Origin of the sequence: Thalassotalea sp. PLHSN55, from assembly GCF_052030545.1 — a bacterium.
GTDB lineage: Bacteria > Pseudomonadota > Gammaproteobacteria > Enterobacterales > Alteromonadaceae > CANMXU01.
This window is the reverse complement of record NZ_JBPDIH010000001.1, coordinates 290,451-348,121: the sequence shown is the minus strand read 5'-3', so window position 1 is coordinate 348,121 and position 57,671 is coordinate 290,451. Positions and strand designations below refer to the sequence as shown.

At 40.4% G+C, this 57,671-nt stretch carries 49 protein-coding genes (2 of these 49 cut by a window edge); 22 read left to right on the top strand and 27 right to left on the bottom strand.

All coding sequences use genetic code 11. The features are described from left to right. The 4 genes from ACRRSQ_RS01680 to ACRRSQ_RS01665 form a co-directional block, all read left to right on the top strand. Positions 1-196 carry the final stretch of a GumC family protein gene (locus tag ACRRSQ_RS01680; RefSeq protein WP_440873950.1) on the top strand. Its footprint begins 1,196 nt before the window's first position, so the window shows 196 of its 1,392 coding nt (coding positions 1,197-1,392); its start codon lies off the left edge, out of view; the stop codon is at positions 194-196. Beyond that, positions 151-1,419, top strand: coding sequence for an O-antigen ligase family protein (locus ACRRSQ_RS01675; protein ID WP_440873949.1), 1,269 nt, complete (start codon positions 151-153; stop codon positions 1,417-1,419). The genes ACRRSQ_RS01680 and ACRRSQ_RS01675 overlap by 46 nt, the downstream gene beginning before the upstream one ends. Positions 1,420-1,605: 186 nt before the next feature. Continuing rightward, positions 1,606-2,772, top strand: a complete 1,167-nt coding sequence (locus ACRRSQ_RS01670) for a polysaccharide pyruvyl transferase family protein (RefSeq protein ID WP_440873948.1) — start codon at positions 1,606-1,608, stop codon at positions 2,770-2,772. A gap of 56 nt (positions 2,773-2,828) precedes the next feature. Then, on the top strand, positions 2,829-3,764 hold the full coding sequence (locus ACRRSQ_RS01665; protein WP_440873947.1) for a glycosyltransferase family 2 protein: 936 nt from the start codon (positions 2,829-2,831) through the stop codon (positions 3,762-3,764). Positions 3,765-3,903: 139 nt separating this feature from the next. On the opposite strand, the gene ACRRSQ_RS01660 is transcribed toward ACRRSQ_RS01665, so the two are convergent. Beyond that, complete coding sequence (locus tag ACRRSQ_RS01660) at positions 3,904-5,418, bottom strand: fumarate hydratase (protein WP_440873946.1); 1,515 nt, start codon at positions 5,416-5,418, stop codon at positions 3,904-3,906. Positions 5,419-5,538: 120 nt separating this feature from the next. Between ACRRSQ_RS01660 and pabB the strand changes: the two genes are divergently transcribed. The 3 genes from pabB (at position 5,539) to ACRRSQ_RS01645 (ending at position 9,079) form a co-directional block, all read left to right on the top strand. Next, positions 5,539-6,951 carry an aminodeoxychorismate synthase component I gene (gene pabB / locus ACRRSQ_RS01655; RefSeq protein WP_440873945.1) on the top strand — a complete coding sequence of 471 codons (1,413 nt, stop codon included), beginning with the start codon at positions 5,539-5,541 and terminating at the stop codon, positions 6,949-6,951. A 42-nt stretch (positions 6,952-6,993) separates the two neighbouring features. Further along, positions 6,994-7,566: a CoA pyrophosphatase gene (locus ACRRSQ_RS01650; RefSeq protein ID WP_440873944.1), complete on the top strand. Its 573-nt coding sequence runs from the start codon at positions 6,994-6,996 to the stop codon at positions 7,564-7,566. 136 nt (positions 7,567-7,702) lie between these two features. Beyond that, positions 7,703-9,079 (top strand): L-serine ammonia-lyase, encoded by a 1,377-nt coding sequence (locus ACRRSQ_RS01645; RefSeq protein WP_440873943.1) that lies wholly within the window; start codon positions 7,703-7,705, stop codon positions 9,077-9,079. Positions 9,080-9,185: 106 nt separating this feature from the next. On the opposite strand, the gene cysB is transcribed toward ACRRSQ_RS01645, so the two are convergent. Beyond that, the gene (gene cysB, locus ACRRSQ_RS01640) at positions 9,186-10,160 is read right to left on the bottom strand and encodes an HTH-type transcriptional regulator CysB (RefSeq protein WP_440873942.1); all 975 of its coding nucleotides are present in this window, start codon (positions 10,158-10,160) and stop codon (positions 9,186-9,188) included. A gap of 285 nt (positions 10,161-10,445) precedes the next feature. Between cysB and ACRRSQ_RS01635 the strand changes: the two genes are divergently transcribed. Both ACRRSQ_RS01635 and ACRRSQ_RS01630 read left to right on the top strand, forming a co-directional pair. Beyond that, entirely contained in the window at positions 10,446-11,210 is a 765-nt protein-coding gene (locus tag ACRRSQ_RS01635) for a hypothetical protein (RefSeq protein ID WP_440873941.1), read from the top strand. Positions 11,211-11,269: 59 nt separating this feature from the next. Beyond that, entirely contained in the window at positions 11,270-11,638 is a 369-nt protein-coding gene (locus ACRRSQ_RS01630; RefSeq protein WP_440873940.1) for a ribosome recycling factor family protein, read from the top strand. Positions 11,639-11,695: 57 nt separating this feature from the next. Here the strand turns inward: ACRRSQ_RS01630 and topA are convergent, their stop codons facing one another. Then, positions 11,696-14,374, bottom strand: a complete 2,679-nt coding sequence (gene topA, locus ACRRSQ_RS01625; RefSeq protein ID WP_440873939.1) for a type I DNA topoisomerase — start codon at positions 14,372-14,374, stop codon at positions 11,696-11,698. A gap of 368 nt (positions 14,375-14,742) precedes the next feature. Between topA and ACRRSQ_RS01620 the strand changes: the two genes are divergently transcribed. Beyond that, positions 14,743-15,849: an arginase family protein gene (locus ACRRSQ_RS01620; protein WP_440873938.1), complete on the top strand. Its 1,107-nt coding sequence runs from the start codon at positions 14,743-14,745 to the stop codon at positions 15,847-15,849. Positions 15,850-15,932: 83 nt separating this feature from the next. Here ACRRSQ_RS01620 and ACRRSQ_RS01615 read toward each other — a convergent pair whose 3' ends face one another. After that, positions 15,933-18,458 (bottom strand): Ig-like domain-containing protein, encoded by a 2,526-nt coding sequence (locus tag ACRRSQ_RS01615; protein ID WP_440873937.1) that lies wholly within the window; start codon positions 18,456-18,458, stop codon positions 15,933-15,935. A gap of 172 nt (positions 18,459-18,630) precedes the next feature. On the opposite strand from ACRRSQ_RS01615, the gene ACRRSQ_RS01610 reads away from it, so the two are divergent. Next, on the top strand, positions 18,631-19,977 hold the full coding sequence (locus ACRRSQ_RS01610) for a dicarboxylate/amino acid:cation symporter (RefSeq protein WP_440873936.1): 1,347 nt from the start codon (positions 18,631-18,633) through the stop codon (positions 19,975-19,977). Between the two features lie 197 nt (positions 19,978-20,174). Here the strand turns inward: ACRRSQ_RS01610 and sohB are convergent, their stop codons facing one another. Continuing rightward, positions 20,175-21,218, bottom strand: a complete 1,044-nt coding sequence (gene sohB / locus ACRRSQ_RS01605; RefSeq protein ID WP_440873935.1) for a protease SohB — start codon at positions 21,216-21,218, stop codon at positions 20,175-20,177. Positions 21,219-21,411: 193 nt separating this feature from the next. Beyond that, positions 21,412-23,856 carry a VolA/Pla-1 family phospholipase gene (locus ACRRSQ_RS01600; protein ID WP_440873934.1) on the bottom strand — a complete coding sequence of 815 codons (2,445 nt, stop codon included), beginning with the start codon at positions 23,854-23,856 and terminating at the stop codon, positions 21,412-21,414. A 251-nt stretch (positions 23,857-24,107) separates the two neighbouring features. Here ACRRSQ_RS01600 and ACRRSQ_RS01595 point away from each other — a divergent pair, with 251 nt between their 5' ends. Beyond that, positions 24,108-24,845, top strand: a complete 738-nt coding sequence (locus tag ACRRSQ_RS01595) for a YciK family oxidoreductase (RefSeq protein ID WP_440873933.1) — start codon at positions 24,108-24,110, stop codon at positions 24,843-24,845. A 144-nt stretch (positions 24,846-24,989) separates the two neighbouring features. Here the strand turns inward: ACRRSQ_RS01595 and fadD are convergent, their stop codons facing one another. From fadD to ACRRSQ_RS01560, 7 genes are all read right to left on the bottom strand, one after another. Further along, positions 24,990-26,645: a long-chain-fatty-acid--CoA ligase FadD gene (gene fadD, locus ACRRSQ_RS01590; protein ID WP_440873932.1), complete on the bottom strand. Its 1,656-nt coding sequence runs from the start codon at positions 26,643-26,645 to the stop codon at positions 24,990-24,992. A 191-nt stretch (positions 26,646-26,836) separates the two neighbouring features. Further along, positions 26,837-27,706, bottom strand: coding sequence for an alpha/beta fold hydrolase (locus ACRRSQ_RS01585; protein WP_440873931.1), 870 nt, complete (start codon positions 27,704-27,706; stop codon positions 26,837-26,839). Between the two features lie 42 nt (positions 27,707-27,748). After that, positions 27,749-28,405: a M50 family metallopeptidase gene (locus ACRRSQ_RS01580; RefSeq protein WP_440873930.1), complete on the bottom strand. Its 657-nt coding sequence runs from the start codon at positions 28,403-28,405 to the stop codon at positions 27,749-27,751. Continuing rightward, positions 28,398-28,730 (bottom strand): hypothetical protein, encoded by a 333-nt coding sequence (locus tag ACRRSQ_RS01575; protein ID WP_440873929.1) that lies wholly within the window; start codon positions 28,728-28,730, stop codon positions 28,398-28,400. The genes ACRRSQ_RS01580 and ACRRSQ_RS01575 overlap by 8 nt, the downstream gene beginning before the upstream one ends. A gap of 177 nt (positions 28,731-28,907) precedes the next feature. Then, positions 28,908-29,600 carry a tRNA (adenosine(37)-N6)-threonylcarbamoyltransferase complex dimerization subunit type 1 TsaB gene (tsaB, locus tag ACRRSQ_RS01570; protein WP_440873928.1) on the bottom strand — a complete coding sequence of 231 codons (693 nt, stop codon included), beginning with the start codon at positions 29,598-29,600 and terminating at the stop codon, positions 28,908-28,910. A gap of 76 nt (positions 29,601-29,676) precedes the next feature. After that, positions 29,677-31,611: an ATP-dependent DNA helicase gene (locus ACRRSQ_RS01565; protein ID WP_440873927.1), complete on the bottom strand. Its 1,935-nt coding sequence runs from the start codon at positions 31,609-31,611 to the stop codon at positions 29,677-29,679. Positions 31,612-31,760: 149 nt separating this feature from the next. After that, entirely contained in the window at positions 31,761-32,063 is a 303-nt protein-coding gene (locus tag ACRRSQ_RS01560) for a hypothetical protein (protein WP_440873926.1), read from the bottom strand. Positions 32,064-32,687: 624 nt separating this feature from the next. On the opposite strand from ACRRSQ_RS01560, the gene hisG reads away from it, so the two are divergent. The 6 genes from hisG to hisA all read left to right on the top strand — a co-directional run bounded on the left by hisG (position 32,688) and on the right by hisA (position 38,633). Next, positions 32,688-33,587, top strand: coding sequence for an ATP phosphoribosyltransferase (hisG, locus tag ACRRSQ_RS01555; RefSeq protein WP_440873925.1), 900 nt, complete (start codon positions 32,688-32,690; stop codon positions 33,585-33,587). An 11-nt stretch (positions 33,588-33,598) separates the two neighbouring features. Continuing rightward, positions 33,599-34,903, top strand: a complete 1,305-nt coding sequence (gene hisD, locus ACRRSQ_RS01550; RefSeq protein WP_440873924.1) for a histidinol dehydrogenase — start codon at positions 33,599-33,601, stop codon at positions 34,901-34,903. A gap of 3 nt (positions 34,904-34,906) precedes the next feature. Further along, positions 34,907-36,010 (top strand): histidinol-phosphate transaminase, encoded by a 1,104-nt coding sequence (gene hisC / locus ACRRSQ_RS01545; RefSeq protein WP_440873923.1) that lies wholly within the window; start codon positions 34,907-34,909, stop codon positions 36,008-36,010. A 24-nt stretch (positions 36,011-36,034) separates the two neighbouring features. Continuing rightward, a complete protein-coding gene (hisB, locus tag ACRRSQ_RS01540; RefSeq protein ID WP_440873922.1) occupies positions 36,035-37,105 on the top strand; it encodes a bifunctional histidinol-phosphatase/imidazoleglycerol-phosphate dehydratase HisB in 1,071 nt (356 codons plus the stop codon). Further along, entirely contained in the window at positions 37,105-37,728 is a 624-nt protein-coding gene (gene hisH, locus ACRRSQ_RS01535) for an imidazole glycerol phosphate synthase subunit HisH (RefSeq protein WP_440873921.1), read from the top strand. Before hisB ends, hisH begins: the two co-directional genes overlap by 1 nt. Before the next feature lie 167 nt (positions 37,729-37,895). After that, positions 37,896-38,633: a 1-(5-phosphoribosyl)-5-[(5-phosphoribosylamino)methylideneamino]imidazole-4-carboxamide isomerase gene (gene hisA, locus ACRRSQ_RS01530; RefSeq protein ID WP_440873920.1), complete on the top strand. Its 738-nt coding sequence runs from the start codon at positions 37,896-37,898 to the stop codon at positions 38,631-38,633. Positions 38,634-38,914: 281 nt separating this feature from the next. Here the strand turns inward: hisA and ACRRSQ_RS01525 are convergent, their stop codons facing one another. Then, positions 38,915-41,827, bottom strand: a complete 2,913-nt coding sequence (locus ACRRSQ_RS01525; protein ID WP_440873919.1) for a glycoside hydrolase family 2 protein — start codon at positions 41,825-41,827, stop codon at positions 38,915-38,917. A 443-nt stretch (positions 41,828-42,270) separates the two neighbouring features. Between ACRRSQ_RS01525 and hisF the strand changes: the two genes are divergently transcribed. The 4 genes from hisF to ACRRSQ_RS01505 all read left to right on the top strand — a co-directional run bounded on the left by hisF (position 42,271) and on the right by ACRRSQ_RS01505 (position 45,193). After that, complete coding sequence (gene hisF, locus ACRRSQ_RS01520; RefSeq protein ID WP_440873918.1) at positions 42,271-43,047, top strand: imidazole glycerol phosphate synthase subunit HisF; 777 nt, start codon at positions 42,271-42,273, stop codon at positions 43,045-43,047. Continuing rightward, a complete protein-coding gene (gene hisIE, locus ACRRSQ_RS01515) occupies positions 43,041-43,661 on the top strand; it encodes a bifunctional phosphoribosyl-AMP cyclohydrolase/phosphoribosyl-ATP diphosphatase HisIE (RefSeq protein ID WP_440873917.1) in 621 nt (206 codons plus the stop codon). The genes hisF and hisIE overlap by 7 nt, the downstream gene beginning before the upstream one ends. A 103-nt stretch (positions 43,662-43,764) precedes the next feature. After that, positions 43,765-44,661: a hypothetical protein gene (locus tag ACRRSQ_RS01510; protein ID WP_440873916.1), complete on the top strand. Its 897-nt coding sequence runs from the start codon at positions 43,765-43,767 to the stop codon at positions 44,659-44,661. 43 nt (positions 44,662-44,704) lie between these two features. Continuing rightward, positions 44,705-45,193: a GNAT family N-acetyltransferase gene (locus ACRRSQ_RS01505; RefSeq protein ID WP_440873915.1), complete on the top strand. Its 489-nt coding sequence runs from the start codon at positions 44,705-44,707 to the stop codon at positions 45,191-45,193. Positions 45,194-45,220: 27 nt separating this feature from the next. On the opposite strand, the gene ACRRSQ_RS01500 is transcribed toward ACRRSQ_RS01505, so the two are convergent. The 13 genes from ACRRSQ_RS01500 to ACRRSQ_RS01440 form a co-directional block, all read right to left on the bottom strand. Continuing rightward, a complete protein-coding gene (locus tag ACRRSQ_RS01500) occupies positions 45,221-45,625 on the bottom strand; it encodes an MAPEG family protein (protein ID WP_440873914.1) in 405 nt (134 codons plus the stop codon). A gap of 340 nt (positions 45,626-45,965) precedes the next feature. Beyond that, positions 45,966-46,610, bottom strand: coding sequence for an adenylate kinase (gene adk / locus ACRRSQ_RS01495; RefSeq protein ID WP_440873913.1), 645 nt, complete (start codon positions 46,608-46,610; stop codon positions 45,966-45,968). A 169-nt stretch (positions 46,611-46,779) separates the two neighbouring features. Next, positions 46,780-48,741, bottom strand: a complete 1,962-nt coding sequence (gene htpG, locus ACRRSQ_RS01490) for a molecular chaperone HtpG (RefSeq protein ID WP_440873912.1) — start codon at positions 48,739-48,741, stop codon at positions 46,780-46,782. 199 nt (positions 48,742-48,940) lie between these two features. Continuing rightward, positions 48,941-49,546, bottom strand: a complete 606-nt coding sequence (gene recR / locus ACRRSQ_RS01485) for a recombination mediator RecR (protein WP_440873911.1) — start codon at positions 49,544-49,546, stop codon at positions 48,941-48,943. A 113-nt stretch (positions 49,547-49,659) separates the two neighbouring features. Further along, the gene (locus ACRRSQ_RS01480; protein ID WP_440873910.1) at positions 49,660-50,433 is read right to left on the bottom strand and encodes a MipA/OmpV family protein; all 774 of its coding nucleotides are present in this window, start codon (positions 50,431-50,433) and stop codon (positions 49,660-49,662) included. 95 nt (positions 50,434-50,528) lie between these two features. Then, positions 50,529-51,035 (bottom strand): YgjP-like metallopeptidase domain-containing protein, encoded by a 507-nt coding sequence (locus ACRRSQ_RS01475; RefSeq protein WP_440873909.1) that lies wholly within the window; start codon positions 51,033-51,035, stop codon positions 50,529-50,531. A gap of 89 nt (positions 51,036-51,124) precedes the next feature. Beyond that, positions 51,125-52,348 (bottom strand): class I SAM-dependent methyltransferase, encoded by a 1,224-nt coding sequence (locus tag ACRRSQ_RS01470; protein ID WP_440873908.1) that lies wholly within the window; start codon positions 52,346-52,348, stop codon positions 51,125-51,127. A gap of 68 nt (positions 52,349-52,416) precedes the next feature. Further along, positions 52,417-53,199, bottom strand: a complete 783-nt coding sequence (locus tag ACRRSQ_RS01465; RefSeq protein ID WP_440873907.1) for a DUF1365 domain-containing protein — start codon at positions 53,197-53,199, stop codon at positions 52,417-52,419. Then, a complete protein-coding gene (locus tag ACRRSQ_RS01460) occupies positions 53,189-54,541 on the bottom strand; it encodes an NAD(P)/FAD-dependent oxidoreductase (protein WP_440873906.1) in 1,353 nt (450 codons plus the stop codon). Before ACRRSQ_RS01460 ends, ACRRSQ_RS01465 begins: the two co-directional genes overlap by 11 nt. Further along, positions 54,541-55,284 (bottom strand): SDR family NAD(P)-dependent oxidoreductase, encoded by a 744-nt coding sequence (locus tag ACRRSQ_RS01455; protein WP_440873905.1) that lies wholly within the window; start codon positions 55,282-55,284, stop codon positions 54,541-54,543. Before ACRRSQ_RS01455 ends, ACRRSQ_RS01460 begins: the two co-directional genes overlap by 1 nt. 3 nt (positions 55,285-55,287) lie before the next feature. Next, positions 55,288-55,842: a nuclear transport factor 2 family protein gene (locus ACRRSQ_RS01450; RefSeq protein ID WP_440873904.1), complete on the bottom strand. Its 555-nt coding sequence runs from the start codon at positions 55,840-55,842 to the stop codon at positions 55,288-55,290. A gap of 32 nt (positions 55,843-55,874) precedes the next feature. Continuing rightward, positions 55,875-57,350 carry a cryptochrome/photolyase family protein gene (locus ACRRSQ_RS01445; RefSeq protein WP_440873903.1) on the bottom strand — a complete coding sequence of 492 codons (1,476 nt, stop codon included), beginning with the start codon at positions 57,348-57,350 and terminating at the stop codon, positions 55,875-55,877. A gap of 17 nt (positions 57,351-57,367) precedes the next feature. After that, positions 57,368-57,671: the 3' portion of a YbgA family protein gene (locus ACRRSQ_RS01440; RefSeq protein ID WP_440873902.1), read on the bottom strand. 656 nt of this gene lie beyond the right edge of the window; the window shows 304 of its 960 coding nt (coding positions 657-960); its start codon lies off the right edge, out of view; its stop codon occupies positions 57,368-57,370.

Genomic DNA, 57,671 nt, shown 5'->3' with positions numbered 1-57,671 from the left:
GAGTAAAGCTGACATTTTTGCTTCGTACCCTGTGGTGCAAATGTTAACTACGCCGTCTTTTCCAACAAAACAAAGTAGCCCGAAAAAACTCATTGCCGTGGTTATCGCTGTTACCGGCTTTATTTTTATCACACTAGGATTGGTGATCATATGTCAACGCAACAAGTTAATTGCACTTCTACTGAAGAAAAACTAATTTGGTTTGGCCTAGTGATGACCTACCCACTGTTTGCCATTGGTGGATTATATGTGATGGGTTCGGTACTGGGTTGGCTGATATTTATCGTTGCGATGTTACGTATATTTATTCACGGTAAAGAAGCTGATGCCTATATTCCCGCGCTGATTTGGTTATGGATAGTGGGCGGGTTGATGATGCTATTAGCCTTATTAGTGGCGCATGCCAACTGGGATTTAGGCTTAGCTAAAACGATAAAATCGTCAATCGGCTGGGCAAAAGGCTGGGCACTGATGCCGTTATTTTTAGTCATTGGCGCCATGGTAAAAATAAACCCTGCCATGGTAGTGCGCGCCGTTTGCATGGTTTCACTGCATTCCATTATTTTTGCCATCATCAGCATTGCAGCTTATGTGGCTGGCTTACCCGGTGATTTATTTGTTTCCCCCTTAAAAGCCATTGGCGGCCCAGGCGCTGACTTTTTCACGGTAAGCTTTTATGGCCTTAATCCAGAAACGGGTGCTGGCCGTTGGCGCTTTTTTGCGCCTTGGGCACCAGCGGCAGGTTTTATGGCGTGTTTATTTTTAATTTTTTGCGCTCAAGAAAAAAACCGCTTTTGGCGCAATAGTGGTTTACTCGGCAGCCTAGTAATGTGCTTGTTGTCGCAGTCGCGCGCGGGCTGGGTTATCTATATTTGTTTAGTGCCGTTAGTGATGATGAAAGATCGCCTCACCAATCCAATCTGGTTTATTGTCGTCGGTGTTGCCCTTCCCGCCATTGTTATTTTAGGCGAACCTATATTTGAGTGGGTACTCGGCAGCTATGAAGACATTAAAGCCTCGCGCCCCGACTCTACCCGAGTACGCTCGGCGTTAGAAAATATTGCCTTGCAGCGCTGGCAAGCAGAAGCGCCAATTTGGGGGCATGGCATTGTTGAACGCGGCCCTAAAATTGTTGAATATATGCCTATTGGCACCCATCACAGTTGGTACGGGTTACTCTTTGTTAAAGGCATTGTTGGCTTATTAGCGTTAGCCATTCCACTGGCATTTACTTGTCTCTATTTAATTTTTCAGTATGCAAGCAATCACCATGCACGCTCAGCTTTATTAATGATCGTGGTTTTTATTTGTTATTCATTTTTTGAAAATTTAGAAATTCTCGCCTTTCTTTTATGGCCGGCACTACTGTGGATTGGCATTGCCTTAAACCCGTTAAAATCAAACATTAGCAAAGCCTAGCTGTTCTGGGCTGATGCATTTTAAAAAAGCAGTAAATAATTGCGTTGCAAATTGAAAAACCACATTTCATAAAACCGCATGGGTTTTAAAAATAACCTTTTATATCAAGGTATTAAAAAATATTATTAAGTTGGTACGCTACCTGCAAAACCACTATCAATAACCCCGTTATTTTTGGAGTGGAACATGCTTAAACAACTTTTAAAACCAAACGATGCATACCTTGTTGGATATTACGGCATGCGCAACAGTGGCGACGATGCCTTAATGTATGCTTGTGCTTGGGGCGCAAAAAATCGCTTAGACTGTGAAACCACTAAAATTGGTTTATATGGCGAGCATCAACGCCAAACCCCAGCGACGCATCAGCAAAACTTACAGCATAAGCAAGCGTTTTCTGGTCAAAATAGACTAAACCACTATCAAGCAGCGATTCAAAGCAAGCGCATTATTTTTGGTGGCGGCGCGGTATTGCATAGCGAGTCAGACATTAATTTAAAACGTCATTTGATGAAATTATCTGGCAGCAATAACAGCTTAGCGCTAGGGGTAAGTATTGGTCCATTTCAGTCACTTGCGGCCGAAAAAAGCTGCGCAAAATTTTTAAATGAATGTCGCTTTACCGGCGTGCGTGACCAAGCAAGTTTAGAAATTGCAACAAGCATTGCGCCACAAGCGAACGTGAAAAAAACCTTCGATTTAGCGCCATTATTGCTGTGTTATAACCAAGCGCTTAAAACACAGGTAAAACGCAAAGGCATTGCCTTATCGCTATGCTCCGTGGCAATTAGCCCAATGGGCGATGTCAATGAAAAAGCTGAACTTGCCCGCATTGAAAAATTTTGTCAGCTCATTATTCGCCTTTATAGAAATACGGGCGAGCCTATTACCTTGGTTGAATTTAATGGCCATGAACAATTAGGCGATTGGAAAATCAACCAAGCCATTCTGGCACGTCTACCTGCCGATATTGAAGTTAATGTGCAATATTATCACCCAGATCCGATCACAGTATTAAATTCTTTGGCGCAATATAAAGCCGTTATTAGCATGCGCTTGCATGGCGCCATTTTAGGCTATTTAGCCGATACGCCAGTCATGTCACTTAATTACCATGAAAAATGCCAAGGCTGGTGTGAGCAAATAGGCATGCCGAAAGAGCTGCAATCAAGCCTGATTGATTTAGACATCAACCAAATAGCCAATACCTTAGAGCACGGGCTAAGTGAAGGGTTTGCACAGCCATTAATGCCAACATCCACTGCGTTAAAGCAAGCATTAGGCAACTGGCATTTAAGCGCCATTGATAACAAAACCTTAAGCCGCGCTACTTATCAGCAGGTATCTTTATAACCTAGTTCTTTACGCTTTAAACGTTAGCCAATTATTTTATTTTCGGAGACTCGACCATGAATACTGATATCAATACGCCAGCATTTACCGTGATCATTCCACTTTATAATAAAGCTGAGCATATTTTACGTACCCTCAAAAGTGTGCAAGCGCAAAAATACCCAGCCACAGAAATTATTGTCATCGACGATGGGTCAACCGATAATGGCGCAGAATTAGTGGCTCAAGCTAACATTGAAAAACTAACCCTTATTCGCCAGAAAAACCAAGGGGTTTCAGCAACCCGTAATAATGGCATTGCGATGGCGAGTTGTGAATACATTGCCTTTTTAGATGCTGACGATCAGTGGCTACCTTTATATTTAGAAGAAACCGCGCATTTAATAAATAAGTTTCCAAACGCGGAGGTTTTTGGCACTAAATATCAAATTGTTGAAGGTGATAACGTTTACTTAGATGCAAAAATTGCTCTACCCGCTCTTGACCCAGATGGGGTTATTTTATCCGATTATTTTGATATTGCCTCAAAAGGCGACTTGCCCTTTACCATGTCGTCGGTTGCCATGAAGCGCTCTTTATTAAACAAAATAGGCGGTTTTCCGGTAGGTGAACCTATAGGTGAAGATCAAGATTTATTTTGCCGCGCTGCGCTAAACACCCAAATTGCTTATTCAACCAACATTCATTCGCTTTATCATAAAGACGCACAGAATCAGGCCAGTAAACTGAATGTGCCAAGCCAAGAATGCGCCTTTAGCGTACGAGTAACGAAAAAAGCGCACCAGCATAGCCATAAGCAAAAATTAAATATGCTGCGTTACAGCGCGGCGCATTTATGCCATTTAGCCAAACTTAACATTATTAACGGCAGGTTCACGCAAGCACGCAGTTTATTAGCCGACCCGCGCTGTAAGTTAAAACCTAAACATCTTGTTGGCTTATTTGCCTTTTCATACCTAAAACAATTACAAGGTGTATTTGCCCGAAACTAAATGTGGAAGCAATAAGCGATAAGCGATAAGCGATAAGCTGAAAGCAATAAGCGATAAGCTGAAAGTGGCAAGTGGCAGTGAAGTAACAAAAAACGGAGCCATTCGGCTCCGTTTTTATCAAGCAATTAACACATGCTGTTTATTTGTCATCAAGCTCTGCAATTTTTACTTTCCAAATTGCAGGTCCAGTCACGTGTGCCGACTCACCAGAGCTGTCAACAGCTACAGTTACTGGCATATCTTCGACTTCAAATTCATAGATAGCTTCCATTCCTAAGTCTTCAAAAGCAACAACTTTTGCTTTTTTAACCGCTTTGGACACTAAATAAGCTGCGCCACCAACTGCCATTAAATAAACTGAATTATGCTTTTTAATTGATTCACACGTCGCTGCACCGCGCTCAGATTTACCAATTGAGCCAAGTAGACCTGTTTGCGATAACATCATTTCTGAAAACTTATCCATACGCGTTGCTGTTGTTGGTCCTGCAGGCCCTACTGCTTCATCACCAATCGCGTCAACTGGCCCTACGTAATAAATAAATTTATTAGTAAAATCTACTGGTAGTTCTTCGCCTGCTGCTAGCATGTCGCTGATACGTTTATGGGCGGCATCGCGACCGGTTAAAATGGTGCCACTTAATAAAACGGTTTCACCTGTTTTCCAATCGCTAATATCCGCTTTCGTTAAATCGTCAACGTTTACACGGCGAACATCATCACCCACTTCCCAAGTAATTTCTGGCCACTCTTCTAATTTTGGTGGTGTTAAGTCTGCTGGACCACTTCCATCTAGGTGAAAATGAACATGGCGTGTTGCCGCACAGTTTGGGATCATCACAACAGGTTTAGAAGCAGCGTGAGTTGGTACTGAGTTAATTTTCACGTCGACAACGGTTGTTAAACCACCTAAACCTTGTGCACCAATACCTAATTTGTTTACACGCTCATAAATTTCTAAACGTAGTTCTTCTTCGGCAGTTTCAGGACCACGGTCAATAAGCTCTTGAATATCTACAGGATCCATTAAACTTTCTTTGGCAAGTACACCCGCTTTTTCTGCAGTACCACCGATACCTATACCTAACATTCCCGGAGGACACCAACCTGCGCCCATACTTGGTAAGGTATTAACAACCCAATCAGCAATAGAGTCACTTGGGTTTAACATCACCATTTTGGTTTTGTTTTCACTACCGCCGCCTTTAGCTGCGATCATCACTTCAATTTCATTACCTTCAACCAAGTCAATATGCACAACTGATGGCGTATTGTCTTTCGTGTTTTTACGAGCGCCGGCAGGATCGGCAACAATAGAAGCACGTAACGGATTGTCAGGGTTCAAATACGCACGACGAGTACCTTCATCAACCATTTGCTGAACTGTCATGTCAGTTTTATCCCACTGCACCGCCATGCCCACTTTAACAAAACACGTAACAATACCTGTGTCTTGGCATATTGGGCGCTTGCCATGAGCAGACATACGAGAGTTAATGAGAATTTGTGCGATGGCATCTTTTGCCGCACTGCTTTGTTCTTTGTGGTACGCTTTTTCAAGTGCTTGGATAAAATCGAGTGGATGATAAAAAGAGATATATTGCAGCGCATCTGCAACACTATCGATCAGGTCTTGTTGTTTAATGATTGTCATAACGGCCCCGTTGTTCATGCTTGATGTTAATCTATATTTCAATCTAGAGTTGAAAGTTATAAAATTGCCGATATCATACCCTGCTTGGTTACAAGCTGCTACAGGAAATAACTCATTATAATGGCAAAAACGGCAAAAACTTTCATCTCTATCGCGCCACTTTCACTTACGCAAATAAAAGAGCCATTAACCCTGTTTTCTGCACTGGCCAACCAGCCGTGGTCAATGTGGTTAGACTCGTGTGAAAGTGACCACGAAGATGCCAATTTCGACGTTATGGTTTTTAATCCATTAGTAACCTTGCAAACCCAAGCGCTTAGTACAAGGATCACTTGGCAAAACCAAGAAAATGCTCATCTAAATCAAGAAAGCGAAGCCGATCCACTTAGCTTACTTAAGCAAGTTCAAGATGATGTGTTTGCCGATATAAGTTTACCTAAAGCAAGTTTGCCATTTATCGGTGGCGCCTTAGGTTACTTTGCTTACGATTTAGGTCAGCGATTTGAACAACTTCCAGCTAAAGCAATACGAGATATTGCCTTACCTGAAATGGCGGTTGGTATTTATTTGCACGCTATTATTTTTGACCGAAAAACAAATGAATTTGTCTTAGTATGCCCTGATGAAAAACGCCAAGAAATTGAACAACAGTTGCTGCATTTATTACATCAACAACAAGAAGACCATCAGCACCACGGTTTTAGTTTACAAACCGACTGGCAGGCAAATCTAACTAAAAGCCAATATTGCGAAAAATTTAAGCAAGTGCAAGAGTATTTGCTTTCTGGAGATTGTTACCAAATTAACCTCGCACAACGCTTTCACGCCCAATACCAAGGTGATGAATTTGATGCCTACTTAGCTTTGCGCGCTGCCAACAAAGCACCTTTCTCTGCTTTTATTCGCCTAGAAGATGCCGCCGTGTTAAGCATTTCGCCTGAACGATTTTTAAAGCTAACTGATAACAAAGTACAAAGTAAGCCAATTAAAGGGACTAAACCTAGAGCATCAGCTGCGGCAATCGATCAACAAAATGCCATTGACCTACAACACTCAGAAAAAGATCGTGCTGAAAACTTAATGATTGTCGACTTACTAAGAAACGACATAAGCAAGGTTTGTCTGCCGGGCAGTGTTAAAGTGCCAAAGCTATTTGATATTGAAAGCTTCCCTGCCGTTCATCATTTAGTTAGCACTGTTGAAGGGCAATTAGAAAGTCACTTTAGTACAACAGATCTGCTACGAGGTGCTTTTCCTGGCGGCTCAATAACTGGAGCGCCAAAAATAAGAGCGATGGAAGTGATCGACGAATTAGAGCCTCATCATCGCAGCATCTACTGTGGCTCTATTGGCTATATTTCTGCATGTGGTAACATGGATACTAGTATTACTATTCGCACCTTAGCGTGTAAAAACCAGCAAATCTACTGTTGGGCCGGTGGTGGTTTAGTCGCTGATTCAACCGCAGATAGCGAGTATCAAGAAACCTTTGATAAAGTTGCTAAAATACTGCCTGTACTGAGCCAGTTATAAAATCTAAAGCACGTTGGTTTTGCAAAATGAAAGGCTGAAACGATGACCAAAAATGAATTTTTACAACGTTTTCAATTACGACCTTTAGAAAATTCTGCGCATTTATATAAACATGATGGAAAAGTAAGGCAAGCGGCTGTGCTTATTCCTCTTATAGATAACCATAACCAAGCGTTAGACGTGCTTTTTACCAAGCGTGCTGCACACCTAAAACATCACCCTGGGCAGGTAAGTTTTCCTGGTGGAAAAGTTGAACCAAGTGATAAAAATTTAATTGATACCGCCCTTCGAGAGTCTTATGAAGAGATAGGCCTGCCGGCAGATGCAATTTCCATTGTTGGCCAATTAAAGTCTTATCACACCATTAGCGGTTATATTGTCACGCCTATTGTCGCGGTTGTTTCAAAAGCCCCCGAATATGAGATTGACCACAATGAAGTGAGTGAAGTTTTTCATGTGCCTTTAACGCACTTTCTCAATACACAAAATCACATTCAAGTTAATGCTCACTTCAACGGTAAGCATCATCCTATTAACTATATGCCTTATCAAGAGCATAATATTTGGGGAGCAACAGCCTCGATGTTAAAAGATCTTGCCAGTCATCTCGCCTAATATAATCCTTACCATTAATAATACCTTCTATAATTGAACTTAACTTTTGATTTTAAAAACGATAACTTTCAGTTAAGATTACACGAATTAACTATAGATATAATTGCTAAACGCAAAATAATATTCGAGATTTTATATGATTAGCGTATTTGATATGTTCTCTATTGGTATTGGCCCTTCTAGCTCTCATACAGTTGGCCCAATGAAAGCGGCTAAACTTTTTGTTGAACACTTAGCAGCTCAAAATTTGTTAACCAAGACAACAACGGTAAAAACTGAGTTATTTGGCTCGTTAGGTCAAACTGGCATTGGCCATGGCACAGGCAAAGCAGTGATCTTAGGTTTAGCAGGTCAATCACCAGAAACTATCGCCGTTGATGATATTGACAGTATTTTAAACAATGTAGTCGCCACAGAAACCATAGCGTTAATGGCGCAGCATCAGGTGAGCTTCCCTAAAAAAGATGCCATCATATATCATCGCCGAAAAACCTTACCAGCACATGCTAATGCCATGACTTTATATGCTTTTTCAGGCGATAAACTCTTGCTTGAAGAAACCTATTACTCTATTGGCGGCGGTTTTATTGTGCAAGATTGTGACTTTGATAAAGAAAAAGACAAAGCACTTTCTCTTCATAGCAACATTAATCGACCGCACGTATTTTCCAGCGCTGATGAATTGATCAATATCGCGGTAACTAAAGGCTTAAGCATCAGCACTATCATGATGGACAACGAAAAGTGTCTTAATGATGAACAGGTTATTCGCAAGCAATTATTACAAATTTGGCAAGCAATGCGTGACAGCGTAGATCGCGGTATGAAAACCGAAGGGATTTTACCAGGCGGTTTAAAAGTGACACGTCGTGCACCTGCCTTGCACCGCTCTTTGCTTGTAGAAAATAATAACGACCCACTTAGTGCGATGGATTGGGTTAATTTATTTGCCTTAGCGGTAAATGAAGAAAATGCCGCCGGTAGCCGAGTAGTAACTGCGCCAACAAATGGTGCTGCGGGCATTATTCCTGCTGTACTTTGTTATTACGATAAATTTATAAAACCGGTTAGCGATGAAGACTGCATCCGATATTTATTATCTGCTGCAGCGATTGGTATTTTGTATAAAACCAATGCTTCAATCTCAGGCGCAGAAGTTGGCTGTCAGGGCGAAGTAGGTGTTGCCTGTTCAATGGCTGCCGGTGCGCTAACTGAAATTATGGGCGGCTCACCGAATCAAGTTGAAAATGCCGCTGAAATAGGTATGGAGCACAACCTTGGTTTAACGTGTGATCCGGTTGGCGGACTTGTGCAAGTTCCTTGTATCGAGCGAAATGCTATGGGATCAGTAAAAGCGATTAACGCATCAAGGCTTGCACTTCGTGGCACAGGCACTAACAAAGTTTCGTTAGATAAAGTGATCAAAACCATGTGGGATACAGGTAACGACATGAAAACCAAATATAAAGAAACATCTCGTGGTGGTTTAGCGGTTAATATAATTGAGTGTTAACAGCAAAAAATTTAATTGAATTTGCTACATTAGAATAAATATTCGCCCATAATTAAAAAGCCCGTTAATAACTAACGGGCTTTTTAATTTGGAAGTTTTTAACTGGCTATCTATATGGCAAATCTATATCAGAAAACAGTTCGTCAATTTCATTGTTATTTTTCAATAAAACAGCTCGAGTAACCAAGTCACGATTTAAATGCGGTGCAAATCGTTCAATAAAATCAAACATATAACTACGTAAAAACGTACCGCGTCTAAAGCCTATTTTGGTGGTACTTGGTTTAAATAAGTGACTAGCATCGATAGCAACAAGGTCGCTATCAATCTTAGGATCAATCGCCATAGTTGCGATAACACCAATACCTACGCCTAAACGAACGTAAGTTTTAATCACATCAGCGTCGGTTGCGGTGAACGCAATTTTAGGCTCAACACCCGCACTGCTAAAGGCGTTATCTAATTCAGAACGGCCGGTAAAACCAAAAACATAGGTTACTAAAGAATACTTTGCTACATCTTCAATGGTGATGTTTTGCTTTTTCGCCAGAGGGTGATCAGGGCGGACAATAATACTGCGATTCCAGTGATAACATGGCAACATGATCAAGTCGTTATACAAGTGAAGAGATTCAGTTGCAATGGCAAAATCAGCATCACCTTTCGCAGCAGAGTCACTAATTTGCGCAGGAGTTCCTTGATACATATGTAAAGAAACTTTGGAATACTTCTTAATAAAACCTTGAATAACTTCTGGCAAAGCATAACGTGCTTGCGTATGAGTTGTTGCTATACGCAGTCGTCCTTCATCTGGTTGAGTATATTCGCGAGCAACCGCTTTTATCGCTTCAACTTTCGATAGAATTTCGCTAGAAATATTAATCACGTCTTTGCCCGCTGGTGTTACATGGGTTAAATGCTTACCGCTGCGACCAAAAATTTGAATACCAAGCTCATCTTCAAGCATACGGACTTGCTTGCTAATACCTGGTTGAGATGTATATAAACTTTCTGCTGTTGCAGAAACATTAAGGTTGTTGTTGAGCACCTCAACAATGTAACGAAGTTGTTGCAGTTTCATAATAGACTTGTGATTAATAACTTTTCTTATTCTAAAAATATATACTTAATTGAAGATTTATTCCATATTATTTTTAATGTTTTGGTAAATAAATCACAACAATGTAATAAATTCGGGGGTTAAAACAGCAGCAAGCGCCCAAAAAGCGCCCAAAAATGAAATTTTATTACGCTTTTTGTACAAATAGAATGCATACACGAATAAAGGTTGGTTTAACACTATGCTTTAGCTGACATTTTTTGTAGACTTAATAATTAGGTTTGTTTTATGACATGAGTAAAAAATATGGTAGGTATAATCGTTGGTTTGATTGTCGTTTTAATTATCATAATTGTGGTAGTTAACGCTATTCAACAGCATAAAGAAAAACTCGAGCAAGAAAAACGAGCCAAAGTCGCGAAGTTAAAAGCCGTTATTGACGAAACTGAAGAGTTAATTATTAACTTAACTCATTTACCCAACAACCCAGTTGTTGCGGAAATCTTAAATCGCCGAGCGTATAACGCAGCTAAGTCCATTAAAGAATTAATGCCTGAAGCTAAAGGGATCGCTAATCGTGTTAGAGACTTAGAAGCTCGCCTTGAGGCAAGTAAAGATGCTGAGCCTGCAAAAAGTGATGAAGCTTTTGTATTGCCTGATAACGAGCAACAATTGGTTGGCATTTTACAATGTATTAAAAAATTACGCGCAACGATAAAGTCAGAACAAAGTAAAGGTGCAGTTTCCGCCCAAGTGTTCACTCAAGAAGATCAACGTTTTGAAGCGATGCAGCTAAAAATAAGCATCGAAAGTTTAGTAAAGCGTGGCAACCAAGCCTACTCTAAGGAAATGTTAGGCTCTGCAAGACAGTATTTTGAAAAAGCATTGCAAACGCTTAGTGAACATTCAGTGCAAACCGATTATACCAAAACTAAGCGCGCCGAAATTGAACAAAAACTCGAAGAAATTACTGGCGCATTAAAATCAACTAATGCCGCTGACCGAGCGAAAAAAGCTAAAGATGAAGAAGATGATTTAGATTTACTGTTTCAACCTAAAAAGAAATGGTAATCGTGTCATTTATTTAAGCCAGCGATTGCTGGCTTTTTTAATTGTCTGAGATCAGAAACGTGTTAAACAAAAGCCCAACAGTTCTCCCCTCCTTTTTACGTCGTTGCATGAAAGCTTATGCAATTAAAGCCCTTATTCGCTCTCAAGGTGCTGAACTCGCCCGTATTGGCCGCTCAAGAAATTGGCAACTCACTGCAAACTTCGAGCAAATGAATAATATCGCAGACCTAATTGAACACTCTGGTGAAGACACTTGGCTTTGGGTGGCAAAGTTGTTGCGCTCGCAGTATGTAAACCTTTCTCACAGCGCATTATTAACTATCGCTAAAAAAAATCCAGGCATCAGTGTTAATGAATTAGTCACTAAAACAGACTGTACGGTTGCTCAGGCACGTAAAGTGATTGACGAGATAGAATGGCAAGATTAAAAATTTAGCCATAAAAAAACGCTCATATAGAGCGCTTTTTATGGTCAGTAGAAATGTCTAGCTACTTTCTTTGGCTTTTGCCTTAGGTTTCGCTTTAGCTTTTGCCTTAGGTTTGGCTTTTTTCTTTGGTTGCTCTTCTACCCAGCTACCATCAACATATTTTGCCGTCCAACCTGTTGCTTTACCTTCAACCTCAGTCATTACATACTGCTCTTTGGTTTTACGGCTATAACGTACGACCGCTAAATTACCTTCAGCATCTTTTTCTGGTGCGTCAGCTAAGTAATAAAATTTAGCAGATATTCTATCTCTAAAACGTTTTAATTCAGCCACTTTAGGTGCACGTGTTTCTCGTGAACGAGGAAAAGTATGCGCGGCAAGGAAAATGCCCGCTGCACCATCACGTAAAACAAAATGCGCGTCTGACTTTTCACATTCAAGTTCAGGTAATTGTACCGGATCTTCTTTTGGCGGCGCAGCTTCACCGTTGGCTAAGAGCTTACGCGTGTTTTTACATTCGCTATTAGTACAATCAAAGTACTTACCAAAACGGCCGTTTTTCAGCTCCATTGGCGACTGACAACGATCACATTCTAAAATTGGGCCGTCGTAGCCCTTGATCTTAAAAGTACCTAATTCTAATTCAACGCCATCACATACGGGATTATTACCACAAACATGTAATTTTCGTGTTTCATCAATAAGGTAGCTGTCCATCGCGGTGCCACATTTTTTACAACGTTGCATCGCTCTTAGCGCTTCGGTTTCTTGATCTTCAGCTAAAACACTGACCGCTTCTTCACCCGGCGTTAAGTTCATGGTAGTTGTGCAACGCTCTTTTGGCGGCAGTGCATAACCTGAACAACCTAAGAATACGCCTGTTGAAGCAGTTCTTATGCCCATTTTACGGCCACAAGTTGGGCAATCGATATCCGTTTCTACCGGCTCATTGCTGCGCATTCCGCCTTCTTCACTTGGCTTGTCTGCTAATGCTAATTTTGCGGTAAAACTTTTATAGAAGCCATCGAGTACTTCTTTCCATTGAGCATGACCTTCAGCAATTTCATCCAACTCACTTTCCATGTTGGCAGTAAAGTCATAACTCATTAATGTTTCAAAACTCATAGACAATGAGTCGGTAACGATTTCACCCATTTTTTCAGCGTAAAAACGTTTTTTCTCAAGACGTACATAACCACGGTCTTGTATGGTTGAGATAATAGACGCATAAGTTGATGGACGACCAATTGAACGTTTTTCTAACTCTTTAACCAATGATGCTTCGCCAAAACGTGCTGGTGGCTTAGTAAAATGTTGGGAAGGTGTTAGCTGTTGCAATGAAAGTTTTTCACCCACGGCTAAATCAGGCAAATGTTTGTCATCGCCTTTTGATAATTGCGGATGAACACGAGTCCAACCGTCAAACTGCATAACACGACCTTTCGCTTTTAAGTCAAAGCCTTGTGCACTGACCGTGATGGTACTAACCGTGTAGCGCGCTGCTGTCATCTGACAGGCAACAAACTGACGCCAAATCAGGTCGTAAAGTTTTTTACAGTCAGCATCCATATCTGCCATTAACGCAGATTCAAGTTTCACATTAGATGGTCTGATCGCCTCATGCGCCTCTTGAGCATTATCTTTGCTACCAAAAACACGTGGCTTTTCTGGCAAGTAATTTTCGCCATAAGATTGTGCAATATAATCACGACACATTTGCACCGCGTCTTTACTCAAATTAGTTGAGTCAGTACGCATATAAGTAATATGACCTGCTTCGTACAAACGTTGAGCTAAGCCCATAGTACGTTTTACACCAAAACCTAGTTTAGTACTGGCTGCTTGTTGTAATGTTGACGTAATAAACGGTGCCGACGCCATACTTTTTGATGGTTTGTCTTCACGCTTGCTAACGCTATATTCAGCGCCTTCTAATATCGCTAAAGCTTTTTTAGTATCCGCTTCATTGGTTGGCTTAAATGCTTTACCGTTTTCGTGGGTAACATCTAAGTTAAAATCTTTTTCATCAGCCGTTTTTGTTAACGCTTCTACTTCCCAAAACTCTTTTGGATCAAACGCTTTAATTTCACGTTCACGTTCAACAACCAGTTTTACTGCAACAGATTGCACACGCCCCGCTGAAAGGCCGCGAGCTACTTTTTTCCATAGTAACGGGCTAACCATAAAACCGACGACGCGATCTAAAAAGCGACGTGCTTGTTGGGCATTTACGCCCGGCATACTTAGTTCACTTGGCGTTGAAAACGCTTGTTGAATTGCATTTTCGGTAATTTCATTAAATACAACGCGGCGAAACTTTTCGTCTTCACCACCAATAATTTCTTTTAAATGCCACGCAATCGCTTCTCCCTCGCGATCCAAATCGGTTGCGAGATAAACAGTATCGGCACTGTCCGCAAGTTTTTTTAATTCGGTAACAACTTTTTCTTTACCGGGTAGTATTTGATAATTCGCTTTCCAGCCTTTGTCAGGGTCAATACCCATACGATTAATTAATGCTTGCTTGTCGCGTTTAGCTTTATATTTCGCTTTTGCTTCGGGCGTCATTTTACGCACTTCAGCAGGTGATTTGGCCGCAACTTTTTTACCTGTGCTACTCGTTGGCAAGTCACGTACGTGACCTACACTCGATTTCACAATAAAGCTTTTACCCAAATATTTGTTAATTGTCTTCGCTTTTGCTGGTGACTCGACAATTACCAGAGACTTTGCCATAAATTTTTATTTTCCTACAAAATGTGCTGTTCGGTACAGCATATATATTTATTGTATAACATGAGATTTGAACAAAAATAGAACGAGCAAGCTTTTTTTTGTTCGCATTGGCGATATTTTATACAATAGAGTGTTAATTCTAAAATTACTATTAGGTATATCTGTAATTGGGCGAGCTGACAAGCAATTATTTTTTAAAAATTCACCAATTCAGTTATTTTCGTTATAATAAAGGCGATTTTAAAGTGTCATCACCACTCAATTTTCACGTTATTGCAAACCCGAAATTTCATAACTATTCAGTTAATTTGGTACCCAAAAATACGTGACCACATAAATAAAGACGCTTTCCTGTTAAAGGTAGAATTATGACAACAAATTATGCAACTTTTATAAATAAAATTTCACAGTGTTTATGCCCACCAGGAGATGGTGTGTTCACCGTAAATACGGCGAAAGAGCGTAAGCAGCAGCTCCATAAAAGTATTTTTGGTCAAACAAATAATGTAAATGAGCTTTGGAAAACGTCATTAAACGAGCTTTCACAAGCGTCAAATGCAGTAATTTTAGGTATTGCATCTGATTGCGGTGGCGGTATTTTACGTGGCGCAAACTGGGGGCCACTGTTTTTACGTTCAACCTTATTAGAACAATATCCACAACTATCTACGTTTGATCTAGGAGATGTACGTGTTATTCCTCATCTCTTACACGATAAATACCTGAATGACGCCACATTAAGTAATTGTAAAAAAGCACTTTATCACGATGACAACAGTGATTTATGTGTAAGCCCGCTAAGCATTACTGAAGATGTATTACATGACTTTTATGCTAACTTCCCAGACAAAGGTATTTTTGGCATTGGCGGCGATCATTCAGTTAGCTACCCTTTAACCAAAGCGTATTTGCAGGCAAAAAAAGCCCAAGAAAAGCGCTGCGCCATTATTCATTTTGACGCACATACCGATCTTTTAGTCGAACGATTAGGCATCGATTTATGTTTTGGCTCTTGGTGCACCCATATACTTGATGACTTGCATGCCCCCAATCATTTAATACAAGTGGGCATTCGCTCAAGCGGCAAGCCCAAATCACACTGGGAAAACACCTTTGGCGTAAAACAACATTGGGCAAATGAAGTAAAAACCCAAGGTGTTGACGCCATTATTGCCACTATATTTGATCAGCTTAAAGACGAAAATATTGACGAGCTCTATGTGAGTTTTGATATTGATGCCCTAGATGATAGCTTTGCATCGGCAACAGGCACCCCAGAGCCCGACGGATTAAGCCCTGATGAAGCAATGCAGATATTAAAAGCCCTTGCTGCACAATACCCTATTACTGGCGCTGATATGATGGAAATAGCGCCATTTACCGACAGTTCGGGTTTAGGTAAAGTCAGTCAAGAAAAAACCTTAACGTCTGGCGCACTTATTTCAGCGTTTTTATTAGAGCAAATGGCAAAATGATGTTGGTGTAATTTTGCAAGATAATTGCCAGACATAAAAAAAGCTCCCGAGGGAGCTTTTTTAATAAGTGCTTATTTATCAAGTTAATCTGTATTAGTACAGTCAGCCGTAGAGCCAAACGGACTACTTAACCCTACATTGGCTACTGGTGGAGTAATATCTTCATTTAAAACATCTTCTGCTAGCACAGGTAGTGTAAACAATACATGCGTAGAGCTTTCTGTGCCTGTAACTTGAGCCCTTGCTATCAAGTTAATATCAACCCATTGCGCAAAACTTTCTGCATATAAAATATCGATAACAACTTGGCCGTTTTCATCGGTAGTTGTATCACCAATAATTGAAACTACATTTTCGGGGGTTAACTCGCCATCACCATTGATATCTTCGCCTGCATCTAAAATACCATCTTCGTTTAAATCTTCATTTGGACAAGAAATCAACCTATTAGCAGCCCAAGTAACAAAATCTTCCCCATCATATATTGGCACCCAGTAGCCCTTATAGAAATTATTGGGCACCGCAGAAACTGTCAGTTCAACATTTTCAACAGGGTTTGAATCTGCATCAACAACAAATATAGTGTACTGCTTATTATAGGTTGTAGCATTGTGCTCTATAATTGAATTACCTGTTCCTAAAGATATAAATAGCTCTCTATCGGCAACAGTTAAAGTAACAGTATCATTAACACTTGTATCTCTAACAGAAGCCTCAATTGAGACACCGTCTTTTGCTGAAACCGTATTCGACGTATAAACCGTAGAAGCTTGGCCATTACTATCGGTTACCGCACTTGCCGGAGAGATTTCACCGTTAGTAATATCAGTTAACTTAAAGTCTACAGTTTTATTTTTAACCAAGTTACCGTCAGCATCTCTGACAACAACACTAACTGTTGATGTTTGGCCACTTGGCCCTATAGATGCTGGTGAAACCTGTGCAATCAATGAATCAGCAGTTTCTGCGACAAATTCGAACTCAAGTTGGTTATTAAGAACCACATCACCATCGATACCGGTAAAAGTAACTAATGATTTACCTGCATTGCTTGAAGTTAATGTGGTAGAAACTTGGCCATTAACTGTAGTACCAGATGAGCTGCTTAACGCACCACGCGTTGCAGTAAAGCTAACACTTGTACCATCAGGTACATTAACACCTGAACGTTGCCATGTTAACGTAACGGTTGCAGTATCTGATAATAAAACATCAGGCGCATCATTGCCGGTAGGGTTTATTGTCGTCCCATTACCATTGTTAAAGCTTGAAAACAAAAATGAATCTGCTTGCACCGAGACATTGTGCTCTACCGAAGCCCCTAGAGCATCGGCAATTATGGTATTAGTACCACCTGAAGTTCCTATAACATCAAATATTGCCTGCCCGGTAAAGTCAGTGGTAACCGTTGTTGGTATGGTTATGTTTGACACAGCGCCAACTGGTGTTGCTGTTGATTCATTAGACAAAGAAAGTTGTATATCTGTATTGTTTATACCGTTACCATCTGAATCTAATAATTTTACAATAAAGGCATTTGAGTCGTTTAAGGCCAACGCTGAAGAACCATTTAATTGCACTGTCGTGCCTACCACTTGCACTTGAATCGTGTCAGATACTGAGCCGTTTGCGGCTGAAGCTGTAATGACGCGATTAGAAGGATCTGTTTGGGTTTTTAAAATCACTGTCGCCTTACCATCAGCCCCTGTTGTTGTTGTAACGGCTTCTAAATCACCAGAACTTGCTAAAAAGCTAACCTCAATATTTTCAAGCAAATTATTATTTTCATCTTTTGCAACTGCGGTTAAAAGAATTTCTTGAGAACCACTCGATGCAATTTGTTGGCTATCCGCGAATAAACTAATTTGATCGGCTGTCGGTTCACTATTCGAATTACCATCACCAGCACTAGTAAAGAAAATTGTATCAAGAACGACACCATCTTCTAATCCAGCACGAACACGTCCTGAGCCAGCAAGCTCTCCAGCATGAAGGGTAAGCAAAGCTACGCCATCGGCATCGGTTAATGCAGTACCAGTAGAAGGGGAAAAATAAGCTAAATCTGTATTATCGATATCAAAGCGAACTAATTCGCCCTGTAAAGGGATACCCGCCTGTGAGACAGTTGCAGTAATAGTCGCAGGACTCACTGCACTAACATCTACACTAGAAATAGATAATACTAAGTCAATCTCACTATTGGTACCGACACTAATAAAAGCCACAGTAGCGGGATCAGCATCATCAACTTCTGCCGTCACTTGGCCTGCTCCGGAAAGTTCTCCTGCATTTATCAATGTTGTCGCTTGACCATTAGAATCAGTAATAGCGGTTCCAATTCCCGATGGGAAAGTTGCCAAGTCAGCATTGTCTATAGTAAAGGTCACCAGCTTACCAGCAAGAGGACTGTCGCCTTCTAGCACTGTTGCTGTAAGTGTAGATTGAGGATCAATCGTCGTATCAGAAATTGTTACTGTGATAGTCGTTACAGTAGGGTCATCAGGTGTCCCACCACCATCTCCATTCCCTTCTAAGCTCCCATCTCCTCCACCACAACCGACAAGTGAGAGAAATAACAAGGTAAAACATATGCGTTTGAGCAGGTCCATACAAGGCATCCCCATGATATTTTTATAATAGTCCCATAGACATCTTAACTGATAATTTGCATAAAGGTCACTATCAATTACAAAAAACCGTTACAAGTTAGGTTTTTAATTAAAAACAGACCTGTTAGTCTATGCTTACTAATTATAATGAAGAATTGATTTTTTAAAAATTATGACTGAAAAAAAACAACCTAGCTTAACAAAGCGCATTGTTACCGCCATGGTAGCAGGTATTCTTGTTGGCTCACTATTACAATGGCTGATGCCAATAGGTGAAGACTTCGTTATACCACTATACTTTTTTGACATTTCGGTTCGTGGCTTTCTAATTGATGGCGTTTTCGAAGTTATTGGTCAAGTATTTATCTCTAGCTTACAAATGCTCGTTGTCCCCTTAGTATTTGTCTCTTTGGTGTGTGGTACCTGTTCACTTAGTGATACTTCTAAATTAGGCCGAATCGGCGGCAAAGCCATCGCCTTATACTTAATTACCACAGCTATAGCGATTACTTTTGCTATTTTTTTGGCGCTACTGATTAGCCCAGGTGAAGGGGTAAACATGGTCGCTAATACCACCTTCGAAGCTCGAGAGGCTCCGTCTCTAGCCCAAGTATTTATTGACATGTTCCCGCGTAATCCTTTCTCATCATTTGCCAAAGGCAACATGCTTCAGATAATTGTTTTTGCGTTGCTATTTGGTATCGCCACAGCCTTGTCAGGCAAAGCTGGTGAGCGAATTGCCAGTATTTTCGAAGACATGAATGAAGTTATCATGCGTTTAGTTGGTATTTTAATGAACATTGCACCCTATGGTGTTTTCTGTTTATTAGCCGGACTATTTACCGAAGTATCACTGGATACGTTTGGCAATTTGATCATTTATTTCTTAGTGGTATTTGGCGCGTTATTAATACACGGTTTAGTGACTTACCCACTACTACTCAAAGTATTTACCGGTTTAAACCCTGTCATTTTTCTTAAGAAAATGCGCGATACTGTCGTATTTGCTTTTTCAACCTCAAGCAGTAATGCGACCCTGCCTATTACCTTAGAAACCGTGACTAAAAAAATGGGTGTTAAAAACTCTATCGCCTCATTTACCGTGCCTTTAGGGGCAACAATTAATATGGACGGCACTGCAATTATGCAAGGTGTTGCCACCGTATTTATTGCACAGGTATTTAACCAAGACCTAACGTTAAGCCAATACTTAATGGTAATTTTAACCGCTACATTAGCCTCTGTTGGAACAGCAGGCGTACCAGGTGTAGGTTTAATTATGCTCGCAATGGTATTAGAACAAGTTGGCTTACCGGTTGAAGGTATTGCGCTAATTATTGGTGTAGACCGCTTATTAGATATGACCCGTACGGCAGTGAACGTAACTGGCGATAGCATGGTAAGTGTGATTGTTGGCAAGTCTGAACAACAGTTTGATAGTGAAATGTACCATGATGAAAATGCCGGTAGAAAAATCGAGGAAATTGATTTTCACCACTTAAAAGGTGAGAACAAGTAATTTAGGTTTTGTTACAGGGTCTTCTCTATGTAGCTTATATTTAGTAAGCTTCGTACAAATAAAAACGCCAGCATTTATGCTGGCGTTTTTGTTTCTCAACGTTCTATTTGTTAGGTAGCTGTTGAGCAATGTTATACCCGACTATGAGCATTTTAGGTTATCGATTGCCTTCAAAACATCTCACAATAGCGAATAGCTTAGTTAGGGAAAATACGGTTATTTTGCCACAGCTTGCCAATAATGCTTTCAAACGATAATGAAGCAGCTTTAGAAAACTTTTCAGCTAAGCCTTTTTTCGTTGCATATTTCACTAAAATCACTTGCTGCTCTTTACTCGCCGCTTGCAAGTAATCATCACTGGTTTGAATATTATCAACCAAACCTAGCTCTTTTGCTTTTAAACCAAACCAATGCTCACCTGTAGCCACTTTGGCCACATCTAAACTTGGACGATGTTCGCTAACAAAGTCTTTGAACAGAACATGGGTTTCTTCAAGCTCTTCAACAAATTTTTCACGACCTTTATCAGTGTTTTCACCAAACATGGTCACTGTGCGCTTAAATTCACCTGCGGTGAATTGTTCGTAATCAATGTCATTTTTCTTGAGTAACTTATTGAAGTTAGGCAATTGCGCAATAACGCCAATTGATCCAACAATAGCAAATGGCGCTGAGATAATTTTATCTGCGACACACGCCATCATATAACCGCCACTCGCAGCAACTTTATCTACCGATGCGGTTAATGGAATATTGTGTTGGCGAATTCTATCAAGCTGAGAAGCGGCTAAACCGTATCCATGCACCATACCACCGCCGCTTTCGAGACGAACAAAAACTTCATCTTTTTCGGTAGCAACGGTTAAAATCGCACTGATTTCTTCACGTAAAGAGCTCACTTCTTTGGCATCAATGCTGCCTTTAAAGTCAACCACAAACAAACGTGCAGGTTCGTCCTTTTTTTCTGCTTTAGCTGCTTTTTTATTGGCTTTAGATTTTTCTTTTTCAGCCTTTTTATCTTGCTTTTCTTTTTCTTTAAGCTCTTCTTTACTCAATAAGTGATGAATAAAGTCTTGCTCGACGTCTTGGTATTGTTCAGATAAATCGGTGATCTCCAACTCACCTTTTTTACTGCCTTGCTTAATTGCGGTAGAAGCAACCACGGCAACAATTGCAATAATGGCAACAACAAATGTAATCGCTTTTGCCAAAAATAGTCCGTATTCGTATAAAAATTCCAACAGCTCTCTCCTAAAACATGCAATAAAGAAGCACTCTTTATTGCAGTTATTTTGTCTCGGTTATGTTGATTATTATATGGGGGAAGTATTCAGAATTTAAAGAGGTCGTTGCAAGATAAGTTAGCGCCTATAAAAAAGCCGATTAACATAGCGGTTAATCGGCTTAATTTTTATCTTTATCGATAGATTCGTGCTAGTTCACTAGAGTGTCATCTGTAACAACAATAGCACCTGAACTAAAGAACCCCGCCACTTGGCCTTGCATTTCCTCAGTTGCTTTAAGTGCAAACTCTGGGCTAGCAGTAACACCTTCTTGGTGTTCATGGCTTAAAATAGAGCTATGACTTCCATATAAGAAACGCACAGCACCAGAGCCCGGAGTGATTCCGCTACTAACACCGTCTAATCCTAATAAGGCAATTGCACCTTCAGTTCCACCTAACGGTGCAGTTGAAACTGTATTTGGAATAACCTGATCAGATAAGTTATCTACACCGTTACCAACCACTTCAATTAAATGTGTCGGCGTTTGTGTTGCTGCAAGGCGGCTTGCATAGTTTACTGGGTCACCCGAGTCCGTCACAGTTTGAGCTGCAAACGCAAACGAAGAAAACGTACCCTGTAGTATTGCCTCCTCTTCGGGGTACATAACAACATACTCTATATATGCTGCTTCGATTTGAGCGGCAGTTGCCCCTTCAGGATATTCCCCTGCAATGTATGTTTGGAAGTGTTCATGCTCAGCATAAGCTAAACTTGACTTAATCGTATTGGCAAATGCGCCAGATTCCATCAAAAAGTTCGCAACCATCACACCTGGCATTGCCAAACTATTTGAGTCTACTGCAAACATGCCGTCTAACGCTGGGTCTAATTCGCTATTCGTTAATGCTAAAAAGTTAATACCCGTAATAGCACCCAACGAGTGACCTAAGAAATGAACATTGCTCGCGTCGACTTTATCACCAGTCCCGTCACCAATTACCGTCGCATTTAAAGCAAAGCGAAGCCCTAAAAGGTCTGCTGTACTTTGGCGTAAATTATCACGTGTTGTTAGCAAACTCGCTAAATTCATATAATGCGTTGCGGATACTGTTGAAGCATTGATATCGTCAGTACCATCAAAGTCTAAGTCGAAGCCTCGGCTACCATGAAGCGGATGATCAATTGCAACGGTTGCATAACCAAATGCTGATAGCACGCCAGTAATCGCTAACATATCTTCTTTTTTGGATGTAATGCCATGCTGAAGCATAACTACAGGCCAACCATTTTCTGGCATTGCGGTTAATGCCGGCAAACCAAAACCTGCACGTACTGCATCAGTTACTGGTGAAATAACAGGCGTGGTCATTTGCACATCAAGCTCGCCTGGGTTACCAATCCAAGGCATATCACTTGCTACCGAAGGTGCTGGCACAGGGCTGAACTTAGTTAAATTACGTTCGGTATCTAATGGAAATGCAGAGCTTAGATCCCTTAAACCCGGCCAAGGTAATCCGGCCGCTTGAGCAATAGCGATACACTGCCCATCAGAAACACTTAATGGCGTTTCTTCTGAAGGGATCGCTTCAGGGTTTGTTGCCGCTAAACCGGCTAACATCGCACCTGAGTCACATAAACTAGTCCACCACTCATTAACCGGTGCTTGTGGGTTAGCCATGCTAGGAATACCTAAATAATAAGGTAATGTAACCGTGCCTTCATGATAACTTGCTGTTGAATACAATGCATTTAGCTCTAGAGCCGCAGACGGAATACCAAGTTTTTCGGCAACAGATTCAGTAGAAGGGTCAATCATCATCACAGGAGGCATGCCACCTTGTAATAAAGGTGCAGCTAATAGCGATTTAACCGTATCTAATACGTCAGATGTTGACTGAGTAGTTATCGCCGCAGAATATATAATTGTTTCTTTATCAACACCTGCGCTAGCGACTGCCGTTTCAAAGCTATTAATTACGCCTTGCAAAGCAAGTTGTGACTCACTGCCTAATGGTGAGGTATTAATATCTTGTTGAACAAGTTCATAGGTCGTCGATGGAGCAATAGCGTTACCTGCATCATCTTGCAGGCTATCTGTCATTACCAGAATGTAGGTTGTTTTAGGCTCAAGTGGTTTAAGCGGTATTACTGCAACACTATCACCCGACTTCTGCGTAATAAAATCAGTAGTGTAGGCTAATTCAGAGACAATTTTACACGCCAATCCACGAGTCACACTTGCACATTGTTCATCACTTGTATCACCGCCCATAACTGCTTTAAATATACGCACAGATTCAGGGTTAAATACTGAGTTACCGTCAAGCTCTTTGCCTTCAGGGAAAATAATATCAAGAACAAATGGATTTACTGTCGACCAACCGTCAAGTGCACTAAGCGCGACAAAAGGATCTGAGCCATCAGTAGGATCATCAACTGGTGGGTTTAACGTGCCATCAGTTGTTTCTAAAAATAATAAATCGTTTGGAACGGATAAGTCGCCGTTACTAGGATCAAACTTCACTCTTGCTGCAATCGAAATGCCGGTATCATTTTCTATGGCATCGTTTTGCGCGTCTTCTAGTGATTCGCTATCACACGCACTTAGTCCTAGTGCACTAATCACAGCGAGGCTGAGTACTAGCTTTTTCATTTTATCTCCCCATCAATAAGTCTATTTTTTTATAAATTTTAAACAAGTTAATAGCTGTTAGTTGCTTTATTACTGCTCTAGCCCAACTTGTTAGACCAGTTAAACTTAACTCAAGATCCTTCGTTGTGCTAGCTTTTTTTGATTTCTTCGAGATTTTTATTACTAATTGTAGTCGTATTTAAAATTTTCACTCGTCAGCTTCACAGTCACAGAGTAGAATTGTTGTTATAAGAAACTAACAGACATTTTTCATGTTCGATTATCAAATAAAAGACAACTGCCTTAGTAATAAAAACATTTTAATCACCGGTGCTGGCGACGGTATTGGCCGACAAGCAGCGCTCACTTATGCCAAACTAGGTGCTACGGTGATTTTACTTGGCAAAACAGTAAAGAAATTGGAAGCCGTATACGATGAAATTATGGCATTAGGCGCACCAGAGCCGGCAATTATCCCTTTAGACTTAAAAGGCGCGACCAAACAAAATTATGTTGATATGGCAGCCACAATTGCCGAGCAAGTTGGACAACTTGATGGCGCGCTACTTAACGCATCGATGTTAGGCGAATTAAATCCATTTACACAAATTCACGAGCAAATTTGGCAAGATGTGATGCAAGTGAATGTCACCTCACAGTTCTTACTCGCTCAAGCACTTATTCCAACCATGTTAAATGCTAAAAATGCATCGTTAGTATTTACGTCATCGGGTGTTGGTAACAAAGGTCGTGCGTTTTGGGGAGCTTACAGTATTTCTAAATTTGCAACCGAAGGCATGATGCAAGTTATCGCTGATGAATACGACAGTTCAACGCTGCGCTGCAATGCAATTAACCCTGGCGCAACTGAAACCAAAATGCGCGCAAGTGCCTACCCTGCTGAAGACAAATCAAAACTAGCGTCTCCTGAAGATATTATGCCCTTATATGTATATTTAATGAGTGACGACAGCATAGGCGAAACAGGTAAAACGTTAAAAGCCCAATAGTTTGTAATTTTTTTCAAGTATCAAAGTTCAAGTAACAGAAATAAAAAAACGAGCTACCTAGGTAGCTCGTTTTTTATAAAATGATTGCCGAGTATCAAAATATTTTATCGACAACATTGGTACAAAAAGCTATCAAAGCGCTTATTATCTAAGCTCTCTGCGCAATATTTTACCAACATTCGTTTTAGGTAACTCTTCACGATATTCAATAAGTTTAGGCACTTTATAGTTAGTTAAGTTATCTTTGCAATGCGCGATTAGCTCTTTCTCTAGAACTTTTTCACCTTTACAAACAATAAATACTTTAACCACTTCACCCGACACTTCATGAGGCACACCAATCGCGGCAGCTTCTAAAATACCGTCATGCATCATCACTACTTCTTCAATTTCATTCGGGAAGACATTAAAGCCAGAAACAATAATCATGTCTTTTTTGCGATCCACTATCTTAAAAAAGCCTTTAAAATCCATTTCGGCAATATCACCTGTCGCGAGCCAGCCATCTTTTAATATTTCATCTGTCGCTTCTTGGCGGTTATAATAACCTTTCATCACTTGTGGACCTTTAACCCACATCTCGCCTGATTCGCCTATTTCTGCTTCACTGCCGTCTTCTTTGATGATACGAATATCAGTTGATGGTGCTGGCACACCAATACTACCGTCATAACTCGCTAAATCATATGGGCTAAGCGTTACCATAGGTGCACATTCGGTTAAGCCATAACCTTCTAATAAACGTGTACCGGTGACATTTTGCCAGCGCTCTGCAACTGGGCGCTGAACAGCCATACCGCCGCCGAGCGACATTTTTAACGTGCTAAAGTCTAAATCTTTAAAGCCTGGCGTATTAAGCAAACCATTAAATAAGGTATTAACCCCTGTGACGGCCGTAAATGGGTATTTCGATAATTCTTTAACAAAGCCCGGCATATCACGCGGGTTTGTGATTAATAAGTTGGTGCCACCTAAAGTAATAAAAGTCAGGCAGTTCGCCGTTAAGGCAAATATATGATAAAGCGGTAAGGCAGTAACAACGATCTCTTCGCCTTCTTTTAATAACGGTTTAATCGCCGCTTTCGCCTGTTCAAGGTTTGCCACCATATTTCTATGGGTTAACATCGCTCCTTTCGAAACCCCTGTAGTACCGCCAGTATATTGAAGAAACGCTAAGTCCTCTCCTTGAATATCGACTGGTGTAAAAGTTAGGTTCGCACCTTTTGCCAAGACATGATTAAAACGAATTGCATTGGGCAAATTAAAACTGGGCACCATTTTTTTAATATACTTAACAACACAGTTAACCAATGCGCCTTTAATCGTACCTAAACGATCACCAAGCGAGGTTAAAATTACGTGCTCAACTGGCGTTTTCGCTATAACTTCTTCCAATGTGTGCGCGAAATTTTCAATAATCAACATGGCTTTTGTGCCAGAGTCTTTTAATTGATGCTCTAATTCACGTGCAGTATAAAGTGGGTTAACGTTAACTACGGTTAAACCCGCCAGTAACGCACCAAACAAAGCAACCGGATATTGCAAACAGTTTGGTACCATAATGGCAAATTTGTCGCCTTTTTTAAGGCCTAAATCGTTTTGTAAATAAGCAGCGAAAGCTGTTGATTGCTCAAATAGTTCTTGATATGAAATTTCAGCGCCCATATTGATAAACGCGGTAACATGAGAATATTGCTTGGTGTATTTATTGAACATTTCAACTATTGATGAGTATTTATCAGCATCAATTTCAAACGGCACACCGGGCGGGTAACTTTTCTCAAGCCAAATTTTTCCCACAACATCTCTCCTCTATTTTTTGGTTATTCTACCAGCAATATTTTTAATTTTTTGGGCTGCTAGTTTGATCTACGAATCGCTGATTGAAACACAGAACAAAAAATCAAACAACCGTTTTAAATTGTCTAAATCAAATTATCCCTAATTAATGTTGATATTAGTCGAAAAACTGAAAATAAAGCGATTTTACTCTAATTTTTTGCTGTTAGATTTTCAATAAATGCTTGAACAAGTTGCACAGTAGCTTGTGGAACTTCCATATGAAAATGGTGGCCGCCCGGTAATTGATGCGCGGTAAAATCATTAAACAGAGGGCCAAATTTTTCTAAACCAACCGTTACCATTTCCATACCTTTTTCACCATAAATTAACTGTACAGGCACCTTAATATCTTTAACAAACTGCTTAGCTTGCGCATATGTAATACGATACGGAGATGTCATGCGCAAGCGACTGTCTGCCCGCCAAATATACCCATCAGCCTGTTTAACTAAGCCGCGTTTTACAATGATTTTTGCTTGTTCAAAGGCGAGATCTGAGACCGCAACACGGGCATTAATTGCTGACTGTTGACTCGGGTGACAATTTTTTTGTTTGCTACGCCCTTTTAGCCTACTAAGCATGCCTTGGCGCAGTTGGTCTGTGGTTTGTTCAGCTTTGGCGCTAATAAAACCTATAGAGTCTAACAGCGTAAGTGATTTAACTTTCTCTGGAAATGCTGCACTAAAGGCTGAGGCAATCATACCGCCCATCGAGTGCCCAACAATATTAATACGTTGCCACTGGTTTAATTCAAATAACTGCAATAAGTCATAAACCCAGTCAATAAAATGATAATGCGCATCACCACTTCGGTGACTTGAAAAGCCGTGGCCAGCCCAATCTATAGCAATAACACGTTTGTTTTCAAAAAATGGCATCAGTGGCAAAAAACTGGCTGCGTTATCTAGCCAACCATGCAGACACAAAACAATTTCATCGTCGTCACTACCACACGCTAAACCATGTAATGATAGCGAGCCCAAATCGTAGCATATTTCTTCGATATTCAGATTAGCCATAATCGCTCCACAAGCCTATACCCTAGTATACAAGCGTATTTTTTAACGTGATTTTTTGCTTAATAAAAATATCGCAAATACAGCAATTGCCATCCACAAGGCGACCCAAATAATTTCAGGAATAAAGGTCATATTCGCTAAGGCAGCGCCATCGCCAATCGCTCGTCCGTCAAACAAATGCAGCGGGCTATATAAACTATTTAGCAAGACCATCATGCCTGTCAATTGCAATAAGGGTTGTAGGTAATGCAGTTTTTTAAATTTATACGGCAAAATTAGCAGGGCCAATAACACGACAACAATTACCGCGGTAAGCAGGTCGCGCACCCAAAACAGCATACAGGTTATTAATAAAATAATAATGGCACTACTAAAAATAAGCGCTAAACGCTTATTTACCGAGGCAATCGAAAAAATAATCGCGCCCCATATACTTGCGCCGGCATAGCCCATAAAGCTAATTAAAAAACCAAAGCCGCCACGCGTGGTACAAAGCCCAGCACCATTAGGAAAAAGCTGAATACTAACAATTTTTCCGCCGGTAATAAGAGCAGCTAAGCCATGACTAATTTCATGAAAAAAACTTTCTAGCCATTTAAATGGAATAGAAACAAAAGGAATTTGGTGGACAATAATTGCGGCGAGTAAAAACAACCAAAATTGTGTTTTTTTACTCCACCTAGATTTGGACTCAGGCAAGTAAATCAACTCCAAATATTTGCTGAATGTTTTCCCGCTGACTTAAGTTACTGACACTTTGATAAACCGAGACCGCAGTTTGGTTTTGCATTGATGGTTGATCGTAATCGGTATGCTTAAAAGATTGCGACTGTGAAGATTGTTGCTGCTGATTTTGCTGAACTAATAGCAACGACTGCTCGTTAACATCAAAACGACTTTGTTGCTTGTCGCCTTGTTGCTTTTCCTGCTCAAGAGCGACTTCCGCTGGCTTTTTTAAAGCATGCGCTTGTTTTTTAGCATGTTCTACAGCTTGTAATGCTGAAGCAGTTTGAGATATTTTCATCAGTTTAATCTAACAAATAAAACCATAAAGGCAAAGGTAAAAGCCATACATATAGATCGTGCTGACCTTTGCGGTATAAATTTCGAACGAACAAAGTGTAATACACTTTAACTAACGTCAAATAATTGTGCATTTATTACTCAGTGATAATATCTCAGCAATAATGAGACCAATTTATTATCTACCAGGTAATTTTTTCCACGACACAGTATCTCGTACATATACCGGCTGAGCTTGCTCTGCTGAAACAGCTTCGCCTTGGGCAAATTTTTCCATTGCTATGGTTAACATATCAAGCGCGTCAGGATACAAGATATCAGGTGTTCCTTGATTCGATTTTTCAATTGATATGTTCGCTTGATAGGCATCCCAACCAGTACCAACGCCATAAAATTGTTGGTTAAACCCTTGATAGTGCTCGCTCGCTTTTTCTGGTGAAAGCACGGCATCGGCTTGATTGGCAACCATTAACTTGTTCTCGTTTAAGCTAAAACCGTTTGTGTAAATTTCAGACATGCGAGCATCAATTGCTGCGATTACTTCGATTGCCCCTGTTTTACGGTAAGCTTGTTGCGCCATCGCTTGTAAGGTTGAAACGCCAACAACGGGTAAATTAGCAGCAAATGCCAAACCTTGAGCAACACCAATACCAATGCGCACACCGGTGAAACTGCCCGGACCTTGGCCATAAATCAATCCGTCTAATTCAGCAAGCTGACAATTGGCTTCTTTTAAAACTTCATCAACCATAGGTAACAATACAATGCTGTGAGACTGCGGACACAGCTCAAAGCGATGAAAAACATTTCCTTGATAGGTTAATGCGACAGAACAGGCTTCTGTTGAGGCGTCAATGGCCAAATAATTCACAATAAAATTCTCTAACTATGTTAAAAACTAACAAACATCCCCTCAATAAAGAGGCTGTTATAATTCACTTAACGGCTTACTTTTCTGATATTTCAGTTAAAAATTTAGCCGCTTTATCTAAGTCTCGACTTCGCTGCATCGCAGGCAAACTCTTTAAAAATACTTGACCATAGGGACGATTAACCAATCTATCATCACAGATGACCATAACCCCTTGATCTTTTACATCGCGGATCAGCCGTCCAACACCTTGCTTTAAAGCAATAATGGCTTGTGGCAATTGAATATCAGCAAATGGATCGCCACCTTGGCGTTTATTATCTTCGCTTCGCGCCTGTAACAGTGGGTCATCGGGTGACGCGAACGGCAATTTATCAATGATAACACAGGTTAGCTTATCACCTCTAACATCAACCCCTTCCCAAAAACTCGCCGTTGCCAGTAATACCGCATCCGGCGTTTGTTCGAACTCTTCAAGTAGTTTTCTTTTGCCCATTTGCCCTTGAACTAATAACGGTGTTTCTACTTCTTGCGCCAATAGCTCTGCCACCATGTGCATCATTCGATAACTGGTAAATAGCATAAAACAAGCACCATTACTGGCGGTAATTAAAGGCTTGGCCAATTCAACCAACGCACTGGCGCGATTGGCGTGATGAGGCTGAGGTAAATACCTAGGCACAATAAGTTGAGATTGCTGTTGATAATTAAATGGGCTATCAAGTAATAACTCGGCAGAGTTTTCAATACCTAATTGACTGGCAAAATGCGTAAATTCTTCGTTTACCGCCAGCGTTGCCGAGGTAAAAACCCAGCCAGCGTTTGAATTTTTAATATGTTCACTAAACTTATCAGCAATGCTGAGTGGTGTTTGATGCAAGACCACATGTCGACGTGTGGTTTCATACCAAAAGCTGATGCCAAAACCTTCAACTTGAGCCATGGCATCACATTTAGTCAATAAGGCGACGGCTCGATCAAAACAGTTGTCAATGGCTTCATTTCTTGAAACACACAATTTGATCACTTGATACAAGAAGTCTAAATCTGTTTGAATATCTTTAAAGGCTTTGCTGATGCGCACTTGTGTTATTTTGTCACGCCAATTGCCACGCTGTGGGTCATGAGGAAAAAGCAGTCGAAACTCTTGGCAACTGCGCTGTAACTTTTCTGCCGCTTTCCCTAACTGTTTTACATCGGTTAGTTCAGTTAGGTATTGCTTGATCACATCTGAGCACAAGTCTAATAAGGTGCGGGTTGATAATGCTTGACCAAAGTATTCGCTAGCAATATCTGGAATTTGATGTGCTTCATCAAAAATTACCACATCAGTTTTTGGAATAAGTTCGCCAAAGCCGGTGTCTTTTAATGCCATGTCGGCAAAAAACAAATGGTGATTAACCACCACCACGTCGGCATCTATCGCTTTTTTTCTAGCATCAACCAAATAACAATCGTCAATGTTGGGGCAATCTTTAGCAAGGCAATTATCTAACGTGCTAGTAATATGCGGGAAAATAGGTGAGTCTTCGGCCACATTGGTTAATTCACCAATATCACCACTTGAAGTCATTGTTGCCCATTTTTGCACGCTGACAAAGTCACTTAATGCCTGTGCATCAAGCTGACCACGGGTATGTTTAAACTGGTCTAAATGATACAAACATAAATAATTTGCACGCCCTTTAAGTAAGGCAATTTGCGCTTTAGTCGCCAATGCATTTTTAATTAAAGGCACATCTTTATGAAAAAGCTGCTCTTGTAGGTTTTTAGTCCCTGTGGACACAATGACCTTTTTGCCATTTTCACCTTCATTTGCTAGCAAAGCGGGGATCAAATATGCAAAAGTTTTACCGGTACCTGTGCCAGCTTCAACAATTAAACTACTTTGATTTTCAATCGCCTGAGCAACTTCCAATGCCATGTCTATTTGGGCTTGGCGTGGTGAATAACCGCTAATAGTTTTAGCAAGTAAACCCGATTCTGAAAAAGCGTGCTCTACAGGTGTCATTAAATAAGGGCAATAAAAAATTTTCGCTATTATACCCAAGCAAGCAAAAAATACTTAACCTTTATCAAAACAAATAATGATAGCCGAATAGACAGGCCTTATAGGTAAGATGCAATAAAAGAAAAAACGACTTAGGGATAAACTAGACACTAGACAAAGATATCTAAATGAGGATTCTTATCATCGCCCTCTTTATCTTCTATCTCTGTCGTGATTTCCTTTTCGGTCTTTTTCCCTTGTTTAGTATATTGCTTAAACGACGGAGAACAGTTTTGCTCTTTGCCATGCTCTTCGTCAGTAGCAATGTAATAAGCGTCATGGTTTTCAAGATGTTCAGGATCGTCTGTTAATTTGCCCGTAGCCGCCTCTTTTAGCAACGCCTTCACTTTCAAAGATTGCGGGCGAATTGGCACAGGCACAACACGTGTTAATTGTGTAGTGAATATATCCATAAATACGCCCCCTTGTTTCAAACAATATGGTTAAGCAATTTGGTCAAGCACTTTATTAAGCACTTTTATCAAGTAAGAAACTTCAACATTAGCGCTGAATAAGTAATCAACTTCAAGTTAAAATGTAGTCAATTTATCGTTTAAGTAAAAGCAAAACTGTTACCTTAACCTTATTATCGACCTGATAAAAATAAGCTTTAATTAAGATTTATAAATTTCTTTCTAGCGCAGGTAAGACGCTAATTGTATATACAAATCAGTATAATATCTTAGACAATAAATTTATAAAACTTTCACATTTAATACTTGCTCAATACCCAAGAACACAGTAATGTAAAGCCCAAGAAACAAATTGAACATTTAGTTGTGTAATATAAGTTTTACACCAGATGAAATCTAACGAGCGAAATAATGAATTTAACCCGAGTTGCCTTCCATCATATTCACCATCATACGGATTAGCCACTCAGGTTTTTACGCTGAGCGGCTATGGGCCTTTCAGCGGTAAACGAAACACATTATGAAAAAGTTTCTAAACCCCCGAAAGAGTCCACTCTCTCGGGGGTTTTATTTTTGAGCAAAATTATTTAGAAACTTTACCAAAAAATTTTACAGGAAATGGACATGACAACAGAAACGCGTCTTCGCATTGCAATGCAAAAATCAGGTCGTTTAAGTGATGACACTCAAGCCCTTCTTAAGCGTTGTGGTTTAAAACTCAACGTATCAGACCGACGTTTACTTGCTCATGTAAGTAACATGCCTATTGATATTATGCGCGTACGTAGCAGCGACATTCCAGGTTTGGTCATGGACGGTGTCTGTGACTTAGGCATAGTTGGCGACAACACCTTAGAAGAAACCGCCTTAGAGCGCGAATTAATGGGTATTGCCTCAGGTTATGTACGCACCACCGGCTTAAATTTTGGTGGCTGTCGCTTTTCATTAGCCATGCCTGAAGAATTTGAATACACCGGTATTGAATGTTTAAACGGGTTACGTTTTGCCACCACTTACCCGCAACTATTAAAGCGCTGGGCAGAAGCGAACAACATTAACGTTGAGTTTTGTTTATTAAAAGGTTCTGTTGAAGTGGCGCCGCGTGTTGGTTTAGCTGATGGTATTTGTGATCTTGTTTCAACCGGTGCCACCTTAGAGGCAAACGGCTTAAAAGAAATTGAAGTGATTTACCGCTCGAAAGCATCACTTATTCAAACTGAAGCGCCATTAAGCGCAGAAAAACAAGAAATTTTAGATACACTTTTACCGCGTATTCAAGGTGTGATGAAAGCCAAAGAAAGCAAATACATCATGCTACACGCACCAAAAGATAAAATTGAGCAAGTCAGCGCATTAATGCCGGGCAAAGAAACACCGACCATTTTACCACTTGCTGGCCGCGACGATATTGTAGCAGTGCACGTAGTTGCCACAGAAACCTTTTTCTGGGAAACCATGGAAGAGTTAAAAGCGCTAGGCTGTAACTCTATTCTTGTAATGCCAATTGAAAAAATGATGGGTTAAGGGTAGTCGTCATGACCACAGAAAAAATTGTTTGGAATGAGTTAAACCAAGCTGAGCAAACAGCAGCACTCGCGCGCCCTGCCATTGCTGATAGCGCCAGCTTATCTTCGCAGGTTGCGGCAATTATTGCGCAAGTTAAAGAAAATGGCGACCAAGCCCTGCTTGATTTAACCGCAAAATTTGATGGCGTTAAGCTAGACAGTTTACAAGTTAGCGCTGAGCAAATTGCCGCAGCAAAAGCCTCATTATCAAGTAAACGTTTGCAAGCGATTGAAACCGCTTATGGGCAAATTAAACGTTTTCATGAGGCACAAGTTGCCAAAGACGTGCACGTTGAAACCTTACCTGGCGTTAATTGCACCTTAAAAACTGAAGCGATAGAAAGTGTTGGTTTATATATTCCTGCTGGCAGTGCGCCTTTGCCATCAACGGTATTAATGCTGGGCGTTCCGGCTAAAATCGCCGGTTGTGATCGCACTGTTTTGGTGTGTCCGCCAAATAAACAAGGTGAGTTAGCCGCTGAAATTTTAGCGGCTGCTGATTTATGTCAAATAGACGAAATTTACGCAGTCGGCGGCGCACAAGCCGTTGCAGCCTTAGCCTTGGGTACTGAAAGTATTAGAGCGGTTAATAAAGTATTTGGCCCAGGTAATAGCTATGTTACCGAAGCAAAAACGCAGTTATCACAACAAGTGCCTGGCTTTACTATTGATATGCCAGCGGGCCCTTCTGAAGTGTTAGTGATTGCTGACAGTGCTGCCCAGCCGAGCTTTATTGCCGCTGATTTATTATCACAAGCTGAACATGGCAGCGATAGCCAAGTAATTTTATTATCAGACAGCCAAGCGGTTATCGATGCAGTTGATGAGGAACTTGCAACACAATTAGCAGTGCTTTCTCGCAAAGAAATTGCCGCACAAGCCTTAGCAAAAAGTCGTTTGATTTTAGTAGAAGACATGCAACAAGCAGCGCTTGTATCAAACCTGTATGGCCCTGAGCACTTAATTATTCAAACAGAAAATAATCAGCAGCTGCTAGCAAACCTACGTAATGCTGGTTCTATTTTTGTGGGTAAATTCACCCCTGAGTCTGCCGGCGATTACGCCAGTGGCACCAATCACGTATTGCCAACATATGGCTATTCAAAGGTGATCAGTAGCTTATCGTTAGCTGATTTTTCACGCCGCTATACCGTGCAAGAATTAACCCGTGAAGGTTTGCAAAGCTTAAGTGAATGCATTATTGAATTAACCGACGCCGAAGGGCTAGATGCACACCAACGCGCCGTAACGATTCGTTTAGAACAAGGAAGCTAAGCCATGACAGATTCAACGAACAGCTTAGTGAATAAACTCGCCCGAACTGAACTTATCGACATGGTGCCGTATCAATCGGCGCGTCGTCTGCAAGCAGGCAATGGCGCATTTAATGAAAAGATTTGGTTAAACGCCAATGAAGCACCGGGCACGGGTGAATATAAAGTGAGTAGCGATTGCATTAATCGTTATCCTGATTTTCAGCCTGATAATTTGCTCGATGCTTATAGCGAATATTGCGCGTTGCCAAAACAGCAAGTACTGGCAACACGCGGCGCTGACGAAGGCATTGAGCTGTTGATCAGAACCTTTTGTACGCCGTATCAAGACAACATTGTTATTTGCCCGCCAACCTATGGTATGTACGCCATTAGCGCAGAAAATCACGGCGCAGGCATTACCAAAGTGCCGTTAATTAATAACGAGCTTGACCTTGACGGTTTAGCTGAGCAAGTGGGTAAAGCAAAAGTTGTTTTTCTTTGCTCACCGGGTAACCCTACAGGTAACTTATTGCCTCATGGTCAAATTAAACAAGCGCTTGAGCTATTTAAAGATGATGCAATCGTGGTAGTTGATGAAGCCTATATTGAATTTGATGCGCAAAAATCGGTTGCTTCATGGTTAAGCGATTATGACAATTTAGTGGTACTGCGCACCCTTTCTAAAGCCTTTGCCCTTGCTGGCCTTCGCTGCGGTTTTACCTTAGCGAGTGAAGCGATTATCACCATGATGAGCAAAGTCATCGCCCCATACCCTATTTCCGCACCTGTTGCCGAAATTGCTAGCCAAGCGTTAAATCAAACGGGTTTAGCCAAAATGAACGCACAAGTTAGCAATGTCATCAGCTTGCGTGAATCATTAATTGATTGGCTTAAAGCACAAGCATGGTGTGAAACCGTATTCCCAAGCGATGCCAACTTTGTTTTATTTAAAACAGCAAAAAAAGATGAAATTTTTAACTTGCTGATGAAACACAACATCTTAATTCGTGACCAATCAAAACAGCAGCAATTAGCCAACTGTTTACGCATAAGCATTGGCAGCGAGCAAGAATTAGAAAGCTTAAAAAAATCCATTAAACTTTATTTTAATGCGAACAATAGCTAATAAAAACAGTAACTGAGAACTAACATGGCACAAGAAAATATTTTATTTATCGACCGTGACGGCACCTTAATTGAAGAGCCAGTCACCGACAAGCAAGTTGATACTTTAGAGAAGTTAGTATTTGAACCGAAAGTTATTCCGGTTTTATTAGCGCTGCAAGCAAAGGGCTACAAGCTAGTAATGGTTTCAAACCAAGACGGCTTAGGTACCGACAGCTACCCTCAAGCTGACTTTGATTTACCACACGATAAAATGATGGATATTTTCTCATCACAAGGTGTGGTATTTGACGACGTTTTATTATGTCCTCATTTTGATGAAGACAACTGCAATTGCCGCAAACCAAAACTTGGTTTAGTCAGCGATTACTTGCAACAAGGCCGCGTTGACTTTGCTAATTCTTATGTGATTGGCGATCGTGAGACCGATATCGGCTTAGCAAAAAACATGGGCATTGTCGGAATTCAATACAACCGCGAAAGCAATAACTGGGACGACATTGAAACGCAGTTATTAAAGCAGCCGCGCGAAGCCACCGTTGTTCGTACCACCAAAGAAACCGACATAAAAGTGAGTGTGAATTTAGACGTTTCTGGCAAAAGTTCAATCAATACCGGCCTTGGCTTTTTTGATCACATGTTAGATCAAATCGCCACACACGGCGGCTTTAGCCTTGATTGCTCAGTGGTTGGCGATTATCACATTGATGATCACCACAGCGTTGAAGACACCGCTCTTGCACTTGGTCAAGCATTAAAAGAAGCACTTGGCGATAAACGCGGTATCGGCCGTTTTGGTTTTGTACTGCCGATGGATGAATGTCGCGCTGAATGTGCGATCGACTTATCAGGTCGTCCTTGGCTTGAATTTGACGCAGAATTTACCGACAGCACGGTTGGTACGATGTCAACACAAATGGTTTCGCACTTTTTCCGCTCATTAGCGGATAGCATGTTAATTACCTTGCACTTATCTACGAGCAAAGGCAATTGTCATCACCAAGTCGAAAGCCTATTTAAAGTCTTTGGTCGCGCCTTAGGCCAAGCTATTTTAGTTAAAGGTAACGACTTGCCTAGCTCGAAAGGAGCCTTGTAGTGGCTAGCACAGATCAAAAATTTGTTATTGTTGATACCGGCTGCGCCAACTTATCTTCGGTGCAATTTGCCGTGCAGCGTTTAGGTTTTACCGCCCAAATTACTGACGATATTGCGCTGATTAAAGCCGCCGACAAAGTGATTTTACCCGGTGTTGGCAATGCCAAACATGCCATGGCCAACATTGACAAAAAAGGCTTAACCGCCACTATTCAAGGCTTAACGCAACCGGTATTAGGCTTTTGTTTAGGCATGCAGTTAATGACGCAAAGCTCCCACGAAGGCAACTTTAGCGGCGAGTTAGAAATTGTCGATTGCTTAAACTTAATACCGACACAAGTAAAACCGTTACAAGCTGATGGCTTGCGTTTACCGCACATGGGTTGGAATACCTTAACCTCGGTTATTGACCACCCAGTATTTGCCGGAATTAAGGCGGGTGAATATTTTTATTTTGTTCACAGTTTTGCCGTTCCTGTCGGTGAGCACACAGCAGCAACTTGTGAATACGGCAGCGAATTTTCAGCCGCGATTGTTAAAAATAACTTTATCGGTTGTCAGTTCCACCCTGAGCGTTCGGGTGCTGCCGGCAGCAAAATTATTAAAAACTTTCTTGAAATGTAAATCCCCGTAAAGCTTCAAATGCCAGCTATTTGAAGCCTTACGTTGATAAAAGCGTAATGCGAAAGCACGGAATTGATGAACATAAAGAGTACTTTTAAATACGCTTGGTTACTCAGAAAGCGCGAAATAGCGACACTTAAACTAATAAAGACAGAGAGCATAAAATTATGATGATCCCAGCAATTGACCTTATTGATGGTCAAGTGGTCCGCTTATTTCAAGGCGATTATCAACAAAAAACCCAATATCAATATACGCCAAAAGAGCGTCAGCAAGTTTATGCTGATGCCGGTGCCACTGTAATGCACTTTGTCGATTTAGACGGCGCAAAAGATAATACCAAACGCCAATTAAGTGTATTACGCACTGTGGTTGACCACCCTAGCATGACCATTCAAGTCGGCGGCGGTATTCGCAGTGAACAAGACGTTAAAGAATTATTAGCCCTTGGCGCTGATCGCGTGGTTATTGGTAGCTTAGCGATTAAAGAGCCGCATCTGGTTCGCCAATGGATTGAAACTTACGGCGGCGATAAAATCGTATTAGCCTTAGATGTGCGCATTGATGAAAACGGCAACAAGCAATTACCGACTCACGGCTGGATAAAAGACAGCGGTGTGACCATTGAAGATTTAGTCGATGACTACATTAAAGTCGGCTTAAAGCACGTATTGTGTACCGACATTTCCAAAGACGGCACGTTAAGCGGCACCAACGTTGATTTATACATTGAGCTTTGTCAAAAATACCCAAGTATTGAGTGGCAAGCATCAGGCGGCATTGGCAGCTTAGATGATATTAAAGCCTTAATTGGCACGGGCGTTAGCGGCGTAATTTTAGGTCGTTCATTGCTTGAAGGGAAGTTCACTTTAGAAGAAGCAATAGCTTGTTGGCCAACGCGTTAATCTTTAGATCCTGTAACGCCATGAGTATATCTAAATACCATCAACATGGTATTTAGATATTTTAAATTATTTCAAAGCTATAATGCTAACCTCTGTACCTTCAAGACTGGTAAATTCACATTTTTATATATACATTCTCTGTAAGTAAAATCTATTAGTAAAACCATCTATTGCTAAAACTATCAATAAGTATGTTATGCACAGCGATAGTTAATAAACTGTCGCTGTGCAATAAGCATCGCCCTACCGAACAAAATCTGTCAGATATGGTGACTATCTTACTAAAACATATTCTTTTCGTACGTTAATTCAAATGCATTAAGCCAAACGCCTTTTGAAGTACCCTGTGGTGAAAAGACAATATTTATAGGGTCTTTGCCGTTTGAACTAAAGTTTAACGAACCTTGACCAGGCTTGCTCCACTGTAATGACTTTCCTTGGCTAACGTCAATCACGCGTTTACCCGATTTTTGCTTAAGCACTTGCGCATATATTTTCTGGCTGTACGGAATTTTATGAATACTTAGTGTTTTAAGCTTCTCTTTATTTGGGTCCATCGAGTCAGTATTTGTTCTTGGTGCGTGGTGAAAGGTTTTTAAGGTATATTTGCCTTTAGGTAAATCGATAAACGACAACTTCAAGCCTTTTTTATCTATAGCTAAAACACCTTCGCCGTAGGTATAACCATTAAAACCGATAACATTCATTTCACCTAACCAACGTAAAAGACCGTCATTAGAAATATTATTTAGTTTGGCAGAAAAGCCACCAAAGGCACTAAATGTTTGTTCAGAAGGTTCGTTATCATTGCCTTCCCATGCAGTCCAACCAAATTGAACTAGCTGCTCAGTTGAGCCAATATCAACTTTCAACGTTTTATAATCCTGAATAGCATAAGCATTCGCTTTTAGCATGTCTGACTCAAACTGAGTACTTTTTATTTTCACACTACTAGCGCGTAAACCTTTGGCTGTTGCTTTCACCGTTATGGTGCCTGGTGAGTAACCGGCACGAATAAGTACTGGCGCGGTGCCTAAACGTACTTTTGCCGGATTAGCATCAATATCAGCGTTATCGCCGATGATAGTTGCATCGCCACGGACACGAAACGACACGTCAACATTAGCATCTTTAATTAACATGCCATTTTTATCAATAATTTCTGCATAGCCAACAACAATATCATTACCATCAGCAATAAACTCACGGTCGGCGCTATCTAAACGTAGACGAATTGAATGAGGTTTACCCGGCGTATAAACCGTCTGTTTAGCCACTTCTTTTCCATCAATAAGACCAATAACCTCCATTTTACCCGGTTGATAAAATTGAACAGGCACTTCAAATGGCGGGTGATCTAAACCTTGGTAAAGTAGAGCCTTAGAAGGTTTAAACTTACCTAATGATTGTCCGTTTAAAACCAGCGCTATTTCTTGAACATTACTGTATACAACAAAATCATCAATACCTTCTTTCCATTCACTATCTACATGTAAATAGGTGCTGTCGCGTAGTTCACTAGGATACCAGTTAATCAGAGGATCTCTGACCGATCTAAATGATGATAAGTATCCTAAACGAGTTCTATCTTCTAAATTGCCAATATCATGAAAAGTATAATAGGCATGTGCTGTCCAAGTTAGTATGCCCGGTATTTTGGCATCGCGTTTATATTCTGCAACAACCGCAGGACCGCCAAAACCTTCCATAGCAAACATTGGTTCATTACGCTTCCAATCACCCGGACCATAAAGCATATTGGCGTAAATATCAGTTAAACCACTAGCTTGCCACCCCGTCCAACGAGAGCTTTGTGACGCAGTTAACCGTGTTGGGTCTTCTTGTTTAATTGCATATTGCATTTGCGGCACATAACCACGGTGATTTATCCCCGCCCCCCAAATAACAACTGACGGATTGTTTCGATTATTGCGCACCATAATCCGGGCTGACTGCTCAAGATTATTCCACCATGCTTTTTCTTTTGGCATAGCGGTCCATGTAGGCGCTTCGGTATAAACTAAAATACCTAACTTATCACATGCTTCAATGAGTGCGTCATCTTGTGGGTAATGGGCGGTACGAACCATATTGAAACCCATTTTTTTAAATTGTTGCATATCTTTAACATGTAAAGAGTCTGGCAATGCATCACCAATATAACCATAATGTTGGTGACGATTAAAACCTACAATTTCAATAGGTTTCCCATTCAATTTAAATCCTAATTCAGGATCAAGTTCAAAGGTACGTAGACCTAAATTATTATCGACCACATCAACCGGCTTACCATTAACCATTACGACAGTATTTACTTTGTACAAATATGGATCATCAACCGACCAAAGCCTAGCATTATTTTCAATACCACCAATTTGATTAAAACTATAATCGCTATTTGCTGCGATCGTTTTTTGCTCGGTTAATCGTTCAACTACAGCACCAGTATGATCAACAATACGATTAATTAAGGTAACGTCTTGCGCAATATTTAATTCATTCTTTACCACAGTTTTTATATTCACAGTGGCATTTAAATTAACTGGGTCAACTGAAGGTGTGGTAATAGTAATACCGGCATTAAGTGCTTCAATATTAAAGCTAACCCGTACTTTATTGGTTTCGACTAAATAGACATCTCGGTATAAACCACCAAACTTGATAAAATCGAATGGACCAGGATCAGGAGGCACGTCTAGTTGCGTAGTATTATCAACACGTAACGTTATTTGATTTGATTTTCCATAGTTAACGGCACGGCTAATATCGAAAATAAAAGGGCTATAGCCACTCACCCTATGTTGGCCAATATGTTGTCCGTTTACCCATAAATCAGTTACTTGGTGCGCCCCTTCAAATTCTAAAAATACTTTTTTATTGCTATTTGAACTGACATTAATTTTATTACGATACCAGCCAACATTGCGTTGAAATGTTTCTTGTACCTTACTATCTCGCACATCATTTAATGACAACGATGTTAAGCTTAAAGTGTGAGGCACCGTAACTTCTTGCCAGTCGCTGTCGTCTATTTTATTAATAAAGTCTTTACTTTCATTGCCTAAATGAAATTTCCACCCCTGTTTTAATATGACTTTTGTTCTATCCGTTACTGGATAACCTTCCTCTAAGGTAGCACTAGCGGCACTGCTTGTTACCAAAAAAAGGCAAATACTCAATAAATACTTAATCATTTTAGTTTTCCGTATTTTATCTTATATAAAAAGTAATATTTAAATATAAAGCAAAGATAGGGATTTATATATTTAAATATCACTAATAAATATCAAATATATAGCGTCAAACGTTTAGCATTTTCTGAATATAGGGAAAATATATAAGCTTTGGCTCTACTGTTCTTTCATTTTGCTCTCTGCTATAGACTAATTTTAAAGATAACAAGGTCAAAAATGAGAAGGCATAAGCAAAATAAAGTGATTTTTTATAGCTCAATATGTTGTTAATTATAAGATTAAAAACATACAAAAATGTGCTAATTAAATATATACTACGCGAATATTATCTCTAATCATTATGAACAAAAGCCCTTTACCTTTTGTGCCAAATTTAAAATAAATCACAAATAACAAAGTTAGAGAACCTTTAATAAATAGTTATATAAAAAGAGAAAATCATAGTGTTAGCCAAACGCATAATACCTTGCTTAGATGTTCGAGATGGAAAAGTCGTTAAGGGTGTAAAATTCCGCAACCATGAAATTATTGGTGATATTGTCCCGCTGGCGCAAAAGTACGCCGAAGCAGGTGCCGACGAATTAGTTTTTTACGATATTACTGCCAGCTCTGACGGTCGCGTAGTAGATAAAAGCTGGGTCAGCAGAATTGCTGAAGTTATTGATATTCCTTTTTGTGTCGCCGGCGGCATAAAAAGCGAAGCTGACGCGCAAGAAATTTTAATGATGGGCGCAGATAAAATCAGTATCAACTCCCCTGCTTTACAAGATCCAAGTTTGATTTCTCGCCTTGCTGATCACTTCGGCCAACAATGTGTTGTTGTTGGTATCGACAGTTTTTTTAATGAAGAAACTGGCGAATACCAAGTGTATCAATTTACTGGCGATGAAACCCGCACCCAGAAAACCAGTTGGACAACGTTTGAGTGGATCAAACATGTGCAGCAATTAGGCGCTGGTGAAATCGTATTAAACTGCATGAACCAAGACGGTGTTCGCCAAGGTTATGATATTGAACAGCTTAAACAAGCTCGTTCGGTATGTAATATCCCGTTAATTGCGTCAGGTGGCGCAGGCGCAATTGAGCACTTTAAAGACGTATACCAACAAGCAGATGTTGACGGCGCACTCGCTGCCAGCGTTTTCCATAAAGGCGTGATCCCGATGGATGAATTAAAAGCCTATTTACGCGATCAACAAGTTGAGATCAGAATATGTTAGTAACTTTAGAAAATAGCCAAGATCTTGCTTGGGCAAAAATGGACAACCTAATTCCTGCCATTATTCAAGATGCGGCAACGGGCGCGGTATTAATGCAAGGTTTTATGAACCAAGAAGCGTTAAGCAAAACCTTAGAAACGGGTAAAGCGACCTTTTTCAGCCGCTCAAAACAGCGTTTATGGATGAAAGGCGAAAGCTCAAATAATACCTTAGATGTGGTACAAGTATTAGCTGACTGCGACCAAGACTGCTTATTAATTGCTGCCAATCCTAATGGACCAACATGTCATTTAAATACCGACTCATGTTTTCCTGAAGAGCAGCTCAGCCAGCAAAACTTTTTAAGCCACTTAGAGCGTTTTGTTGATAAACGAGCTAACGACAGCATTGAAGAAAGCTATACCGCAAAACTACTTTCTCGTGGCACCAATAAAGTGGCACAAAAAGTCGGTGAAGAAGGTGTAGAGGTGGTTATCGCCGCCCTTGCTGAAAGCAAAGAAGAGTTTTTAGGCGAATGTGCTGACTTGTTTTATCACACCTTAGTTTTACTTAAAGATCAAAACATTGCCCTTTCGGAAGTGATGGAAGTGCTGCAGCAGCGTCATAAAAAATAGTCTGTGTTAACACTAACAGTAGATAACATAAGGCACCTTCGGGTGTCTTTTTTGCCTTTTTACTCCATACTAACTATAGCGGTGAACATTAAAAGCAGAGGTAATGATGAAGCTTAGCATTCTCATATTAACTCAGTTAACCATATTCATTTCTTGCCTTTTAGGGCAATTGCCTTTGTACGCTCAAGCAAGTGCCGTATACAGTAATAACCCCGTCCTTATTTATATCCGAGATGATGTTTACTATGACTACCAAGACTTTGTAGCCAAACAAGACGTGCTTGAGATCACAAGCTTTACCGGTAAAAACATTCGCCGCGATGTGGTTGATATGGTCATCGCACAACAAGCGCTTAAGCTAGGCGGTTTTGAATATTCGTTTAAATACATCCCCGGTAAAGTTAATTTTAGAAATACTAAAATGCTAGAAAATGGTCAACTACTGATAAGCTTTGACTCATACTGGCGCAGCGACGCTAAAAAACTTGAGCAGGCCTTGTATATTTCAGACGAAGTTATCCGTAACGGTGATTATATTGCAGGCTTGTATACTAGCCCGAAGAACCTAGCAGCTCTGTCTATAAAAGAAACAAGTGAACTAAGTAAATTTACCGCGGTTTCTACGCCCAAATGGCACACTGACTGGCAAACTCTCTCTCAACTCCCATTAAAAGATCTACATAGAGAAGACGAATGGTTAAGCATGGCGAGAATGGTCAATATGCAATGGGTTGATTTTTTATTAATGCCGTTTCATTCTAGTGACGATAGGTCTTTTATAATGGATAAAATTCATTTAGTCCCGGTTAAAGGTATCGGCGTAGTGCTAAAAGATAGTCGTCACTTTGTTATCAGTAAAAAGCATCCGCTAGGTCAACAGGCAAGTGTCGCAATTAACAAAGGGTTAAAGAAATTAAGAGAGACGGGCGCTATCAAAAAAGCCTATACTGAGGCCGGATTCTTTATCGACCAAACAAGCATTAAACTGCTAAACCCTTAAGATTAACTATTTACCCCATTATTGACTGAGCTTTCACAAAAATATGACCACAACATTAGATTGGCAAGTAAAAACCTTCAAACAACTTAGCACTAAAGAGTTACACGACGTTATTAAGTTGCGTTTAGAAGTATTCGTCGTTGAGCAAAATTGTGTTTATCAAGACTTAGACAATAATGATACCCATGAAAACACCGTTCATGTTTTTGCATATGACGAGGGCGAAGTGGCTGCCTACTTGCGGATTTTACCCAAAGGGTTAACCTACCAAGAATACGTGAGCATTGGCCGTGTGGTTACTTCGGAAAAAGCACGAGGCAAAGCCTTAGGTCACCAACTCATCGCTAAAGGCATAGAGGTTTATCAACAACAGTTTGACCAACAAGCATTAAAAATTTCTGCACAAGAGCATCTGCAAAAATTTTATCAACAACATGGTTTTGTTTCCGTTGGCGAAAGTTACTTAGAAGATGGCATTCCACATATTGGCATGGTTTATCAAAAAAATGCTAACAAGAGCCACGACAAATAGCGGTATATCGTGGCAACTTCAATGGGTTTAATAATAATATTGCACAAACAGCAGCATGATATTTCCCAGCGATAACAATAAAATGGTGCTAAAAGTTAGCATAACACCCGCTATGCGTTGGTAACTGGTACCAATTGATTTATTTAAACCAAAGGCATGGAGTGCGCGCCCCGCTAATAACATACAACCAAAAATATGTACCCAAATAGCATCAGCATGGTTTAGTTCAAATATTAACAGTAAAAATAACGTTATCGGTACATATTCGCCAAAATTACCATGCACTCGAATAGCTTTAGATAAGTCTTCATGACCACCATCACCAATGCCAACTTTATACTTAAATCGTAAGCGAATAACGGCAATAGACAACCAAATAAAGAGTAAACCTAATAAACTTGCATATATTCCAGTAAAAACAAGGTTGGGCATTCTTTTTCCTTAAAGTGAAGATTGAAGCAAATCACCTCTATCTTAGCGCTTTTTACTGACATTTAGCTATAAATTTAAAAGTCTCTCTTCTTGGTTATGCCGGGAACATATAACCTGTGCCTACACGGATGTAGGTACTTAGGTTATGCCGGGACCAAATAACCTGTGCCTACACGGATGTAGGTACTTAGGTTTTGTCTGGAACGTAAAACCTGACCGTTCTTCCTGAACATCGCTGCTCTTTGCCATCCATGGCATCGCAGCATACCGTTCTTCCTGAACATAAAAAGCCCGCAATTGCGGGCTTTAAAAACGTAGTTCAAACAATTAACTTTATCAGTTAAGCAAGCTTGTCACTTAAAATAGCACTTACTGCGTCAACCGCTTGTGTACCGTCAATCGTTAAGTATGTGCAGTTGCCGCTTTGTGCTTCTGCTTGGTAGTATTCAACCAATGGCTTAGTTTGCTCATGGTAAATACCTAAACGCTTACGTACTGTTGCTTCTTCATCGTCAGGACGAATCGTTAACTCTTCACCTGTTTCGTCATCTTGACCTTCTACTTTCGGCGGATTATAAACAATGTGATAAACACGACCTGAAGCAGGGTGAACACGACGGCCGCCCATACGTTCAACAATCACTTCATCTGGAACGTCGAATTCAATTACACTGTCAACATTCACGCCACTTGCTTTCATCGCGTCAGCTTGAGGAATAGTGCGAGGGAAACCATCAAGTAAAAAACCAGCTTTGCAATCGTCTTGTGCAATGCGCTCTTTAACTAAACCGATGATCAACTCATCTGAAACTAATTGACCAGCATCCATCACTTCTTTCGCTTTTTTACCAAGCTCAGTGCCTGCTTTAATTGCAGCACGTAGCATGTCGCCAGTAGAAATTTGTGGAATGCCAAATTTAGCCATTAAAAATTGTGCTTGAGTACCTTTACCAGCCCCTGGTGCACCTAACAAAATAATGCGCATATTGATGTCGCCCTATGATTATTTAAAAGAATTTCGATGACGAATTTTAGGACGTCACTATACAAGTTCATGTGTAAGCACACAAGTAGCTATACAAGACAATGATCAAAAAAGGGGCGTTTTAGCCCCTTTTTTATACTAAAGTCTAGGTTAAAAAACCGCCTCAGTGCTATTTTGTTAAACTAAGCATCAACTTGTTTAAACGTGCAACAAAACTTGCCGGATCTTTCAAGCTACCGCGTTCTGCTAACATCGCTTGTTCAAACAATACTTCAGTCCACTGTTTAAATTGCTCGTCATCTTGCTCATCAGCAACATGTTTGACTAAATCATGTTCAGCGTTAATTTCAAAAATTGGCAACGTCTCTGGCACTTCTTGACCAACCGATTGCATTAACTTCATCATTTGGCTGCTCATGTCGTGCTCGTCAGTAACAATACACGCAGGCGAGTCAGTTAAACGTTGTGATAATTTAACGTCTTTCACCTTGCCTTCAAGCGCAGTTTTAATACGCGCAACCACTGTGTCAAACTCTTGCTCAAGCTTTTCTTGCGCTTCTTTGCTGGCATCATCTTCCATGTCGCCTAAATCTAGGCCGCCACGAGTGACTGATTGCAATTGCTTACCGTCAAACTCAGTTAAGTGGCTCACTAGCCATTCATCGATACGGTCTGAAAGTAATAATACTTCAATGCCTTTTTTGCGGAATACTTCTAAATGCGGGCTGTTTTTCGCCGCTTCAAAGCTATCTGCTACCACATAATAAATTTTATCTTGGCCTTCTTTCATGCGCTCGATGTATTGCGGCAGTGATGCTGATTGCACGGCAGTATCAGCTTCAGTTGAAGCAAAGCGTAATAATTTCGCTACTTGCTCTTTATTAGCAGCATCTTCAGCTGGACCTTCTTTTAATACTTGGCCAAACTCATTCCAGAATGTTTGATATTTTTCAGCGTCTTTATTGCCTAATTTGTCTAACATTTTTAAAACGCGCTTAGTACAACCTTTGCGGATCGCTTGGGTGACTTTGCTGTCTTGTAAAATCTCACGCGATACGTTTAGTGGTAAATCGTTAGAGTCTAATAAGCCTTTAACAAAACGTAAGTACGTTGGCATGAACTGCTCAGCGTCATCCATAATAAAAACGCGTTGCACATATAATTTTAAGCCATGTTGTTTTTCACGGTTGTGTAAATCAAATGGCGCACGTGATGGAATGTATAACAGCGACGTATATTCTGTTTTACCTTCTACGCGGTTGTGTTCCCATAAAAGTGGGTCGCCAAAGTCATGTGAAACATGCTTATAAAATTCTTTGTATTCGTCTTCTGAAACGTCAGCTTTTTCACGAGTCCAAAGTGCTGTGGCTTTGTTTACTGCATTCCACTCGGCAGGTTTTTCCGGCTGTGCTTCAACCGCTGGTACTGTTACGTTGCCTTCTTCATCTTTTACTTCTTCAACCGCTTCAACTGCAGGTACCGCTTCAGTTAACATTTCAACCGAAACAGAAATGTGATCTGAGTATTTAGTAACAATCGACTTTAAGCGCCAATCATCAGCAAATTCGCTTTCATCTTCTTTTAAATGAAGAATAATATCGGTACCACGGTTTGACTTGTTAATTTTAGCGGTAGTGAATTCGCCTTCGCCTTCACTTACCCATTCAACACCGTCAGCTGCGTCAACACCAGCAGCGCGAGAGCGAACCGTTACTTTATCAGCAACAATAAATGCCGAGTAAAAACCAACACCGAACTGACCAATTAATTGTGAATCAGAGGCTTGGTCGCCTGATAATTGTGAGAAAAATTCAGCTGTGCCAGACTTTGCAATCGTTCCTAAATGCTCAACGATTTGGTCGTGCGTCATACCAATACCGTTATCTGAAATGGTCACGGTATTATTTTCTTTGTCAGCACTTACACGAACACGAAGCTCGCCATCACCTTCGTAAAGGTTGGCATCTTGTAGGGCTTTAAAACGTAATTTATCTGATGCATCAGCTGCGTTTGATACTAACTCACGTAAAAAGATCTCTTTATTTGAGTAAAGTGAGTGGATCATTAATTGAAGTAATTGTTTTACTTCCGTTTGAAAACCATGAACTTCTTTTTGACCTGTCTCAGACATCTGAAACTTCTCCTATCTGAATTTTACAATTAAGCTAATACTTTACCGCTTCCCTTGGTGGCAAGCGTTAAAGAAAAATTGGTGACTTGAAGGCTATATTCACTTCAAAGCTATTGAAAAGGTGGGGGTGGGGTTAAAAAATTCAAGGGAAAATTATCAGGAAAGTGAAATTAGCTGATAATTTTCATGGGTAAAATCGCTAAAGATTGTAGTTTTTACGGCCTGAAAGCGCGTGCGATAAGGTATTTCCGTCAACATATTCAAGTTCGCCACCAACAGGTACGCCGTGAGCGATGCGAGAAATTTCGACCTGATATTTCATCGCTAATTCAGCGATATAATGCGCAGTCGCTTCACCTTCAACCGTTGGGTTAGTGGCTAAAATCACTTCGCTAATATCATCATTGGCTAACTGGTTCGCAAGTACATCCAGCCCTAAATCGTCAGGACCAATACCGTCTATCGGTGACAAGTGCCCCATCAAAACAAAATATAAGCCGTGAAATTCGCCTGTTTGCTCTATCGCAATGACATCGGCAGGGGTTTCAACAATACAAAGCTGGCCTTTCATTTTCCGCTTTTCACTTTGGCAAATTTCACACAAAGTTTGCTCGGTAAAGTTGCGACAAGACTGACAATGACCAACATCAAGCATGGCTTTTTCAAGCGAATGCGCTAATTTAGCACCGCCTCGGCGATTACGTTCAAGTAAATGAAACGCCATCCGCTGGGCCGATTTTGCGCCAACGCCAGGTAAACATTTAAATGAATCGATAAGCTCTTGTACTAAAGGAGAAAACTTCATAATTAGCTCTAAAAGGTCACTAAAACGGCATTAATAATGCCGCTAGTGTATGAATAAAGGAAGGTGTGAACAAGTTATTATTAACAGAGAACTCGCTAGCGTATGTTACGGGTCTAAAAAAACTTACTGAACATTAACCGTGCGCTAATATTGTGGTTTTGATCAACCAACGGGCTGTCAGCAATAACATCATCATAGCGGGTATAATCGATGGCAAACATGGTAAAGCCGCTAAAAAATATTGGCGTAGCAACTGAAAATCCAATACGCGTATTTACCGCAGACTTACCTTGATATTGATAGGTTAATTCATTAGTTTCATTTGCTTTTACGCCGTAATAATAATCGACATGTTTGTCATCTAAATAGCTCAGTGAAATACTAGGTTCAACAAATACCGGACCATAACGAAATACTCGGCCTAAATCGGCAGTTAATTCGTAGCCACCAGAGCGATTTAATACATCAAACATGCTTTTAACACTCACTTTCCAGTCACGTTTTTCGTATTGAATACCAAGACCCGCGTCCATTGAAAATCTACGATCAGCCATATTTTCAAACACGGCACTGTCGCTTTCGTCAAAGCCTTGAAAGCGTGGCGCCGCTTGTACGGTAAACTCTACATCGTTGAACTGAGCAAGTTCGTAACTAACAAACGGCCCTAAAATACTGAGTTTTTCACTGCGATAACCAATAATAGGCAATGGAATGACGCGATAGTCATAGCCTTGATAAATTTCTTGATTTATCCCTAAACCAAAGCCATATAAAAAACCGTTCGGTTCAATGCGCTCTCGGGCATCACCGCGATTGTCAGTTTCAGCATTAACAGAGTTAGCCACAAATGTGGTTAAGGCAATAAGGCAAAGTAGAAGTTTTTTCATAGGTTCTCGAATAAGTTGTTATTACTTAAGTTATCAAATTAGGTTACTAATATTAGATGACCAATATTAGTAAACTAATTTGATGTGAAAAATGCTTAATAGATATCGCCAATAAACTCTAACTGGGTAAGATAAATACGCAAATCCAATTCCAATTGGTGATAGTCGGGCAGCATGTGCTGGCATAATTTGTAAAACGCCTTGTTATGGTCTTTTTCCTTTAAATGGGCAAGTTCGTGCACCACAATCATATTGAGGAAAGCTTCAGGTGATTTTCTAAACGTACTGCCAATTCGTATTTCATTTTTACTTTTTAATTTACCGCCCTGCACACGTGATACATAAGTATGCAAACCAAGTGCATTATTGATGATATGAATTTTGTCATCAAACTTTACTTGGCTAAGTGGCGCAGATTTTTTCAAATACTGATTTTTAATGGTATTGGTATAACTGCGCAACGCCTTGTCAGTGGTAACTTGATGACAGTTAGGATATTTCGCTAACAAATACTTAGCGACAGTTTTATTTGCCAACATTTGCTCAACTTGCTGCTGAATGGTTGGTGAATACGCACTAAGGTACTTTAACGCTGATGTCATAACTTTAATGACCTACAAAACATAAAAAGCGGAGCCGAGCTCCGCAAATAAGGCGCACATTATAGCGCCTAAGCCACTACAACGTAAAACTATTTTCGAGCAACAAGGTGCACCGTACTGGTTGCACGCTCTAAAAATGCCCCTTCGCAATAGGCAAAATAATACAGCCATAAACGTTTAAACTGTTCATCAAATCCGAAGGTTTTTATCTCATTCCAATTGGCTAAAAACGCTATGCGCCAATCATTTAAGGTTCTCGCATAATCTAAGCCGATATCATCAATTGATTCCATTTCCATAGCGGTATATTGGTCTAAATGTTCCGTTAACACAGAGACTGATGGTAAAAATCCGCCGGGGAAAATATAACGCTGAATAAAATCAACGTTATTTTTATAGTAGTCAAAACGTTTATCGGCGATGGTTATCGACTGAATAAGTAGTTTGCCACCGGGCTTTAATCGCTCGTTGCATTGCTTAAAAAAGCTCGGCAGGTATTCACACCCTACCGCTTCAATCATTTCAACCGACACCACTTTATCGAACTGACCCGTTAATTGGCGGTAGTCTTTTTTAAGCAGAGTGATCTGCTTATCTAAACCCAGTTCTTTAACACGTTGCTGAGCATACTCATACTGAGCGTCGGAAATTGTCGTGGTAGTAACTTTACAGCCATAGTGCTCGGCAGCATAGATTGCTAAGCCGCCCCAGCCGGTGCCAATTTCCAGTAAATGGTCGTTAGCGTTTAATTCTAGACGCTGACAAATTAGCTTGAGTTTGTGTTGCTGAGCTTGCGCCAAGCTAGCATCAGCTGATGGATAAATCGCTGAAGAATACATCATTTGTGGGTCCAAAAAACGCGTATAAAGCTCATTGCTTAAATCATAGTGAGCTAATATATTGCGTTTTGAACCTCGCTCGGTATTGCGATTTTTACGATGAAACAAAGCGTTTTTAATACGAATTAACCAAGCATTTTTGCTCTCAAGCGTATCTGTTTGTTGTTGTGCTCGGGCAAATATTTGAATCACTTTGGTGAGGTTTGGGCTAGTCCACTTACCGTCGATAAAGGCTTGAGCGGCGCCAATACTACCGCCTTTGATGAAATCGCGATAAACGCTAGGGTCGTGAATAATAATTTTGCCGTTTACGCCGCCATTTTCATGTGCGGGGAAAAAGTAATGCTGACTCGCTTCAACAATTTCCAGCCGACCATAGTCAAGTTTACCTAATACTGAGAATAATAGTGTTCTACAGCGCTTATCAAACCAAGAAACCGTTTGCGCCTTTGCAATATCAACCACTTGTTCCACGATTAACTCCTTAATATTCTTGCATTAAATTGGCCGCATTAACTTATGTTAATTTATTGCAGCTCACTTTATTTTGTACGTGCTGGGTGTCCAATAAAAGGGACACGCTTTATAAAAAGTGTTAAAGCTTGCCAGTAAATACCGGCCACAACTTTCAAGGTCATTGCTGGTAAGGTGCACCACACTCGCCATAAACTTTGTTGACTAAAACCTTGTTTTTTCATCGCTAAACTTGCTTCAAAAACTTTGTGATTATTTTTGTCTGCTTGTTCAGTGCCCGATGAAGATCGCCAGTTTTCAATATGAACTAATACTTGTTCACGCGACATTTCAGGAGGCTTAACACGCCAATGATACTGCATGTTCAAATCCATAAAAGGCGATACATGAAAGTCTTTATCGCTCGGTTTAGGCGCGTTAACGTCAACCAAATAATAGTGTCGTTCGTTCCAAGGGGTGTTGCTGACTTCAACCAACATGTCTGTGCAATTGTTATGCTCGTCGTAGCAAAAATAAAAATTTGCCGGACTAAAATACAAACCCAAACAACGTGCTTGTACAAGCATAACCACCTTAGCGATAGTGTGCTTTCCACCTAACTTGCTCACTTTATTGGTTATACGTGTTTTAAGTGGCCCCGGTTCACTTTTTACATAATCTTTTTCAACAAAGCGCACGGGGCGGTACCATTGTTCGCCAAAAATACCAAGGTTAGGTACTTTTTCCGTCATTTCATCAACATCGAGCGCGAGCATATAAAGCGAATAATTAAAGCTATGCTGATGTTCACCAAATCGTCGATGACGAATATTGCCAACATAAACGCTGCTACCAAGAGAATTAGCTGGCATGAGAGGTCTCAGCTTGTTTTACCTGATTATTCTGATTAGCATCAGGCACTGTTTCCTTAGTTTTATCAGGGCAAGCCTTAGCAAATTGTTTTAGGTAACAATTAAAACGCGCGGCAACATCAACCGCACTTCGCACGCCATCTTCATGGAAGCCACTATACCAATAGGCACCAGCAAAATGGGTCTGACGATGACCACAAATAGTTTTACGTTGCTGCTGAGCTTTCATCGAATTAACACTAAACATTGGGTGATGGTAGGTAAACCGCGCTAATATTTTATCTGTTTCAATATCATCAGCTTGGTTTAAGGTGACACAAAAAGTATCATCACTTTTCATCCCTTGTAGAATATTCATATTGTAGGTAACGCTAGCAGGTTTAGTCCTGTCTGCACTCAGCTGATAATTCCAACTTGCCCATGCCTTTTTGCGTTTTGGCAGTAAAGCGGTATCGGTATGCAAGACCACAGAATTGGCGCTATATGGCATCGCTGATAATACTCGTTTTTCATCATCGCTAGCATCTTTTAACAGCGCCAGCGCCTGGTCTGAATGACAAGCGATCACCACTTCATCAAATTCTTGCATGGCTGAGTTATCAAAATGCAGTTGTACTTTATCGTTTTCACGGGTAATAAATACGATGTTAGCATTGGTTTGAATATGCTCAGCAAAGCTTTGCGTTAATGGCGCTAAATAACTGCGCGAGCCATTGGGAATAACATACCACTGCGGTCTGTCTTTAATATTTAGTAAGCCATGATGATGAAAAAAACGTACAAAAAATTGGAATTGAAAGCCGGCCATTTCATCCAAAGAGCACGACCAAATTGCCGCTCCCATGGGTAAAATATAATGCTGAGCAAAAAATTGATTAAATTTATGTTTGGCCAAAAAATCTGCCAACGTAAAATTATCACTAAAATTATTGCGACTAAATGCCTGTTTACACAATTTATTAAACCGCAAAATATCGGCAATTAAGCGCCAGAACTGCCAACGAAAGATATTACGCTTTTGCGCAAATAAGCTTGATAGGCTGTGACCGTTATATTCCAAGCCTGTTTGACAATTGTGCACCGAAAAACTCATTTGTGTTTCTTGCTTACCAATGCCTAATTCAGCCAGCAACGCTAAATAATTAGGATAGGTTCGGTTGTTAAACACGATAAATCCGGTATCTATGGCGTAATCTTGCCCTTTTAATTGCACGTCAACCGTTGCCGTGTGTCCGCCAATACGATCGCTCTTTTCAAATACCGTAACATTGTGCTTTTTAGCCAATAAATACGCGGCTGTCAGGCCTGAAATACCTGTACCGATCACTGCGATATTTTTCATTATTGCGTGCTCCTTTGATGCAACGACTGCCAAACAAATGTTGGTAATATCGCCATCAACTTTAAGAAATAGGTGAACTTTTTTGGGAAGTGTAAATATTTTTTTCGTGCGTTAACGCCTGAAAAAATGGCCTGTGCCGCCTGTTCACTCGAGATAATGCACGGCATGTGGAAATCGTTTTTTTCCGTTAACGGCGTTTTAATAAAACCAGGGTGCACTAAAGTGACATCGATTAAATGAGGTTTTAAATCAACGCGCAAGCTATTCGCTAAATAATCAACGCCCGCTTTTGATGCGCCATAGGCCTGAGCGCGAGAAAATGGCAGTAAAGTCGCGCTTGAGCTGATAAATACCAGTTGGCCGTTAGTATTAACTTTGGGTAAAAAGTATTGCAACAACCAGCCTAAAGAAATTAAGTTGGTATGAATAATATCGCTAAAGACTTGGCCGTTAAACTGCCGTACATCGTCAATATAAGCACAATCGCCAGCGTTTAAAATTAATAGATCAAGCTCAGCAATTTTTGTGGCGGCATTAGCGACTTCATCATTGTTGTTAACATCAAAAGTCAACACAGTTAACTGCGAATGTTGCTGCGAAAATTGCTGGCTAAGTTGCGTTAACTTATCTGTGTTTCGTCCACACGCAATAACGTGGTAGCCCTCGTGCAAGTAGCGTTGGCACAGCGATTTACCAATGCCAGAAGTTGCACCAGTGATTAATACTTTTTTCACGCGAGTCATAACTCAAACACCTGACACATTATTTTGTGATTTTGCTTGTGATTTTTCAGCGCTTACTTTGTTAACAGACGCATGACTAGCAGCTGTTTGTTTGACGATCTTATTTTTCAACCAACGCGTCAGCGAACCAAAAATAGGCAGTTGCTCATACAACATTGCGCCAACATCCAAATAATCACGATGATATATCACCTTATTGCCAGCACCTTGAATGTGTGAATGACCTTCAACAACAATCACCTGCCCTTTATTAAGTTTTGGGTGTTGGTAGCGCATTTTCCAATAAATGGCGGCATGACTGTCTTGCTTGATCACTTGCTGAATATCGAATGAACAGCTAATTAAATTACTGTATAAACCAATAAAATAGTCGTATAAGTTAACAAAGCCTTCAATATTATGCAGCGGGTCACTAAAGATAACGTCTTGATGGTAAACCTGCGCAAGCGAGTCTAAATTGTCAGTAGAGAGATTTTGGTAAACACCAATAAAATGCGTTAACCATTGCGGGCTATCGAGATTTGCACTTTCTGAGGATATTGAGTAAATATCAGCCATATTTCAACCTATTAGGTATTTACATCAATTAACTATTTGTAGAAATCCAATGCTGCAAGTCGCGCGGTTTTATGCTCGACAATAGGCGAAAAATACATAGCCAACTGATGTTCTTTTATATATTTATGTGGAAAATGAATATTTTTATTAGGAATATTCACCAGCTCTGGTAAATACTTACGGATAAAGTCGCCGTTTGGATCAAATCTTTCGCTTTGGCGAATAGGATTAAATATTCGAAAATACGGTTGGGCGTCACAACCAGTGCTTGCCGCCCACTGCCAACCGCCATTATTCGCCGCCAAATCGCCATCAATTAAGTGCTGCATAAAGTATTTTTCACCCCAGCGCCAATCAATTAATAAATGTTTGGTTAAAAAACTGGCGACCACCATACGCAAACGATTGTGCATCCAGCCGGTTTGGTTCAGTTGTCGCATGGCGGCATCAACAAGCGGATAACCTGTTTTGCCTTCACACCAAGCAGCAAATAACGCAGCATCATTTGGCCACTGGCGATTTTGATACTTTTCATTAAAACACTGATGCTTGCACAAACGTGGTTGGTCAAACATTAAATGACGATAAAACTCTCGCCAGATCAGTTCATTTAACCAAGCAAACTCTCTACTGTCGGTCGCACTTAATAAATCAGGCTGTTGTGTTAATAACAACCTTAGAACATACCTTGGACTAAGAACACCAGCGGCTAAATAAGGCGAAATGCCTGAGGTAGCTTTTATTGATGGAATATCTCGACAGCTGGCGTAATCGGCAAGCTTTTCTGATAAAAAATTGGCTAACACCTCTTGCTCGTACTGACTTGCTAACGGCCAAGAACCGCTGCAGTTTTTGTTTGTTTCATCAACCGTGTCGCCAGTTATGCCGTCACTTATATCATCACTTGTGCCATCACTTATGTCATCAGTAATATCGACAAGGTCTTCATTGAGGTTATCAGCACAAGTTGTGGCTGGTTTTCCCAAATAGTCAAAACCATGAACCTGAACATAGCTAAGCCACGCGCGCTTAAAAGGCGTGAAAACTTTAAACATTTTCCCAGACTTATTAAGCACTTTGCCTTTTGGCACTATCACATCAGCTTCGAATAACTTCAGCGGAACACCTTTAGCTAAACAGGAATGGTCACGCTGAACTTCATTATATTCTAGTTCAGCGTTAGCTAACACTTGGCTGATTTTATGCTGACGACAATAATCACTTAGGTAGTCTATTTGCTGTTCAAAACTGTCAATTTTTATCAAGCTAAGTTCAATATTCAGTGCCTTTAGCTGCGTGATTAATGCATGAGCATGCCGCATGACAAAATCAATTTTAATGCTCGACCAATCATGGTTACGCCATTGCTTTTCGCTAATAAAAAAAATCGCTTTACTGGGATTCTTACTGGGATTGGTACCATGAGCTTGCTGACTTCTTTGCGCTAAAAAGTCAGCAAGTGCTGGATTGTCATGAGTTCTTAAATCGTTACGAAACCAAAGTAGCAAAACATGTCCTTATGTTATTAATAGCTGTATCTTAGCTTTAATTGCTGTGGATAAGGGTTCAAATACACTTGCTTAGCAAGGTAGCTTTTAGGGTGGATCATTAAATAATGATTAATTAAGGTTAACGGCACAACAAGTGGCATTAAACCGTTTCGGTAGCCTTCGACCTGTTGACATAATTCTTGGCGTTGCTCTGGTGTTAAGTGATCGGAAAAGTAACCAATCATATGATAAAGGGTATTGGCGTGTTTTTTACGCGTGGCTTTAATTTTCAATGCCGCCATTAAGCCAGAAATATATTGCGATGCCATTTCCTCAACA

What these genes read in the sequence shown, in the direction of transcription:
- ACRRSQ_RS01645 (WP_440873943.1), top strand. Translation starts at nt 7,703, where the DNA reads ATGATTAGCGTATTTGATATGTTCTCTATTGGTATTGGCCCTTCTAGC.
- ACRRSQ_RS01675 (WP_440873949.1), top strand. Translation starts at nt 151, where the DNA reads ATGTCAACGCAACAAGTTAATTGCACTTCTACTGAAGAAAAACTAATT.
- ACRRSQ_RS01650 (WP_440873944.1), top strand. Translation starts at nt 6,994, where the DNA reads ATGACCAAAAATGAATTTTTACAACGTTTTCAATTACGACCTTTAGAA.
- ACRRSQ_RS01565 (WP_440873927.1), bottom strand. Translation starts at nt 31,611, where the DNA reads ATGACACCTGTAGAGCACGCTTTTTCAGAATCGGGTTTACTTGCTAAA.
- ACRRSQ_RS01600 (WP_440873934.1), bottom strand. Translation starts at nt 23,856, where the DNA reads ATGAAAAAGCTAGTACTCAGCCTCGCTGTGATTAGTGCACTAGGACTA.
- ACRRSQ_RS01475 (WP_440873909.1), bottom strand. Translation starts at nt 51,035, where the DNA reads ATGACATCAGCGTTAAAGTACCTTAGTGCGTATTCACCAACCATTCAG.
- ACRRSQ_RS01460 (WP_440873906.1), bottom strand. Translation starts at nt 54,541, where the DNA reads ATGAAAAATATCGCAGTGATCGGTACAGGTATTTCAGGCCTGACAGCC.
- hisB (WP_440873922.1), top strand. Translation starts at nt 36,035, where the DNA reads ATGGCACAAGAAAATATTTTATTTATCGACCGTGACGGCACCTTAATT.
- ACRRSQ_RS01465 (WP_440873907.1), bottom strand. Translation starts at nt 53,199, where the DNA reads ATGCCAGCTAATTCTCTTGGTAGCAGCGTTTATGTTGGCAATATTCGT.
- hisG (WP_440873925.1), top strand. Translation starts at nt 32,688, where the DNA reads ATGACAACAGAAACGCGTCTTCGCATTGCAATGCAAAAATCAGGTCGT.
- pabB (WP_440873945.1), top strand. Translation starts at nt 5,539, where the DNA reads ATGGCAAAAACGGCAAAAACTTTCATCTCTATCGCGCCACTTTCACTT.
- ACRRSQ_RS01670 (WP_440873948.1), top strand. Translation starts at nt 1,606, where the DNA reads ATGCTTAAACAACTTTTAAAACCAAACGATGCATACCTTGTTGGATAT.
- ACRRSQ_RS01575 (WP_440873929.1), bottom strand. Translation starts at nt 28,730, where the DNA reads ATGAAAATATCTCAAACTGCTTCAGCATTACAAGCTGTAGAACATGCT.
- ACRRSQ_RS01480 (WP_440873910.1), bottom strand. Translation starts at nt 50,433, where the DNA reads ATGAAAAAACTTCTACTTTGCCTTATTGCCTTAACCACATTTGTGGCT.
- ACRRSQ_RS01510 (WP_440873916.1), top strand. Translation starts at nt 43,765, where the DNA reads ATGATGAAGCTTAGCATTCTCATATTAACTCAGTTAACCATATTCATT.
- ACRRSQ_RS01500 (WP_440873914.1), bottom strand. Translation starts at nt 45,625, where the DNA reads ATGCCCAACCTTGTTTTTACTGGAATATATGCAAGTTTATTAGGTTTA.
- topA (WP_440873939.1), bottom strand. Translation starts at nt 14,374, where the DNA reads ATGGCAAAGTCTCTGGTAATTGTCGAGTCACCAGCAAAAGCGAAGACA.
- ACRRSQ_RS01455 (WP_440873905.1), bottom strand. Translation starts at nt 55,284, where the DNA reads ATGACTCGCGTGAAAAAAGTATTAATCACTGGTGCAACTTCTGGCATT.
- ACRRSQ_RS01525 (WP_440873919.1), bottom strand. Translation starts at nt 41,827, where the DNA reads ATGATTAAGTATTTATTGAGTATTTGCCTTTTTTTGGTAACAAGCAGT.
- hisA (WP_440873920.1), top strand. Translation starts at nt 37,896, where the DNA reads ATGATGATCCCAGCAATTGACCTTATTGATGGTCAAGTGGTCCGCTTA.
- ACRRSQ_RS01595 (WP_440873933.1), top strand. Translation starts at nt 24,108, where the DNA reads ATGTTCGATTATCAAATAAAAGACAACTGCCTTAGTAATAAAAACATT.
- recR (WP_440873911.1), bottom strand. Translation starts at nt 49,546, where the DNA reads ATGAAGTTTTCTCCTTTAGTACAAGAGCTTATCGATTCATTTAAATGT.
- ACRRSQ_RS01505 (WP_440873915.1), top strand. Translation starts at nt 44,705, where the DNA reads ATGACCACAACATTAGATTGGCAAGTAAAAACCTTCAAACAACTTAGC.
- hisD (WP_440873924.1), top strand. Translation starts at nt 33,599, where the DNA reads ATGACCACAGAAAAAATTGTTTGGAATGAGTTAAACCAAGCTGAGCAA.
- ACRRSQ_RS01635 (WP_440873941.1), top strand. Translation starts at nt 10,446, where the DNA reads ATGGTAGGTATAATCGTTGGTTTGATTGTCGTTTTAATTATCATAATT.
- ACRRSQ_RS01665 (WP_440873947.1), top strand. Translation starts at nt 2,829, where the DNA reads ATGAATACTGATATCAATACGCCAGCATTTACCGTGATCATTCCACTT.
- ACRRSQ_RS01560 (WP_440873926.1), bottom strand. Translation starts at nt 32,063, where the DNA reads ATGGATATATTCACTACACAATTAACACGTGTTGTGCCTGTGCCAATT.
- ACRRSQ_RS01620 (WP_440873938.1), top strand. Translation starts at nt 14,743, where the DNA reads ATGACAACAAATTATGCAACTTTTATAAATAAAATTTCACAGTGTTTA.
- ACRRSQ_RS01450 (WP_440873904.1), bottom strand. Translation starts at nt 55,842, where the DNA reads ATGGCTGATATTTACTCAATATCCTCAGAAAGTGCAAATCTCGATAGC.
- hisIE (WP_440873917.1), top strand. Translation starts at nt 43,041, where the DNA reads ATGTTAGTAACTTTAGAAAATAGCCAAGATCTTGCTTGGGCAAAAATG.
- htpG (WP_440873912.1), bottom strand. Translation starts at nt 48,741, where the DNA reads ATGTCTGAGACAGGTCAAAAAGAAGTTCATGGTTTTCAAACGGAAGTA.
- adk (WP_440873913.1), bottom strand. Translation starts at nt 46,610, where the DNA reads ATGCGCATTATTTTGTTAGGTGCACCAGGGGCTGGTAAAGGTACTCAA.
- ACRRSQ_RS01615 (WP_440873937.1), bottom strand. Translation starts at nt 18,458, where the DNA reads ATGGACCTGCTCAAACGCATATGTTTTACCTTGTTATTTCTCTCACTT.
- cysB (WP_440873942.1), bottom strand. Translation starts at nt 10,160, where the DNA reads ATGAAACTGCAACAACTTCGTTACATTGTTGAGGTGCTCAACAACAAC.
- ACRRSQ_RS01585 (WP_440873931.1), bottom strand. Translation starts at nt 27,706, where the DNA reads ATGGCTAATCTGAATATCGAAGAAATATGCTACGATTTGGGCTCGCTA.
- ACRRSQ_RS01660 (WP_440873946.1), bottom strand. Translation starts at nt 5,418, where the DNA reads ATGACAATCATTAAACAACAAGACCTGATCGATAGTGTTGCAGATGCG.
- ACRRSQ_RS01610 (WP_440873936.1), top strand. Translation starts at nt 18,631, where the DNA reads ATGACTGAAAAAAAACAACCTAGCTTAACAAAGCGCATTGTTACCGCC.
- hisC (WP_440873923.1), top strand. Translation starts at nt 34,907, where the DNA reads ATGACAGATTCAACGAACAGCTTAGTGAATAAACTCGCCCGAACTGAA.